The organism is Faecalibacterium intestinale, assembly GCF_040096575.1.
Taxonomy (GTDB): Bacteria; Bacillota; Clostridia; order Oscillospirales; family Ruminococcaceae; genus Faecalibacterium; species Faecalibacterium intestinale.
Window position 1 is genome coordinate 171791 of the sequence record NZ_JBBMEN010000001.1, and the last position, 56189, is coordinate 227979.

57 protein-coding genes and 1 other annotated feature (1 of these 58 cut by a window edge) are annotated in these 56189 nt (G+C 55.9%); of the genes, 17 read left to right on the forward strand and 40 right to left on the reverse strand.

Translation table 11 applies throughout. The features are described from left to right. Nucleotides 1-27 precede the first annotated feature (27 nt). The 4 genes from WMO20_RS00780 to tyrS all read left to right on the forward strand — a co-directional run bounded on the left by WMO20_RS00780 (nt 28) and on the right by tyrS (nt 4689). A complete protein-coding gene (locus WMO20_RS00780) occupies nt 28-879 on the forward strand; it encodes an NAD(+)/NADH kinase (protein WP_316540508.1) in 852 nt (283 codons plus the stop codon). Nucleotides 880-899: 20 nt separating this feature from the next. Continuing rightward, entirely contained in the window at nt 900-1388 is a 489-nt protein-coding gene (locus WMO20_RS00785; protein WP_308562622.1) for an arginine repressor, read from the forward strand. An 18-nt stretch (nt 1389-1406) separates the two neighbouring features. Then, nucleotides 1407-3077 carry a DNA repair protein RecN gene (recN, locus tag WMO20_RS00790; RefSeq protein ID WP_349185530.1) on the forward strand — a complete coding sequence of 557 codons (1671 nt, stop codon included), beginning with the start codon at nt 1407-1409 and terminating at the stop codon, nt 3075-3077. A 73-nt stretch (nt 3078-3150) separates the two neighbouring features. After that, nucleotides 3151-3405, forward strand: a binding site (T-box leader). 63 nt (nt 3406-3468) lie between these two features. Beyond that, complete coding sequence (gene tyrS / locus WMO20_RS00795; protein WP_308562619.1) at nt 3469-4689, forward strand: tyrosine--tRNA ligase; 1221 nt, start codon at nt 3469-3471, stop codon at nt 4687-4689. A 134-nt stretch (nt 4690-4823) separates the two neighbouring features. Here the strand turns inward: tyrS and WMO20_RS00800 are convergent, their stop codons facing one another. The 5 genes from WMO20_RS00800 to asd all read right to left on the reverse strand — a co-directional run bounded on the left by WMO20_RS00800 (nt 4824) and on the right by asd (nt 9623). Continuing rightward, entirely contained in the window at nt 4824-5291 is a 468-nt protein-coding gene (locus WMO20_RS00800; RefSeq protein ID WP_112089888.1) for an ACT domain-containing protein, read from the reverse strand. A gap of 136 nt (nt 5292-5427) precedes the next feature. Next, nucleotides 5428-6726 (reverse strand): CapA family protein, encoded by a 1299-nt coding sequence (locus tag WMO20_RS00805; protein WP_349185531.1) that lies wholly within the window; start codon nt 6724-6726, stop codon nt 5428-5430. Nucleotides 6727-6768: 42 nt separating this feature from the next. Beyond that, the gene (gene dapB / locus WMO20_RS00810; RefSeq protein WP_349185532.1) at nt 6769-7527 is read right to left on the reverse strand and encodes a 4-hydroxy-tetrahydrodipicolinate reductase; all 759 of its coding nucleotides are present in this window, start codon (nt 7525-7527) and stop codon (nt 6769-6771) included. A 74-nt stretch (nt 7528-7601) separates the two neighbouring features. After that, a complete protein-coding gene (dapA, locus tag WMO20_RS00815) occupies nt 7602-8495 on the reverse strand; it encodes a 4-hydroxy-tetrahydrodipicolinate synthase (protein ID WP_349185533.1) in 894 nt (297 codons plus the stop codon). Between the two features lie 45 nt (nt 8496-8540). Then, nucleotides 8541-9623 (reverse strand): aspartate-semialdehyde dehydrogenase, encoded by a 1083-nt coding sequence (gene asd / locus WMO20_RS00820; protein ID WP_015538498.1) that lies wholly within the window; start codon nt 9621-9623, stop codon nt 8541-8543. A 165-nt stretch (nt 9624-9788) separates the two neighbouring features. On the opposite strand from asd, the gene queA reads away from it, so the two are divergent. The 7 genes from queA to WMO20_RS00855 all read left to right on the forward strand — a co-directional run bounded on the left by queA (nt 9789) and on the right by WMO20_RS00855 (nt 16421). Further along, nucleotides 9789-10817 carry a tRNA preQ1(34) S-adenosylmethionine ribosyltransferase-isomerase QueA gene (gene queA / locus WMO20_RS00825; protein WP_055184386.1) on the forward strand — a complete coding sequence of 343 codons (1029 nt, stop codon included), beginning with the start codon at nt 9789-9791 and terminating at the stop codon, nt 10815-10817. Nucleotides 10818-10927: 110 nt separating this feature from the next. Further along, on the forward strand, nt 10928-12073 hold the full coding sequence (gene tgt, locus WMO20_RS00830; protein WP_112090165.1) for a tRNA guanosine(34) transglycosylase Tgt: 1146 nt from the start codon (nt 10928-10930) through the stop codon (nt 12071-12073). 74 nt (nt 12074-12147) lie between these two features. Beyond that, nucleotides 12148-12465 (forward strand): preprotein translocase subunit YajC, encoded by a 318-nt coding sequence (yajC, locus tag WMO20_RS00835; RefSeq protein ID WP_005925879.1) that lies wholly within the window; start codon nt 12148-12150, stop codon nt 12463-12465. A 66-nt stretch (nt 12466-12531) separates the two neighbouring features. Next, on the forward strand, nt 12532-12930 hold the full coding sequence (locus tag WMO20_RS00840) for a TIGR04086 family membrane protein (protein ID WP_349185534.1): 399 nt from the start codon (nt 12532-12534) through the stop codon (nt 12928-12930). 41 nt (nt 12931-12971) lie between these two features. After that, nucleotides 12972-13718: a hypothetical protein gene (locus WMO20_RS00845; protein ID WP_349185535.1), complete on the forward strand. Its 747-nt coding sequence runs from the start codon at nt 12972-12974 to the stop codon at nt 13716-13718. Nucleotides 13719-13850: 132 nt separating this feature from the next. Next, the gene (gene radA, locus WMO20_RS00850) at nt 13851-15197 is read left to right on the forward strand and encodes a DNA repair protein RadA (protein ID WP_015538502.1); all 1347 of its coding nucleotides are present in this window, start codon (nt 13851-13853) and stop codon (nt 15195-15197) included. A 15-nt stretch (nt 15198-15212) separates the two neighbouring features. Next, on the forward strand, nt 15213-16421 hold the full coding sequence (locus tag WMO20_RS00855; protein ID WP_349185536.1) for a tyrosine-type recombinase/integrase: 1209 nt from the start codon (nt 15213-15215) through the stop codon (nt 16419-16421). Nucleotides 16422-17111: 690 nt separating this feature from the next. On the opposite strand, the gene WMO20_RS00860 is transcribed toward WMO20_RS00855, so the two are convergent. The 6 genes from WMO20_RS00860 to WMO20_RS00885 form a co-directional block, all read right to left on the reverse strand. Further along, nucleotides 17112-17888, reverse strand: coding sequence for an N-acetylmuramoyl-L-alanine amidase family protein (locus tag WMO20_RS00860; protein ID WP_349185537.1), 777 nt, complete (start codon nt 17886-17888; stop codon nt 17112-17114). Between the two features lie 197 nt (nt 17889-18085). Next, complete coding sequence (locus WMO20_RS00865) at nt 18086-20500, reverse strand: endonuclease MutS2 (RefSeq protein WP_349185538.1); 2415 nt, start codon at nt 20498-20500, stop codon at nt 18086-18088. Nucleotides 20501-20515: 15 nt separating this feature from the next. Beyond that, on the reverse strand, nt 20516-21265 hold the full coding sequence (recO, locus tag WMO20_RS00870; RefSeq protein ID WP_249242045.1) for a DNA repair protein RecO: 750 nt from the start codon (nt 21263-21265) through the stop codon (nt 20516-20518). Between the two features lie 219 nt (nt 21266-21484). Then, nucleotides 21485-22420 (reverse strand): GTPase Era, encoded by a 936-nt coding sequence (era, locus tag WMO20_RS00875; RefSeq protein WP_308562601.1) that lies wholly within the window; start codon nt 22418-22420, stop codon nt 21485-21487. A gap of 43 nt (nt 22421-22463) precedes the next feature. Beyond that, entirely contained in the window at nt 22464-22955 is a 492-nt protein-coding gene (gene ybeY, locus WMO20_RS00880) for an rRNA maturation RNase YbeY (protein ID WP_112089898.1), read from the reverse strand. 23 nt (nt 22956-22978) lie between these two features. Next, nucleotides 22979-23974 (reverse strand): PhoH family protein, encoded by a 996-nt coding sequence (locus WMO20_RS00885; RefSeq protein WP_097780335.1) that lies wholly within the window; start codon nt 23972-23974, stop codon nt 22979-22981. 242 nt (nt 23975-24216) lie between these two features. On the opposite strand from WMO20_RS00885, the gene WMO20_RS00890 reads away from it, so the two are divergent. The 3 genes from WMO20_RS00890 to WMO20_RS00900 all read left to right on the forward strand — a co-directional run bounded on the left by WMO20_RS00890 (nt 24217) and on the right by WMO20_RS00900 (nt 25389). Continuing rightward, nucleotides 24217-24534 (forward strand): PadR family transcriptional regulator, encoded by a 318-nt coding sequence (locus WMO20_RS00890; protein WP_349185539.1) that lies wholly within the window; start codon nt 24217-24219, stop codon nt 24532-24534. Then, on the forward strand, nt 24531-25034 hold the full coding sequence (locus WMO20_RS00895) for a DUF2812 domain-containing protein (protein WP_349185540.1): 504 nt from the start codon (nt 24531-24533) through the stop codon (nt 25032-25034). Before WMO20_RS00890 ends, WMO20_RS00895 begins: the two co-directional genes overlap by 4 nt. 160 nt (nt 25035-25194) lie before the next feature. Beyond that, complete coding sequence (locus WMO20_RS00900; protein WP_015538508.1) at nt 25195-25389, forward strand: DUF3873 family protein; 195 nt, start codon at nt 25195-25197, stop codon at nt 25387-25389. A 73-nt stretch (nt 25390-25462) separates the two neighbouring features. Here WMO20_RS00900 and yqeB read toward each other — a convergent pair whose 3' ends face one another. From yqeB to WMO20_RS00950, 10 genes are read right to left on the reverse strand one after another with little or no spacing between them, the layout of a single operon-like run. After that, complete coding sequence (gene yqeB, locus WMO20_RS00905) at nt 25463-26278, reverse strand: selenium-dependent molybdenum cofactor biosynthesis protein YqeB (RefSeq protein ID WP_349185541.1); 816 nt, start codon at nt 26276-26278, stop codon at nt 25463-25465. Continuing rightward, complete coding sequence (locus WMO20_RS00910; protein WP_349185542.1) at nt 26275-27330, reverse strand: XdhC family protein; 1056 nt, start codon at nt 27328-27330, stop codon at nt 26275-26277. Before WMO20_RS00910 ends, yqeB begins: the two co-directional genes overlap by 4 nt. Nucleotides 27331-27349: 19 nt before the next feature. Next, complete coding sequence (locus WMO20_RS00915) at nt 27350-27580, reverse strand: putative Se/S carrier protein (protein ID WP_349185543.1); 231 nt, start codon at nt 27578-27580, stop codon at nt 27350-27352. After that, entirely contained in the window at nt 27571-28719 is a 1149-nt protein-coding gene (locus WMO20_RS00920; protein WP_349185544.1) for an aminotransferase class V-fold PLP-dependent enzyme, read from the reverse strand. The genes WMO20_RS00915 and WMO20_RS00920 overlap by 10 nt, the downstream gene beginning before the upstream one ends. After that, nucleotides 28716-29330, reverse strand: a complete 615-nt coding sequence (gene yedF, locus WMO20_RS00925) for a sulfurtransferase-like selenium metabolism protein YedF (protein WP_349185545.1) — start codon at nt 29328-29330, stop codon at nt 28716-28718. Before yedF ends, WMO20_RS00920 begins: the two co-directional genes overlap by 4 nt. 14 nt (nt 29331-29344) lie before the next feature. Beyond that, complete coding sequence (gene selD / locus WMO20_RS00930) at nt 29345-30382, reverse strand: selenide, water dikinase SelD (RefSeq protein ID WP_349185546.1); 1038 nt, start codon at nt 30380-30382, stop codon at nt 29345-29347. Then, complete coding sequence (gene yqeC, locus WMO20_RS00935; protein ID WP_349185547.1) at nt 30379-31080, reverse strand: selenium cofactor biosynthesis protein YqeC; 702 nt, start codon at nt 31078-31080, stop codon at nt 30379-30381. Before yqeC ends, selD begins: the two co-directional genes overlap by 4 nt. Before the next feature lie 6 nt (nt 31081-31086). After that, complete coding sequence (locus WMO20_RS00940) at nt 31087-33375, reverse strand: xanthine dehydrogenase family protein molybdopterin-binding subunit (protein ID WP_349185548.1); 2289 nt, start codon at nt 33373-33375, stop codon at nt 31087-31089. Then, nucleotides 33372-33842 (reverse strand): (2Fe-2S)-binding protein, encoded by a 471-nt coding sequence (locus WMO20_RS00945; protein ID WP_349185549.1) that lies wholly within the window; start codon nt 33840-33842, stop codon nt 33372-33374. Before WMO20_RS00945 ends, WMO20_RS00940 begins: the two co-directional genes overlap by 4 nt. After that, nucleotides 33843-34646, reverse strand: a complete 804-nt coding sequence (locus WMO20_RS00950; RefSeq protein ID WP_349185550.1) for an FAD binding domain-containing protein — start codon at nt 34644-34646, stop codon at nt 33843-33845. 103 nt (nt 34647-34749) lie between these two features. On the opposite strand from WMO20_RS00950, the gene WMO20_RS00955 reads away from it, so the two are divergent. Beyond that, nucleotides 34750-35409 (forward strand): nucleotidyltransferase family protein, encoded by a 660-nt coding sequence (locus tag WMO20_RS00955; RefSeq protein WP_349185551.1) that lies wholly within the window; start codon nt 34750-34752, stop codon nt 35407-35409. A 3-nt stretch (nt 35410-35412) separates the two neighbouring features. Here the strand turns inward: WMO20_RS00955 and WMO20_RS00960 are convergent, their stop codons facing one another. The 5 genes from WMO20_RS00960 to WMO20_RS00980 form a co-directional block, all read right to left on the reverse strand. Then, nucleotides 35413-36762 (reverse strand): uracil-xanthine permease family protein, encoded by a 1350-nt coding sequence (locus tag WMO20_RS00960; protein WP_242852891.1) that lies wholly within the window; start codon nt 36760-36762, stop codon nt 35413-35415. Nucleotides 36763-37095: 333 nt separating this feature from the next. Continuing rightward, complete coding sequence (locus WMO20_RS00965) at nt 37096-37932, reverse strand: SDR family oxidoreductase (RefSeq protein ID WP_349185552.1); 837 nt, start codon at nt 37930-37932, stop codon at nt 37096-37098. A 22-nt stretch (nt 37933-37954) separates the two neighbouring features. Beyond that, nucleotides 37955-38260: an AzlD domain-containing protein gene (locus WMO20_RS00970; RefSeq protein ID WP_005925791.1), complete on the reverse strand. Its 306-nt coding sequence runs from the start codon at nt 38258-38260 to the stop codon at nt 37955-37957. Next, entirely contained in the window at nt 38250-39026 is a 777-nt protein-coding gene (locus tag WMO20_RS00975; RefSeq protein WP_112089907.1) for an AzlC family ABC transporter permease, read from the reverse strand. The genes WMO20_RS00970 and WMO20_RS00975 overlap by 11 nt, the downstream gene beginning before the upstream one ends. A gap of 533 nt (nt 39027-39559) precedes the next feature. Beyond that, nucleotides 39560-39889 carry a winged helix-turn-helix transcriptional regulator gene (locus WMO20_RS00980; RefSeq protein ID WP_128117876.1) on the reverse strand — a complete coding sequence of 110 codons (330 nt, stop codon included), beginning with the start codon at nt 39887-39889 and terminating at the stop codon, nt 39560-39562. Between the two features lie 151 nt (nt 39890-40040). Between WMO20_RS00980 and WMO20_RS00985 the strand changes: the two genes are divergently transcribed. Further along, nucleotides 40041-40568: a nitroreductase family protein gene (locus tag WMO20_RS00985; RefSeq protein WP_349185553.1), complete on the forward strand. Its 528-nt coding sequence runs from the start codon at nt 40041-40043 to the stop codon at nt 40566-40568. Nucleotides 40569-40801: 233 nt separating this feature from the next. On the opposite strand, the gene WMO20_RS00990 is transcribed toward WMO20_RS00985, so the two are convergent. From WMO20_RS00990 to WMO20_RS01015, 6 genes are all read right to left on the reverse strand, one after another. After that, complete coding sequence (locus tag WMO20_RS00990; RefSeq protein WP_349185554.1) at nt 40802-42070, reverse strand: plasmid recombination protein; 1269 nt, start codon at nt 42068-42070, stop codon at nt 40802-40804. A gap of 253 nt (nt 42071-42323) precedes the next feature. Continuing rightward, nucleotides 42324-42557: a complexin-2 gene (locus tag WMO20_RS00995; protein WP_158390751.1), complete on the reverse strand. Its 234-nt coding sequence runs from the start codon at nt 42555-42557 to the stop codon at nt 42324-42326. Nucleotides 42558-42642: 85 nt separating this feature from the next. Then, nucleotides 42643-43767 carry an AAA family ATPase gene (locus WMO20_RS01000; protein WP_349185555.1) on the reverse strand — a complete coding sequence of 375 codons (1125 nt, stop codon included), beginning with the start codon at nt 43765-43767 and terminating at the stop codon, nt 42643-42645. Further along, on the reverse strand, nt 43764-44093 hold the full coding sequence (locus WMO20_RS01005; RefSeq protein WP_117948066.1) for a plasmid mobilization protein: 330 nt from the start codon (nt 44091-44093) through the stop codon (nt 43764-43766). Before WMO20_RS01005 ends, WMO20_RS01000 begins: the two co-directional genes overlap by 4 nt. After that, complete coding sequence (locus WMO20_RS01010; RefSeq protein WP_349185556.1) at nt 44090-45166, reverse strand: site-specific integrase; 1077 nt, start codon at nt 45164-45166, stop codon at nt 44090-44092. The genes WMO20_RS01005 and WMO20_RS01010 overlap by 4 nt, the downstream gene beginning before the upstream one ends. A 4-nt stretch (nt 45167-45170) precedes the next feature. Next, nucleotides 45171-45356: a hypothetical protein gene (locus WMO20_RS01015; protein WP_015538532.1), complete on the reverse strand. Its 186-nt coding sequence runs from the start codon at nt 45354-45356 to the stop codon at nt 45171-45173. 333 nt (nt 45357-45689) lie between these two features. Between WMO20_RS01015 and WMO20_RS01020 the strand changes: the two genes are divergently transcribed. After that, entirely contained in the window at nt 45690-46193 is a 504-nt protein-coding gene (locus WMO20_RS01020) for a helix-turn-helix domain-containing protein (RefSeq protein ID WP_349185557.1), read from the forward strand. Between the two features lie 157 nt (nt 46194-46350). Here the strand turns inward: WMO20_RS01020 and guaA are convergent, their stop codons facing one another. The 8 genes from guaA to murB form a co-directional block, all read right to left on the reverse strand. Further along, on the reverse strand, nt 46351-47901 hold the full coding sequence (gene guaA, locus WMO20_RS01025; RefSeq protein WP_349185558.1) for a glutamine-hydrolyzing GMP synthase: 1551 nt from the start codon (nt 47899-47901) through the stop codon (nt 46351-46353). Nucleotides 47902-47993: 92 nt separating this feature from the next. Then, the gene (locus WMO20_RS01030; RefSeq protein ID WP_349185559.1) at nt 47994-48629 is read right to left on the reverse strand and encodes a GyrI-like domain-containing protein; all 636 of its coding nucleotides are present in this window, start codon (nt 48627-48629) and stop codon (nt 47994-47996) included. Beyond that, nucleotides 48619-49002: an MmcQ/YjbR family DNA-binding protein gene (locus WMO20_RS01035; protein ID WP_349185560.1), complete on the reverse strand. Its 384-nt coding sequence runs from the start codon at nt 49000-49002 to the stop codon at nt 48619-48621. Before WMO20_RS01035 ends, WMO20_RS01030 begins: the two co-directional genes overlap by 11 nt. A 162-nt stretch (nt 49003-49164) precedes the next feature. After that, nucleotides 49165-50139: a 6-phosphofructokinase gene (gene pfkA, locus WMO20_RS01040; protein ID WP_005925738.1), complete on the reverse strand. Its 975-nt coding sequence runs from the start codon at nt 50137-50139 to the stop codon at nt 49165-49167. Between the two features lie 272 nt (nt 50140-50411). Further along, a complete protein-coding gene (locus WMO20_RS01045) occupies nt 50412-53921 on the reverse strand; it encodes a DNA polymerase III subunit alpha (RefSeq protein ID WP_349185561.1) in 3510 nt (1169 codons plus the stop codon). After that, nucleotides 53918-54850, reverse strand: coding sequence for a DNA-binding protein WhiA (gene whiA, locus WMO20_RS01050; RefSeq protein ID WP_118657586.1), 933 nt, complete (start codon nt 54848-54850; stop codon nt 53918-53920). The genes WMO20_RS01045 and whiA overlap by 4 nt, the downstream gene beginning before the upstream one ends. A gap of 16 nt (nt 54851-54866) precedes the next feature. Beyond that, nucleotides 54867-55730: an RNase adapter RapZ gene (rapZ, locus tag WMO20_RS01055; RefSeq protein WP_112090008.1), complete on the reverse strand. Its 864-nt coding sequence runs from the start codon at nt 55728-55730 to the stop codon at nt 54867-54869. A 31-nt stretch (nt 55731-55761) separates the two neighbouring features. Beyond that, nucleotides 55762-56189, reverse strand: partial view of a UDP-N-acetylmuramate dehydrogenase gene (gene murB, locus WMO20_RS01060; RefSeq protein WP_349185562.1) — the 3' end only. The gene runs 469 nt beyond the window's last position; the window shows 428 of its 897 coding nt (coding positions 470-897); its start codon lies off the right edge, out of view; the stop codon is at nt 55762-55764.

The window sequence follows — 56189 nt, forward strand, 5'->3', positions numbered from 1 at the left end:
TCAGCCGTCAGCAAAGGAGAAGCCGGTATGACGATCTACATTTCGCCCAATCCGGGCAAGACCTCCGCAAGCGAGATCGCGCTGCGTGCGGCGCAGATCCTGCTGACCCACGGTGCCGCTGTGCTGATGAGCGATGCTCTGAGGGAAAGCTGCAGCACGGCAGGGGTTGTTTATCTGCCGCTGGAGCAGTGTCTGGAACGCACGGATGTGATCCTGACCATCGGCGGGGATGGCACCATCCTGCACGAAGCAAATCTTTCGCTCCGGTACGCAAAGCCCATCCTCGGCATCAATCTGGGACGCTGCGGTTTTCTGGCCACCTGCGAGATCGGCGAAATGGAAACAAAGCTGGCCGCCGTGGCACGTGGCGAGTTTCAGCTGGACAACCGGATGCTTTTATATGCCCGGGTGCTTGGTCAGGATGGCTGGGAAGGTCATGCCCTCAACGATGTAGTTGTGACCAAGGGGCGCTTGCAGCAGGCCATCGACTTCAGCATTTACTGCGATGATATTCTGGTAGAGCACTACCGGGGCGATGGTGTCATTGTGGCGACCCCCACCGGCTCTACGGCCTACTCGCTGGCAGCCGGCGGCCCGATTCTGGACTCGCAGACCAAGGGCGTTGTAGTGACCCCTATCTGCCCTCACAGTCTGGCCAGTCCGGCCATGGTGTTTGCGCAGGAGCGCAAGCTGAATGTCTGCGTGGGACAGGTGGCAGATGATGAAGTGTTTATCAGCTGTGACGGTGGTGTGGGCTACCCCCTCAAGGCGGGTGCCACCGCAGAGATCCGCCTGTCTGATCAGAACGTCAAGCTTATCACTTTTGGGCGGGCAGACCAGTTTCAGGCTATTGACCAGAAACTGCGTAAAAGACAATAACACGGGAGGCGATTTTTAAGATGGCACGCAGCCGCAAAGAAGATACAAAAACAAAAGCGGAACGCTTGCAGACGATCCTGCGTCTGGTGCAGGAGCATCCCATCAGCCGACAGGAGGTGCTGCTGGAGCACCTGCGGAACGAGGGCTTTGAGGTGACGCAGGCCACCGTTTCCCGCGATATCCGGGAACTGTGCCTTGTAAAGGCAGCTACTACCGAGGGCTATCGCTATGTTTCCAGCCGGAACGAAAGCTTCAATCCCAAGACCCAAGGGCGCTTTGAGACTATCTTCCACGAGTCTGTTCTGGAGGTGGATTATGCCGGGCACGTTGTGCTGGTAAAATGCTATTCCGGCATGGCCAATGCCGCCTGCGAGGTTTTTGACGCTTTGCAGTGGAAAAACGTTGTTGGCACCCTTTCCGGTGATGACACCTTTTTAATCGTTGCGCGCTCTGAGCGCGATGCCAAGACCATTTGTTCGGAGCTGACCCGTTATGTGGGACAGAGATGACGGTAGGAGAACGAAGCCATGCTGAGTAGCCTGCAAATTGAAAATGTTGCCGTGATCCAGAAGGCAGAGGTGCACTTTGAACCGGGACTGAACGTACTGACCGGCGAGACCGGTGCGGGCAAATCCATCCTGATCGATTCCATCAATGCGATCCTTGGCAACCGCACCTCTAAAGACTTGGTGCGTACCGGGGCTTCAAAGGCGGTGATCCGCGCCGCCTTTGAACAGGTGCCGTCTGCTGTGCTGGATAAGCTGGAGCAGTCCGGCTACGAGCGCTCCGAAGCACTGCTGCTCAGCCGCGAGATCACCGCTGAGGGTAAAAGCAGCTGCCGCATCAACGGAATGCCGGCTACGGCAGCTGTTCTGCGGGATCTGTGCGGCGGTCTGATCAACATCAACGGTCAGCACGATTCCGTAGGTCTGCTCAATCCGGCGCACCATCTGGGGATTCTGGATGATTATGCGCAGAATCGCACTGTTTTTCAGGAGTACTATACCTTGTACCGGAAACTGGTGCAGGTCAAGCGGGAGCTGGATGCTCTGATCACTGACGAAGCTGAAAAGCAGCGCAAGATTGATCTGCTGCAATATCAGGTGCAGGAAATTGAGGATGCCGGACTGACTGCCGGTGAGGAGCAGACGCTGGAAAACCGCCGGAAGGTGCTGTCCAATGCATCTGCCATCCGGGATCGTCTGGCACAAAGCTATGCGCTGCTATCCGGCAGTGATGACGCTGCAGGTGCGGTGGATCTGCTGGGGGAAACCTCTAACGCAGTGGATGCCGCTGCGCAGTTGGACCCTGCGCTTACAGCCGCCGCTGCGCAGCTGCTGGACTTATACTATAATGCCAAGGACGTGGCCGCAGATCTGATCGGGCGGCTGGATGCCTATGACACCAACGATGCAGAGCTGGACGAGGTGGAGCAGCGGCTGGATCTTTTGTACCGGCTGAAGCGCAAGTACGGCAACACGGTGGAGGATGTGATCGCTTTCGGGCAGAAGGCCCGGGAGGAGCTGGATAGCATCCAGCATTCCCAGCAGCGCTATGATGCCTTGCAGGCGGAAAAATTGCGTCTTTACGAAAAAGCGCGGGGAAAAGCAGAGGTGCTGACCCAGACCCGGCTGAAAGCCTTTGAGGAATTGAACACCCGCATTTCCGGCACGCTGGACTTTTTGAATATGCCGGGCGTGCGCATGACCTTGCGGCACACCCGCGGTCCGCTGGCCAGCCACGGGCAGGACAGCGTTGAATTCTACATCTCAACAAACCCCGGTGAAGCGCCTAAGCCGCTGGCTAAAATCGCGTCCGGCGGCGAGCTGAGCCGTATCACCCTTGCCATCAAGAACGCAATGGCCGATAAGGACGCTGTGCCAACCGTGATCTATGATGAGATCGACAGCGGCGTGTCCGGCAAGGCGGCGGGACGCATCGGTGAGGTGCTGCGCCAGAGCGCACAGGGACATCAGATCCTGTGCATCACCCATACGGCGCAAATCGCAGCGCTGGCCGACTGCCATCTGCTCATCCAGAAAAACGTGTCCAACGAGCGCACCTATACCGAGATCCATCCGCTGGACGAAAATGGCCGCGTAGAAGCCTTGGCGCGTCTCATCTCCGGCGACCATGTCACCGAACTTTCCCGCGCCAATGCACGGGAAATGCTGCAGGAGCGCAAGCACAGCGGTTGATTCATAGGAATGCATTTATGCAGAAAAAGACAGCTCTTGACAAGGCGGCGGTCTTGTGATAGAGTAGACACTGTTAATGGCGATGAAGGGAACAAGTACCCTGAAGCGTTCTGTCCAGAGAAGTCCCGGTTGGTGCAAGGGATCACAGAACAGCGGGGGAAATACCTCCCGGAGCTGCAGGCTGAATGCGTAAGGCTAGTAGGCTGTGCCGCGTGCGAGCGTTAAAGACGCAGGAGTGTCACTCTACTCTGGGGTGTGCACTCGTAAGGCCGTTTCTGTGAGGAAACGGCAAACAGAGGTGGTACCGCGAAGTTATCTCGCCCTCTGCCAAATTTATTTTTGGCAGAGGGCGTTTTTGTTTCCTCTGCCCCAAAAACAGGAGGTTTTTCCCATGACGCTGTACGAAGAACTGAAAGCTCGTGGTCTGGTAGCCCAGATTACGGATGAAGAGATCATCGATTTGATCAACAATGGCAAGGCTACCTTTTACATCGGCTTTGACTGCACTGCCGACAGTCTGACCGCCGGCCATTTTCTGGCACTGACCCTGATGAAGCGCCTGCAGCTGGCTGGCAACAAGCCCATCGCCCTGATTGGCGGCGGCACTACCATGATCGGTGACCCCTCCGGCCGCACCGATATGCGCAAGATGCTGACCAAGGACGATATCGCCCACAATGCCGCCTGCTTTAAAAAGCAGATGGAGAAGTTCATTGATTTCTCCGAAGGCAAGGCTCTGATGGTGAACAACGCCGACTGGCTGCTGGATCTGAACTACGTTGAGCTGCTGCGCGAGGTGGGCGCCTGCTTCTCCGTGAACAATATGCTGCGCGCCGAATGCTACAAGCAGCGCATGGAGAAGGGTCTGTCCTTCTTAGAGTTCAACTACATGATCATGCAGAGCTACGACTTCTACTATATGTTCCAGCACTACGGCTGCAATATGCAGTTCGGCGGCGATGACCAGTGGAGTAATATGCTGGGCGGCACTGAGCTGATCCGCCGCAAGCTGGGCAAGGATGCCTACGCCATGACTGTGACCCTGTTGACCGACTCTCAGGGCAAGAAGATGGGCAAGACCGCCGGCAACGCTGTCTGGCTGGATCCCAACAAGACCAGTCCCTTCGAGTTCTACCAGTACTGGCGCAACGTGGGCGATGCCGATGTGATGAAGTGCATTCGGATGCTCACCTTCCTGCCGCTGGAGCAGATCGAAGAGATGAGCACTTGGCAGGATCAGCGCCTGAACGAAGCCAAGGAGATCCTTGCTTACGAGATGACCAGCATGGTGCATGGCAAGGAGGAGGCCGAAAAGGCTCAGAATGCTGCCCGTGCACTGTTCAGCGGCAACGCGATGGATACCGAGCATATGCCCAGCACCCAGCTGACCGAGGCTGACCTGACGGACGGCGCTATCGGCATCCTGACCCTGATGGTCAAGGCCGGTCTGGCTGCTTCCAACGGCGAAGCACGCCGTCTGGTGGTGCAGGGCGGTGTGCTGGCAGACGGCGAAAAGGTCGCTGCTCCCACTGTCAGCTTTACCGCAGAGCAGCTGGCCAAGGGTATCGTGATCAAGAAGGGTAAAAAGATCTACCACAAGGTAACGCTGTAAAAAAGCATTATTAAAAATGGTCCAGAAACGTCTGTAGGCGTTTCTGGACCATTTTTTACATTTTGGCGCGTAACAGCCGCTGATGGCCTGCAAATCAAACCGGAAACGCAACTGCCCCCTCCGGCCTATTGCTGTTACAGCTCGTACGCCTTTTTCAGCGCTTCATAGGCAGCATCTTCGTTTTCAGCGTGGACGAGCAGAGAGATATCCAGATCGCTGGTGGTGATCAGCAATACCTCGATACCAGCCATAGCCAGTGCGTTCAGCGCCCGCGCAGCCACGCCGCAGCTGGTGACCATATCCTCGCCGAACAGATTCAGCTTGGAGTAGCCCACGCTGATCAGAGGAGAAGCCTTGGCGTCCTTATCCAGATTTGCCGCCGAGATTGCTTTCATCACCAGCGGCAGATCGCTGCTGGATGCAGTAAAGCTGAAATCAATGGTAGTGCCGTGTGGGGCGCTTTGGCTGATCATGTCCACCACCACGCCGGTCTCTGCAAAGATATCCAGATAGCGGGACAGACTGTTGCCCCGGAACGCCACGTCCTGCACGCTGATCATCATCAGGTCAGTCTCGATATTGATCTTCGATACTCCATACATAAAAAGTCCTCCGTTCTGCCCGGGCTACCGGGCAACGCTCAATCATTTCACATTTTTATGTAAGTACTATCGCAATTCAACTTTTAATGCAACAGCGCTGCATTGCATAGCACAAATACGCCGCTTTTATGTTACACTAATTCTTGTCTTGCGACAAAAAGGATGCGCTGATATTATTTTGCGCGATTTTTTGTATCCTGTCAAGGCTGAAATCAGAATATTTTGCCCGCACACCATGCGCTGCCGCCAATTCCTGCGTGTAATCGCGCAAAAGATAGGTGCGCACATTGGCTTTTCCTGCATCGTAATGTGTCACGGTGGGGTGCAGCTGCGGCGCAAGCACTTCACATTGCACTGAGTCGTTCGGCTGTGTGGTCTTTTGCAGCTGCAAGGTCAGGATAGCGCCCACCAGCTGATCCGGGCGGCTCTGAGTGCTGAGAAAATTGCCCAGCGAGTAGGCCACAAAACTCCGCCGCCCATCTGCTGCGGTAAGCCACTGGGCATCCTGCAATACATGAGGGTGGGTGCCAACAATGACGTCTGCGCCCCAGTCTGCCAGATTCTGTGCCAGTGTGCGTTGGCTGTCCACGATGGCGTGGCTGTCCTCTACACCCCAGTGAACCCCAACCACCACAAAATCCGCCTGCTGGCGTGCCAAACGCGCCTGCCGCTCAATCACATCGGTCTGGCTGGTGTAGATGATATTGGCCGTCATATTCTTGTTCTGGCGGATGCCGTTGGTGTGCTCGGTGTAGGAGAGATACGCGATGGTGACGCCGTTGACGGTTTGCAGCGGGATGCGGTCATAGTCCTCTTCGCCGCGCCACAGACCGGTGGTGACCACGTCCTCCGGCATAGACTCCCAGAACTGTAGAGTGGCGGCAATACCGGACGCGCCCTTGTCGTAGGTGTGGTTATTGGAAAGGCTGAACACCCGCACCCCGGCGCGGTACAGCGCCCGCGCACAGTCGCCGGGGGTGGAAAAGCTGGGGTAGGTGGAGGGTGCAAGGGTGTCGCTGCAAAGGGTCTCCTGATTGATCCAGTTCACATCCTGCTCAGCATAGAAAGGAGCGATATGCTCATAACAGTAATCAAAGCTGTACTTTCCATCTTCGCCTGCACGACGGGCGGCCTGTTTGTAGATAGGAGCATGGATCAGGTTGTCTCCTGTTGCAGAAAACCGGATCGTTTCCACCACAGGCTGTGGTTCAGGTTCCGGCTCCGGTGCCACAACAGATGAAGCAGGGGATAGCGTATCCTCCGGCGGCACAATGCCGCCCACCGGTACATCTTCTCCCGGCAGCCTTGTCCAGATTCCCAGACACAGTGCTATCACGCTCACCGTAAGAACCGACAGCACCACCGCCCGGAGCGTTTGCTTTCGGCCGCGCTTACGGGCAGCCGGACGCCGCCGCTTTAAAGGCTCCTGCTTCATCGTTCACCTCTTCTCCCGGCGTATGCCGGGGCAGCTTATTTTTCAGAGGGCGGCGATCAGGTCGCCCATATCGTACAGACCCGGCTCCTTCTTTGCCACATAGACCGCAGCATTTACGGCGCCGTTGGCAAAGATGCTGCGGGAGTAGGCGGTGTGCCGCAGGGTGATCACCTCGTCCGGGCCACAGAACAGAACCTCGTGGTCGCCCACGATGCTGCCGCCGCGCACAGCGCTGATGCCGATTTCCTTCGGGTCGCGCTTCTGGCGCACGGAAGAGCGGTCGTACACATAATGGTACGCGCCGTCATTCTGCTCATTGATAGCATCGGCCAGCATCAGTGCCGTTCCGCTGGGTGCATCCAGCTTGTTGTGGTGATGCTGCTCCACGATCTCAATATCATAGTTGATGCCCAGCACGGCAGAGGCGCGCTTGCACAGCTCGGCCAGCACGTTGATGCCCATGGACATATTAGCGCTCTTGAACACCGGAACGCTGCGGGACAGCTGCACTACCTTCAGCTGCAACTCCTCTGAAAGGCCGGTGGTGCACACCACGATGGGCAGCTTGTGGGTCTGGCAGTAGGGCAGTGCCTTTTCCACTGCGGCAGGGGAGCTGAAGTCGATGATCACATCGCCCTTGCCGTTCAGCTTTTCCAGACTGTCGTAGACCGGGATGCCGTTCTGTTCGCCGTCCTTCATATCGATACCGGCCACCACACGGCAGTCCTCCCGCTGTGCGATCATATCGCACAGCACATGGCCCATGCGGCCGCCAATGCCCTGAATCACGATCTCTGTCATTGTTGTTTCCTCGTTTCTATAATATGGCAGAATGCCCGGAAGCTGAAAATTCCCGGGCATTCTGTACGCTGTTGTTATTCCTTAATAAGACCAGCAGCCTGCAAAGCCTGCTCGATCTTTGCCTTGTGGGCATCGCTGGGCTCTACCAGCGGCAGACGGCACTCACCCGCGTTCCAGCCCAGCACGTTCATGGCGTACTTGACCGGAATGGGGTTCACCTCGCAGAACAGAGCCTCCTCCAGCGGCAGCATTTCCAGCTGCAAAGCGCAGGCCTTGGCGGTGTCACCGTCAAAGAAAGCCTGACAGCAGTTATGCACCAGCTCCGGCGCAACATTGGACACCACGCTGACGACGCCCTTGCCGCCCAGTGCCAGCAGGGGAACTACCTGATCATCGTTGCCGGAGTAGATGTTCAGCGCATCACCGCACAGTGCAGCCACCTTGGCCACCTGAGAAATGTTGCCGGAGGCCTCCTTGATGCCGTTGATGAGCGGGTGCTTGCTCAGCTCCAAAGCGGTCTCGGGTGCAATGTTCAGACCCGTGCGGGAGGGCACATTGTACAGGATGACCGGGATGCCGCCAGCCTCAGCCATGGCGGTAAAGTGTGCCACCAGACCGGCCTGCGAGGTCTTGTTGTAGTAGGGGGTGACCATCAGCAGGGCATCAGCACCGCAGGCAGCAGACTTTGCTGCCAGTGCGCAGCCGTGGTCGGTATCGTTCGAACCGGCACCGGCAATGACCGGTACGCGGTGATTGACCGTATCCACGGCGAACTTGATGGCGGCCAGCTGCTCCTCATCGGTCATGGTAGAGCACTCGCCGGTGGTGCCGCAGATGATGATGGCATCAGTGTGGCGGGCGATCTGATCCTCGATAATGCGGCCCAGCTCGTCAAAGTTGATGCTTCCGTCCTCGTACATCGGGGTGATGATGGCCACACCCGCGCCGGTAAAGACAGGCTTCTTCATAGTAAAAAACTCCTTTGCTGCGTGTATCGCGCAAAAATTCAGGCATTAGTCCATATAGCCCTTTGCTGCCAGCAGCTCAGCCAGCAGCACAGCACCGCCGGCAGCACCGCGCAGGGTGTTGTGGCTCATGCAGGCAAACTTGTAGTCAAACAGGGTGTCCTCCCGCAGACGGCCGATGCACACGGCCATGCCGTTCTCGGTGTTGCGGTCCAGCTTGGGCTGCGGACGATCGGGCTCGGTAAAGTAGTGCAGGAACTGCTTGGGTGCGCTGGGCAGGTTCAGTTCCTGTGCAGGGCCGCGGAAGTTCGCCCAAGCTTCCAGCATCTGCTCCTTGGTGGGCTTTTTATCAAAGCTTACGAACACGGCTGCGGTGTGACCGTCCGAGACAGGCACACGGAAGCACTGTGCAGTGATGACCGGCTTCTCGGCGTTGACGATCTGGTCGCCCTCGATATGGCCCCACAGCTTCAGCGGCTCGCGCTCGCTCTTTTCCTCCTCGCCGCCGATGTAGGGAATCACATTGTCCACGATCTCGGGCATCCGGTCAAAGGTCTTGCCTGCGCCGGAAATAGCCTGATAGGTGCACACCAGCGCCTTGCTCACGCCAAAGTCCTTCATCAAGGGATGCAGGGCGGGCACATAGCTCTGCAGGCTGCAATTGGACTTGACAGCGATGAAGCCGCGCTTGGTGCCCAGACGCTTGCGCTGGGCGGGAATGATCTCGATATGGTCGGCGTTGATCTCAGGCACCACCATGGGAACATCCGGGGTGAAACGATGGGCACTGTTGTTGGAGACCACCGGGCACTCAGCCTTGGCGTATGCTTCCTCCAGTGCTTTGATCTCGTCCTTGGGCATATTGACAGCGCAGAAAACAAAATCCACCTGCGAAGCAACTTCCTCTACCTTGGAAGCGTCCAGAACGGTCATCTTCTTCACGCTCTCCGGCATGGGAGTGGTCATGGCCCAGCGGGATCCTACTGCATCCTCATAGCTCTTGCCCGCACTGCGGCCGGATGCGGCCAGTACGGTCAGCTTGAACCAGGGATGATTCTCCAGCAGAGTCACAAAACGCTGACCCACCATGCCAGTTGCGCCTACAATACCCACTTTATACTGTCTATCCATTTCCAGCACCTTTCCTTTCAAAAAACAAACAGCAAATCTTATCATTGTGCACAACACGGCTTGCAAACCGGACAGCGATGCAATATAATAGATACTGTTTATACAGATTCTATGATATCATTGATACGTTGTCCGTGTCAATCATCGGAAAGGCAAATGCACACTATGTTAAAAAAAGATTTTTGGTATGATTTACCCAAAGAGCTCATTGCACAGGAGCCTGCAGCCCCGCGGGACGCTGCGCGGCTGATGGTTCTGAGCCAAAAGGACGACAGCATCCGGCACAAGGTATTCCGCGACCTGCCGGAATTTCTGGAGCCGGGGGATCTTTTGGTGGTAAACAATTCCAAGGTGCTGCCCGCCCGCATCGTGGGCGTCAAGCAGCCTACCGGTGCCGTGTGTGAGCTGTTGCTGCTACGGCAGGTGAAGGGCGACCAGTGGGAGTGTCTGGCAAAGCCCGGCAAGCGGATGCAGCCCGGTACGAAGGTAAGCTTTGGTGACGGCAGTCTGACCGCTGTGGTAGACGAGACCATGGAGGACGGCAACAAGTACGTTACATTCTATTATGATACCGAAACGCTTTATGAAAAGCTGGATGAATTTGGCAAGATGCCGCTGCCGCCTTACATCACAAAGCAGCTGGAGGATCAGAGCCAGTATCAGACCGTCTATGCTAAGGAGTTGGGCAGCGCGGCTGCTCCCACCGCCGGGCTGCATTTTACCCCGGAGCTGATGGACACCCTCCGCGCTATGGGCGTCGGCATTGCCGAGGTCACACTGCACGTTGGTCTGGGCACCTTCCGCCCTGTACAGGAGGACGAGATCAGCGACCACAAGATGCACAGCGAGTGGTACTCCATCAGCGAGGAGACCGCCCGCCGCATCCGCGAGACCAAGGCCGCGGGCCACCGGGTCATCGCCGTGGGCACCACCAGCTGCCGCACGCTGGAGGCTGCTGCTGCCAAGTATGGTGAGATCAAAGCTTGCAGCGGCAACACCTCCATCTTCCTGTATCCGGGTGTGAAGTTCAACTGCATCGACGGCCTGATCACCAACTTCCACCTGCCGGAGAGCACCCTGATCATGCTGGTGTCCGCTCTGTACGGCTACGAAAAGACCATGCACGCCTATGAAGTAGCTGTGGCAGAAAAGTACCGCTTTTTCTCCTTTGGCGATGCTATGCTCATTTTGTGATTTTTTTGTAATTGCGGCATAATGCTGCTGTGATCATTCTGATAACTTGCAGGCTTGCTGCCTGCATCGAGGCTGCACGGCTGTTTTCCGTGCGCAGAAAGGAAAAGACCATGCCTTCTTTGACGACCTACACCCTGCTCAAGCAGGAACACAACGCCCGGCGGGGCGAATTCAAAACCGTGCACGGCACGGTGCAGACCCCTGCCTTCCAGAACGTTGCCACCGCCGGTGCCATCAAGGGCGGCCTGTCGGCGCAGGATCTGAAGGATATCGGCGCGCAGGTCATGCTGTGCAACACCTACCACCTGCATCTGCGTCCCGGCGACAAGCTGGTGGCAGACATGGGCGGCCTGCACAAGTTTACCCGCTGGAACGGGCCTATTCTGACCGACAGCGGCGGATTTCAGGTGTTCAGTCTGGCAAAACTGCGTAAGATCACCGAGGAGGGCGTGACCTTCGCCTCTCATCTGGACGGTCACCGCATCTTTATGGGCCCGGAGGAGAGTATGCAGATCCAGGCAAATCTGGGTTCTACCATCGCCATGGCATTTGATGAGTGCGTGGAGAACCCAGCCCAGCACGATTACTCCAAGGACAGCTGTGAGCGCACCACCCGCTGGCTGAAGCGCTGCAAGGCCGAAATGGCACGGCTGAAGCACGAGGGCATCTCGGTCAACCCGGATCAGTTGCTGTTCGGCATCAATCAGGGCTGCACCTATGCAGATCTGCGCGTGGAGCACATGAAGCAGATCGCCGAGCTGGAGCTGGACGGCTACGCCATCGGTGGTCTGGCTGTGGGCGAGCCCACCGAAGTGATGTATGAGATGATCAGTCAGGTGGAGCCGTATATGCCCAAGGACAAGATCCGCTATCTGATGGGCGTCGGCACCCCCGGCAACATCATCGAGGCCGTTGCCCGCGGCGTGGATCTGTTTGACTGCGTTATGCCCAGCCGCAATGCCCGCCACGGTCATCTGAATACATGGAGCGGTATCATCAACATCAAAAATGCCAAGTACGAGCGGGACGAGCGTCCCATCGACCCCGCCTGCGGCTGCCCGGTGTGCCGTAATTACTCCCGTGCCTACATCCGGCATCTACTCAAGGCAGACGAGATGCTGGGTATGCGTTTGACCGTGATGCACAATCTGTGGTTCTACAACCACCTGATGGAGCGTATCCGGGATGAACTGGATGCCGGTACCTTTACCGCCTTCCACGACAGATACGTGAAGCTTCTGGATACCCGAATTTAAACTTTAGCCTTGCAACAAGGCCGATAAGAGGGTATAATAGCATTATCTGAATTTTTGAGAGGAGATTTTGCCCCATGCAATTTCTGACTACCACGTCCGAAGGCTATATCAGCCTGTTCTTCACGCTGGCACTGATGCTGGTCCTGCTGTACTTCATGATCTACCGTCCTCAGAAGAAGCAGGAAAAGAAGGATGCCGCTATGCGCAGCAGTCTGGAGATCGGCGATCAGGTCACCACCATCGGCGGTGTCATTGGCCGCGTTGTCGCCATCAAGGACGACACTTTTGTTCTGGAGACCGGCGCTGACCGCGTGAAGATCCGCTTCACCAAGTCTGCTATCTCTTCGGTCGAAAAGCTGAACATGGACAAGGCTCCTGCCGATAAGAAGTAAGCGTTAACACCGTGCATACATGAACCGCCTCCCTGCATAGACTATGTGCAGGGAGGCGGTTTTGTTATGTCTGAGTCTCGAGGTTTCCCGGCGGAGCTTCTTTCGTTTGCGCTTTTCGGGGCGCTGGGGGTAGTTGTAACAGCGGCAGCTTTGGCCGGTTTTGCGCAGCTGATGGCTGGGCAGGGCTGCTCCGGCAGCGTCGTGCCGGTACTTGCCACAGCAGCCGTGTGCATGGGCAGTTTGCTGTGTGCACTGGCGGCAGCGTTCCGTAAAAAGGTGCGCGGTCTGCTGACCGGACTGCTCCAAAGTACATTTCTGGCAGTGCCGCTGGCGCTTTCTGCTGTATGGAACGGCACCGCTGCCGCGCCGGCTGTAGTATGCCGCATTCTGGCGGTGCTGCTCTGCGGCTGCATTGGCGGGCTGCTTGGGGTCACCCTGCGCAGCCGCAGGCACACGCTTCGTTGATCGATCCGGCAAATCGAATCCATCAGAGGAGAAAACAGCGTATGTGGATCTATGAACAGACCAAACCGGAGGAAAACCTGTCCTTGCTGCCACAGACGGTCAGTCTGCCGGTGCAGAAAGCAGAGCCTGCTCTGCCGACTGTACCGGAAACTGCACCGGAGCCCGTAGAGCAATTGCCATCAAAAGAGCCCTGCATCCCGGCAAAGCGGCACGCCACCCGGGATTGCTGGCTGCTGGCTGCGGCCTTTCTGCTGGGGAGTTCGGCAGCCGGTGTATTGCAGGCCGTATGCGATGCCCGGCAGGCAGAGCTGCTGCGGTATTATCTGGAAGCGTGGCAAGGGATGTTTGCACCGGGCAGTATGCAAGGGACGGTACAGCTTTTTAGCATGGAATATCTGGCTCTCGGCCTTGTGGTCAGCCTGTTTCTGGTATTAGGGCTGTCTGCCCTTGGACCGGTGATGATCTTTGGCAGCATGATGTTGTACGGTTTGGGCAGCGGGTTGCTTATGGTACAGCTTTGCACAGCAGGCGGGTGGAAAACAATGCTCTCGGCACTGCTGTGGATAGGCTTACCGGCGGCAGCAGCAAGCGGCTGTCTGTGCTTTTTCGGGGCCTGCGCTTTGCAGGTCAGCAGCCGGATCCACGCCTATTCCTTCCGCAAGCATTCCGGTGGACAAGCCCGCCCCGGGGTGCAGGCATTGCTGGGGCAGTATCTGCTGACCATGGTGGTACTGCTGCCGCTTTGCGGCGCAGCGGCAGGGCTTTCGTATCTGGGCAACCGCCTGTGAACAGCATCCTTTTCTTGCGGGTTTTGGTACAGTGTGTTACAATAACAAAAGACCATAAATAAATGAGGGACAGACATGAAACTGAAATCCGTCTATGTATGCTCCAATTGCGGAGAGACAAGCCCCCGCTGGATGGGGCGCTGCCCCAGCTGCGGCAGCTGGAATACCATGAACGAGGACGTTGTTGCCGAAGCTCCAAAGGCAGGGACTCCTGCTGCCCGGCAGGCTGCTGCGGCTCGTCAGGAGGGCGTGACCACCCTGACCGCCCGGCGGCTGTCAGAGATCAGCACGACTGAGGAAAAAAGCCGTATCCTGACCGGTATCTCGGAGCTGGACCGTGTATTGGGCGGCGGTATCGTGCTGGGCGGCGTGGTGCTTTTGAGCGGTGAGCCGGGCGTGGGCAAATCCACCATGCTGCTACAGCTGTGCGGTGCCATCTCTAACCAGCACAGTGTGCTGTATATCACCGGAGAGGAATCTGTCCGGCAGGTCAAACTGCGCGCCGCACGGCTGAAGGTACCGCAGGACAACATCTTTCTGGCGGCAGAAAACGACGTGGATGAGATCTGCGGCCTGATTGAAAAGGAAAAGCCGGATCTTGTGGTCATTGACTCCATCCAGACCATGCGCTGCATGGATATCTCGTCCTCGTCCGGTACAGTCAGTCAGGTGAAGGAGAGTGCCGCGCGGCTGCTGGCGGTAGCTAAAAAGCAGGAGATCCCCATGTTCATCGTGGGTCATGTGAACAAGGATGGCGCAATCGCAGGTCCCAAGGTCATGGAGCATATCGTGGATACGGTGCTTTACTTTGAGGGCGACAAGATGCTGCCGTACCGTATTCTGCGGGCAGCCAAAAACCGTTATGGCTCCACCAATGAGCTGGGAATGTTCGATATGACCGGCACAGGACTTGCCGAGATCGAAAACCCCTCCCAGATGCTATTGGAAGGACGTCCGCTTGGGGTTTCCGGCAACTGTGTGGCCTGTACCATGGAGGGCAGCCGTCCCATTCTGAGCGAGATTCAGGCGCTTGCCACCAAGACAAATTTTCCGGCACCTCGCCGTGCTTGCAGTGGATACGATTATAACCGCATGAATCTTTTGATCGCTGTACTGGAAAAGCGGGCAGGGTACTTCTTTGGCAATCTGGATGTTTACGTCAATATTGTGGGCGGCATTGCACTGCGGGATACCGCCTGCGACCTTGCAGTCTGCCTGAGTATGGTCTCCTCGCTGCTGGACCGCCCGGTCAGCGATAAGCTTATCGCCATCGGAGAGGTAGGTCTGGGCGGGGAAGTGCGCAGTGTGCCCAATCTGGAACAGCGCCTGCACGAGGCAGAGCGTATCGGCTTTGAGCGGGCAGTTATCCCTAAGCACAGTCTTGCGCATCTGAATGCCGCAGATTATCCCGGCATGAAGCTGGTTGGCGCAGCTTATATTGCAGATGCCATCAATGCGCTGAAAAACGACCGCCTGTGATGAAACGAGGAACCTATGTCGATCTATCTGGACGAAAGAAACCCCGGTAAGCACGCGCCCTTTGAGGATGCCGCCCCGGATATTGTAGAATATGTGCGGTATCTTGAGGTGATCGCCGGTAAAAGTGCCAACACGGCTTTCAATTATTACTGTGACCTGCGCTCTTTCAGCCGCTTTATGAAGCGCCGCCGCGGTCTTGTGCCAACAGATGCAGAATTTAAAGAAATTGACCCCAAGGGGCTGGACACAGCCTTCTGGGGCAGCATAACAAAAGAGGACATCTACGAGTATCTTTATTTTCTGAACCGGGAATGCGGCAACAAAAAATCCTCTACCGCCCGGCGGCTGGCCAGCCTGCACGGCTTTTATGATTATCTGGTCAATCAGGTCAACCGCTTAACCGAGGACCCTACGGCGGCTATCCGCCCGCCCAAGCAGGATAAAGTATTGCCCAAATATCTGACAGCAGAGCAGTCCATCTCGCTTTTGGAGAGCACCCAGACCCAGAGCGATTTCCCGGAGCGGGACTACTGCATGGTGGTGCTGTTCCTCAACTGCGGTATGCGTCTTGCGGAGCTGGTAGGCATGGATCTTGGAGACATCGATTTAGAACAGCGGCAGATACGCCTGTTTGGCAAAGGCCATAAGGAACGCATGGTCTATCTGAATGATGCCTGTGTGGAGGCACTACAGCTGTATCTGCATAAACGCAACACCATGGAAGGGCTTTCACCCAAGGAAAAAGCCGTGTTCATTACGCGGATGCGCAAGGAGCGTATCTCGAACCGCAGGGTAGAACAGCTGATCTCCGGCGCAATGAAAGCTGCCGGACTGAAGGGCTTTTCCACCCATAAGCTGCGCCACACCGCTGCAACCCTGATGTATCAGACCGGCAATGTGGATATCCTTACCCTCAAGCAGCTTCTGGGTCACAGCAGCGTCGGAACAACGCAAATTTATACGCACCTACAAGAATTTCAGGTTCGCTCTGCCATTGAAGAAAATCCGCTGGGCAAGGTACTGCCCATAAAAGCCACAAAAGCAAGCTTGGATACAACAGAAGCAGCAGGGGAGACATCTGCCGAAAATGCCCCGGCGGGTGAGGACAATTCTGAGCCGTCCGGTCCTATGGCGGCCTTTGAGGGCGCTGCACAGGATGGCTTCCGAGCAGATATCTCGGCAATGTCTGCCGAAGAAACCGACGACTCATCGAACGATACTTAAACCACTAAGATCTTATAACCTGAATAGCGCTTGAAACGATGCAAAGGCCTATGACACGATCCGGCTTGACCGGATTAAAGTCATAGGTCTTTATAATTTACATTATAAGCAGTCAGCATCCATACATAAGAAACGATCTGGTAGAAACACGCAAAGTAATGTCTACACAAAAGCAACTGAACAACCACAGCCGTAACATGAAATGTTATAAAGCAAGCGCATAGAGATGCTTGCCGGAATAAAATTGCTGGAGCAAAATGAATTACTAACAAACCAATGAAGCAGCGCATAACACGGAAAGTATCTGAAAGTGCGAGACAAATAAAACAATAAAACATGGTAAAAAGTGCAGAATGTGCAAAGCGGTTGAATCAAGCCTAAAAATGATCCAGCCGGGGCTGAAACGCCCAAAATCCGGGAAATGGGTATTTTTCACTCCCCTAAGTTTCGCATAACGTGCATTATACGAAACAGCAATAATCAAAAAACAGAAGCTGCCCTTCTCTCTTTCTGTCAGATTTCCGGCAGCTTCTGTGGATGCGTTTCAGTTTGCATACGCCTGCATCTACACCGCTGGACGTATTACCAGTACGTTCAAGTGTTTGACTTCTGCCTGCGATGGCTGTTCTGGTGCGTTACCAGTCATGTTATATAAGCAGTATCGCTTCTTCTGCTTTGGTGATGCGATGCTCATTTCACTGGCAGTGGTTCTGTGCCAAAGTACGTACAGGTGGCTTCGTAATAAATACGCGCCACAGTCTTGCAGCCCTCCTCGCTGCCAAATCGCTCTACATCCTCGACGTTTGTCACAAAGCACTGTTCTGACAATACTGCCGGACAATCCACATCTTCCAGCAGCGTAAAACTGCGCTCAGGCCGCACCTGTGTGTAGGTGTTCTCCACCAGCTGCTTCTGGTCGTTTTCCAGATAATAAATGTAACGCACTCCCCCACGTCCGCGCAGCTTTGCGCCGATGCTTTGCATTCCTCCGGCCAGCAGCCGGGCAAAATAAAAGCTTTCCTGATGCCATGTGCGCCCGGGCACTGCCGGATAGCACTCAAAGCCGGATGCCGTAGAGCCGTTGGCTGCGGAGTTGCCATGGATGGACAGCAGCAGCTGCGGGCTTTGGGCACTGGCGGTGGCTGCACGTTGGGCAGGTGTCGCGGTTTCATCAAAGCTTTCCCGGGTCTGCAAAGGGATGTAATTCGGATCCTGCTCTAGCCACTGAAGCAGCGCAGCAGCCGTAGCTGCGGTGATCTGTTTTTCCTCGACCACTCCCCTTGCGCCTGGGTCGCTGCCGCCATGCCCTGCGTCTATTGCCACCCGGTACGGCGGGTCGCCCACCACAGGACGAAAATCATCCTCTGATGCTGAGACTGCGGGTTCTGCGGGTGCATTCAGTTCCAGCGCCGCCTTCCATAAAAATAGGCCAAAGCCGAGCATCAGCACCGCAAAAACAAACAGCATACCGCGTAAAAGCTGGTGCTGTGTTTTGCGGCGGCGTGTTTTATGTTTGCTATGTTTATTTGCAGGTCTGCGCTGACTGGTTGGCATAAAGTTTTACTTCCTGTTCGTTTTACATTTATAATACGAGTATACTCGCCTTTTCCCTGCGCTGCAACAAAAAAAGACTGCCAATTTTTCAAAAGGCAGTCCTTACTGGGTTATTTCAGCTCTACAACCGTCACGCCGCTCTCACCTTCGCCGTAACGACCAAGACGGAAGCTTTTTACCATGCGGTTACCGCGCAAATGCTTATGGATGGCGGTGCGCAGTGCACCGGTGCCGTTGCCATGGATCAGATAGACCACCGTCTGCCCGTTCAGGATGGCGCGGTCAATAAAGGAATCCACCTCTGACAGCGCCTCGTCCACCGTAAGCCCCAGCAGGTTGCACTCCATTTTTGCGGTGCGCTGTACGCGCTCTACCCTGCCGTTGGGGCGGTTTGTATCACCGGTCAGGCGGGAGTACCGCTGCTGCGCTTTGGTCTTGGGCGCAGTTGGTTCTTTTACCAGCTTTTCCGGCTGCTTCAAGCCCTTGAGGGGTACCTTGGTCTTGATGATACCGGCACGCACCAGCACATCGCCGTTTTTGTCCGGCAGCGCCAGAACGGTGGCCAGCTGGTTCAGTTCTGCAATGCAGACCTCCTGCCCCACCTTTACCTCCTTCAACGGCACAAATTCCTTGACGGGGTTATGCACCACCTCTGTACCGGCAAACAGCTTTTCGGTCTCCTTTTTGGCAATCTCGCGGGCGCGCTGTGCCTTCTGCTGGGCGCTCATGCGCTCGTCCTTTTGCAGCTGGCGCAGTTCGTCGGTCAGCGCGTAGGCCTGTGTTTCCACCTGCTGTGCCAGTGTACGTGCCTTGGCACGGGCGGCTTCCAATTCGTTTTCGCCCTGCTGAATCAGCTCATCCCGCTTTTTGCGGGCGGCTTCCAGCTGATGAGAAGCTTCGTTGCGCAGCTGCTCCACCTCGTTCTGGCTTTCTTTCAGTTGAAGTTTCAGATCATCCAGCTGCCCCAGAACTGCATCCAGACGTTTATCCTCGGCAGACAGATGCTGCTGGGCAGCCTCGATAACACGGCTGGGTATCCCCAGCTTTTCGCTGATCAGGAATGCGTTGGACTTGCCCGGTACGCCCACACTCAGCTTATAGGTTGGGCGCAGGGTCTCCAGATCAAACTCGCAGCTGGCATTGACCACGCCCTTAGTCTCCAGCGCAAAGACCTTCAGTTCCGCATAGTGGGTGGTCGCCATCAGCAGTACACCACGGCGGCGCAGCTCCTCAATGATGGCAACAGCCAGTGCGGCACCCTCGGCAGGGTCGGTGCCGGCACCCAGCTCGTCCAGCAGCACAAGGGTGTGCGGCATGGCAAGCTCCAGAATGCCGGTGATCTTTTTCATGTGGCCGGAGAAGGTGGAAAGGCTCTGCTCAATGCTCTGCTCATCGCCGATGTCTACCAAAAATTCGTCAAACACACAGATCTCACTGCGCTCGTCTGCCGGGATTAGAAAGCCGCACTGTGCCATAGCACACAGCAGACCGGCAGTTTTCAGGGTGACCGTTTTACCGCCGGTGTTCGGACCTGTGATGATAAGGGAATCGTATTCACCGCCCAGTGCAATATCCACAGGAACGCACTTTTGCGGGTCGATCAGCGGATGGCGGGCGCGGATCAGATTAAAGGAAGAATCCATCCGCACAGCGGGCTTAAAGGCCTTCAACTCCAGCGCAAGCCGCGCCTTTGCCAGCAGGATGTCGATCTCCAGCATGGCCTTGTAGCTGTACTGAAACTGCGGCTCAATGGCAGCCACCTGTGCGGTAAAGGCCATCAGAATGCGCTCGATCTCCTGCGCTTCCTGTGCGCGGTACTGCAGGATGCGGGCATTGGCTTCCACCACAGCCTGCGGCTCCACAAACACCGTAGCGCCCGTAGAGGATACATCGTGGATGATACCGCTCACCTCGCCGCGGTACTCGCTCTTGACCGGCACAACATACCGGCCGTTGCGCATGGAAACCACGCTCTCCTGCAGGTATTTGGAGGTATCCATGTTGCGCACCATGCTTTCCAGCCGGTCGCGGATGCTGTTTTCAGTGGCGCGGATCTTCTTGCGCAGTTCTGCCAGCGTGCGGGAGGCGGTATCCGCCATGGCGTCCGGTGCCAGAATGGCACTTGAGATCTGCTGCTCAAGACCCGGTTCCGGTGCCAGCGCGTAAAACAGATCATCGGTCGGCAGTGCGTCATGTTCAGAGGAGCCGTACCAGCTGGTCAGGTGCTGAAAATTACGCAGTGCACCAGCCACCATCAGCAGCTCGCCCATAGAAAGCACACCGCCCTTTACGGCACGGGCGGCAAGTTGACTGACCCCCTCCACTCCGCCAAAGCGCGGTGAGCCGTTTTTGATCAGCAGAGTGTTGATGGCGTCCGTCTGTTCCAGTGCGTAGCGCACCTCGTCCGGGTCGCACTGCGGCTCAATGGCCAGCAGCATAGCACGGGCTTCCTTGCACACGCAGCCCTCCGCTGCTCGGGCAATGATCTTATCCAATTCTAATGTTTTTAAGTAGCTTGTTTCCATACTGTTCCTTTTTGGTCAGGGCAGCACGCTTTTCAAAAAGGCATAACTCTTCAGCGGCTTATCCAGATGCGTCAGGGCATAGTTTTCAGCCACTGCGGAAAGCTTTGCCAGACTGCCCACAGAGATCTTGAATGCAAATATTTTTTTGTCCTCTACCAAGCAGATGTGACGCAGTGCAAACAGCGCAGCCTTGTCCAGATTGCAGTTCTTGCCTGCTTTTGCGGCGCAGGCTGCACAGAGCAGATGCCCTTCCTGTGCGTCCAGATAAAAGGCATCTCCTTCATCGTAGGTGCCACAGTCCCGGCAGCAGACAATCTGCGGCATAAAGCCGCACTCACTCATGGTGCGCAGCTCAAATACCGCCTTGATCACCCGCAGGTCGGTGCGGTGCTCGCTGATCATATACAGGCTGTTCAGCACAAGCCGCAGCTCCCGGGCTGCTTCCTCTCCAGTAGGCGAAAGCGCAGCAGCCATCTCGGTAAGATACATAGCAAGGCTTACCCCTTCAATGGAGGAAGAAACGCCATGGAAGATGTTCTGCACCTCGGCTTCCCGCACGGTATACATATTGCGTCCGGGCACCAGTGTAAACTCTGAATAGCAGAACAGCCCGCAGGCGCTGAACAGCTTGCTTTTCAGTCGCAGACTGTTTGCAGCCATTGCCGTGATAACGCCCAGCTTCGGGGTTAGGATCGTCAGAATACGGTCTGCTTCTCTATAACGGGTCTCCTTCAGTACCAGACCCATGGTCACAAATGGTTCCATCGTCCGTTTCTCCTGCCGGATGCTCGGCGGGCAGCTGCACACATTGTTTGTAATCGAGATAACGGAGAATATTCCCCGTGCAGGCAAAGGCCTGCCAGCTTGCAGCAGCATCCATTTTCAGCACTCCTTCCCTTTCCTGTGCAAAGGCAACGCTTATTTATAGTGTCAGCCTGATTCTAGCACAGCATACAAGGGAAAACTGTCCTGCTTTGGCAGCGCTCAGCGGTTGGAGGGATTCTGCTTAAAGCCGAAATTGTTCAGCAAAAACTCGTTGTCCCGCCAGTCGGATTTTACCTTGACCCAGCACTGCAGGTTGACCCGGCAGCCCAGAAATTCTTCGCAGTCGGCGCGGGCAGCACTGGCGATCTTTTTGAGCATCGCACCGCCCTTGCCGATGACCATGCCCTTGTGGCTCTCCCGCTCGCAGTAGATGTTCACATCAATGTCGATCAGGTCTGTGCCCGGGCGCTCCTTGAAGCGCTCCACCACCACTGCAATGCCGTGCGGGATCTCGTCCCGCATGAAGAGCAATGCTTTTTCGCGGATGACCTCAGCCACCAGCTCTTTTTCCGGCATATCGGTGTAGGCGTCATCATCAAAGTAATGGGGACCTTCCACGGCGTAACGGCTCAGAGCATCAAACAGCTCCTCGCTGCCTTCTTTGTTGCGCACGCTGATGGTGTAGATTGCATCAAACACACCCAGTGCCTTCAGCTCTGCCTTGCGGGCTTCCAAATCGGCAGGGTCTTTCACAAGGTCAGTCTTGTTGATGACCGCAATGGCTGGGCCGCTGCGGTGCAGCGCTTCCACCAGCGCCATCTCAGATTCGTTCAACGCACCGTAGGGCTCGAACAGCATCATGGAAACATCCACATCCGCAATGGAATCGCTGGCGGTCTTATCCATGCGCTTGCCCAGCTTGTTGTGCGCCTTGTGCACACCGGGAGTATCCAGCAGCACATACTGCAGCGGCCCACGGGTGATCACGCCGGTAATGCGGGTACGGGTGGTCTGGGGCTTAGAGGTGACGATGGCCACTTTCTCGCCGACCAAGAGGTTTGTCAGGCTGGATTTGCCCACGTTCGGCCGTCCGATGACAGCAACGAATACAGAGGAGGTGTCGTAATGCTCCTGAACGGGTGTTGTAGTACTCAAAGCGAACTCCTGTCTTGTTTTTATGTTCTGTTGCAAAGGGATATCATTCCGTGTAGCTGACCGTGCGGGGCAGACCCAGCTGCAGCAGCACAGCCTCTTCTTTTTCGCGCATACGCATAGCTTCCAGACCGCCGTTTTCGTGGTCGTAACCCAGCAGATGCAGCATGGAGTGAACAGTCAAAAAAGCCACCTCCCGCTGCAGCGGATGCCCATACAGATTGGCCTGCTCCATGGCGCGCTCCATGCTGATGACGATATCGCCCAGCATCATGCAGCCGTTGTTCTCGTCGATATCATACTTGCCGTCCTCACCCAGAGGAAAGCTCAGCACATCGGTGGGCATGGGCTTGTTGCGATACTGATTGTTCAGCTCGGCAATGGCAGCGTTGTCCACAAAGGTAACGCTGATCTCTGCGGGACGGTCAAAATGCTCATACTCCAACACAGCGTTGCAGGCGCGGCGAATCAGAATGCGGAGCCCGGAGGGCACCTTGACAGCTTTCTGGGAGTTGGTGATCAAAACTTTGTTGGACATATCGGTCCACTCCTTTCAAAGGGTTATTTAAAATTCTTTTTGTTTTCTTTATTTTCCGCTTCGGCAGCCGGATGGGCGGCACGCTCGTAAGCCTTAACGATCTCCTGCACCAGCCGGTGGCGCACAACGTCCTTATCAGTAAAGTAGCACTGTGCAATGCCGTTCACATCCTTCAGCACCTTCAGCGCGTCCACCAGACCGCTGCGGGTGCTGCCCGGCAGATCGATCTGGGTCACATCACCGGTAACGACCACCTTGGAGCCTACGCCCATACGGGTAAGAAACATTTTCATCTGCTCCGGGGTGGTGTTCTGCGCCTCGTCCAGAATGATAAAGGAATCATCCAGTGTGCGCCCGCGCATATAAGCCAGCGGAGCGACCTCGATGATCTGCTTTTCCACCAGACGCTCGTAGGTTTCTGCGCCCAGCATATCAAACAGGCCATCATACAGCGGCCGCAGATAGGGGTCTACCTTCTGCTGCAGGTCACCGGGCAAAAAGCCCAGCTTCTCACCCGCTTCCACCGCCGGGCGGGTCAGGATAATGCGGGAGACCTCTTTGGCCTTGAAGGCCTTTACCGCCATGGCAACGGCCAGATAGGTCTTGCCGGTACCCGCCGGGCCGACACCGAAGGTAATGGCATTGGAACGGATGGCGCTCAGGTATTCCTTCTGTCCCAGTGTTTTGGGGCGGATCGGGCGTCCCTTGACCGTGACAGTAACAAAATCCTCGGTCAGCTCCTTTACCCGCTTCTCCGCGCCATCATGCGCCAGACTGATGCAGTAGTGCACAGTCTGATCCTCCAGCGGGGTGCGGTTCTCGATCAGAAGCAGCATTCCCTCCACGGCGCGGTTCGCAGCGGCCACGTTGGCAGGCTCGCCGGAAATGCGCAGCTGTGTGCCGCGACAGACGGCGGTGACAGAAAACTCTTTTTCCAATAAGCGAATATTCCGGTCACAGTTGCCAAAAACAGCCGCTGCGATCTCTACACTATCCAGTTCAATACACTTTTCCGCCATGGAGCTCCTCCCGAATTGCAGAATTTGATGACTATATTGTACCACCAAAATCTTCAGAAGAAAACTATGAAAAGTGCACAAAATATTTTCCTGCATTCCATCGGTTTTTCCATACGAACTGTGTCTTAAAGCTTTTTTTCTGAAAACACTTGACAAAGTATATCGTGAGACGATATACTTTAAGTACGATATATCGGTTGACGATATAAAGACGTCCGATAGAATCCATGGAGTATTTCAGTATGGAAAACCTTGCATTGACAGAATCGACCTATTATATCCTGTTGTCTCTTTACCATCCGCATCACGGCTATGGCATCATGCAGCAGACGGAACAGCTTTCCGGCGGCAGAGTCCATCTTGCCGCCGGGACACTGTATGGTGCCTTGACCTCTCTGTGCGAAAAAGGCTGGATCCGTCCCCTGCCCGCTGAGAGCGGCAGCCGCAAAAAGGAATACCAGCTTACCGCAGAAGGTGTACAGGTTTTAAAGCATGAGCTTGCCCGCTTGCAGCAGCTTGTGGCCAATGGTGAGAGCATCCTGAAGGAGGAAGCCTTATGAGGGAAAAGAAAACCGTTTTCAAGCTTTTCTTTGTGTGGGATTTTGAAAAAGAAGAGCGCTGGCTGAACGAGATGGCACAGGAGGGCTGGGTACTGGATAACACCGGGTTTTCCTTTTATACCTTTGTGCGCTGCGAACCGGGCGAGTATATCATCCGTTTGGAGATGAACCCTAGCAGCGATTACCGCGCCTTTGTAAAGGAGCTGGGTGCAGAGTATATCGGCGGCTGTGTCAACTGGGTGTACTTCCGGCGGAAAGCGGAGCTTGGCAGCTTTGAACTGCTCTCGGATATCGACTCCCGCCTGACGCACCTGAGCCGCATCGACAGGATGCTTTCCCTGATCTGTCTGGCAAACCTGATCATGGGCGTAACAAACTCTCTGAATCAGGCTCGCTGCGGCTGGTTGAACCTGTTGTGCGCAGCAATGCTCTCCTATGCACTGGGGCGTATCCGTGGCATGAAAGTAGCGCTGGAAAAGGAACGCAGTTTGCACGAATGATTTGTCAAGCCCTTCTTTGACACAACCGCAGAGAAAAAGCTGGCGTATCTTTGGATAAAAAGACAATGGCAAACTTTTCTCCATCGTGATACAATAGCAAGCGTTGTGTGCCGCCGCCCGGCGGCCGTTTATACTGCTTGAAAACAAAGGAGAAGGAACCATGGAACAGCTTTTTCTGATGCCCGGTGAAGAACGATACGAGCGCTTCAAGGATGGCAACGGTGTTCCTAAGGTGCACTACTCCTACTGCTCTATGCGCGGTGCATTCTTTGACTGCGAGAGCCGCAGTCTTGAGGAAGCCCAGCGCCTGTGCGAAAACTGGCTTGTGGGGCAGGACCGCTGCTACCGCAACTAACATAGAACCATAAAACCCCTGCCGTATTTGCAGACCTTTCCGCAAAACGGCAGGGGTTATTTTTATATAGGTTTTACTGCCACACCTGCGCACAGACAAGTTCCAATACACTGCCGGCAATACAGCGGGATTTATCCGATATCAGGAAACAGTTGGAAAGTTCCTCCCGCCGGGGGTCAATATCCGCGATCTTAAAACCCGGTGTGACTGGATAGCCGCTGCGCAGCAGTCCGCGCAGAATGCCGGGAATCTGTGCTGTGACCGGGATATCTGTCCCATCCTGAGTTCGGATAGTGGCAATGGTCTCACACTTCTCCACAAGATCACCGATTTTACGCACATTCATAAAAACACCGGCGGCCTGTGCATGGATCACCCGCTCTGCACCGTACCCGCCGATGACGCCGGGGATGCCGGTATTGGGGATTGCGCTCCCTTCCCGGATAATCCTACCCAGCCGGTGGCCGCGCTTGGTCTCCACCACGACGTCTACGTCCTGCCCGGCCACAAAGCCGGGACCAAGGGCAATGGTCAGCGGTGCCATATCCCGATGGGTGCCAAGGTTGCGCTTGGCCAGAATGGCGTCCACTACGACCTCCGGCTTTGCCCGGGCAATACAGGCTCCCTCCGGGTCAACGAGCACCGGAACAGCGCTCTGCGCCCAGACAGACTGCACCTGCTCTAATGTTTCAATGCGGACAGCGCGCAGACCCTCAACAGTTGTTTCGCCTTCATACACTGCTTCACACAGAGCCACCTGACGGCGAATGGCCGCGGGCTGTGCCGTTTCCAGTACCAGCACCCGCAGCCCGGCGCTCCACAACCGGTGGATGGTTCCAGTGGCAAGGTCGCCGCCGCCGCGCACGATAATTAAGGCATCCTTTTTCATTTTGCTTCCTCCCCGGGGAAAAGTGTCTGCAACAGCACCTCCATGGAGCCGCCACAGGCAGCAATGGCCGCATCCTCGTTTTTGCCGTCAGCCGAAAGCTGCAGGCATTGCAGAACGGGCGCAGCCTGTGCCAACAGCTTCTGAGCAGCCTGTACCGTGTAATGCTCCATAATACCGCCGCCCACACTGCCCACGGTACTGCCATCAGGCAGAACAAGCATTTTTGCGCCCACATCCCGCGGGGTGGAACCATGCCGTGCAACGATGGTCGCCAGCACCGCCGGAGTGCGGGCATTTTCTGCCTGCACCATTGCATCCAGCAATGCGATGGGATAACCCTCGGTCTGAGGGCGGCCATTCTTGACCTGCACGATCTGCGCCAGAATGGAAAGTGCGATCTCCGCAGCCGTCTGCGCCCCGATGGCAAGGCCGATGGGTGCGCAGAGCGACTCCACTCGCTGGCTGTCCAACCCGGTCTCCAACAGCTGACGGCGCACCAATGCGGCACGGCCACGGCTGCCCATCATGCCCACATAGGCCGCGGGCTTTTGCAGGATCAGGGTAAGGCAGTCCAGATCAAAGGCGTGGGAGCGGGTCAGCACCGCAAAATAGGTCTCTGCTCCGCCGGACACATTCTGGAGTGCCTGTGCAAAGGGGACGCAAAGCACGGTATCCGCTCCAGCGGCGCGCAGCTGCTGGGCAAATTCTTCCCGGTCATCTATGGCAAGCACCGGTAGGCCGAGAAGCTTTGCCTGTTTTACAAGGGCAGCAGCCACATGTCCGCCGCCGCAGACCACCAGCTGCGGCACTGCACCAAAACGCTCGGCAAATACCCGCTGCCCGTCCAGTGTAAGAAAGCCCGTAGCGGTACAGTCTTGCAAAGCGGCAAGCTGACGCTGCAAAAGCCCAGCGCTCGGGGTCTGCCACAGGGCATCTCCGTCCCGCAGCAGCAGCTGACTGCCTGTCTCTGCGCCTTCCAGCACGGTAGCCAGCGTATAGCTGCCGGTCTGGTTTGTATCTTGCAGAACGTCTGCAAGCGTTTGTCTGTTCATTGGTGTTTCTCTCCCTCTGTTATTGCTCCACAGGCGTTACCTTATCAAACCGTGTTTCGTCCAGTTCTGCCTGCCAGCTTTGCCAGTCCTCCGGCAGCATACGCCATGCAAGCCCGCACCCTGCCGAGATCTCACGCGGCAGCGGAATCAGCCGCCCGGGCACCTGTCGGATATGGCATTGCTTTTCCCACTCCATAGCTTCTAAGGTGGTACGGAAGGAAAGCACGATATAGCTTCGTTTTATTCGCATAAAAGTTCCCGGGCAAGTGCGCAGACCGCCTGCGCTGCCTGCTGCACCTCCTGCTCCGTATTGAAATGGGAAAAGCTGAACCGTACTACGCCCTGCTCCACAGTGCCAAGCGCCTTGTGCATCAGCGGAGCACAGTGCGCTCCGGCACGCACGCAGACGCCATAGTCCTCCCACAAGATATCTGCCACCCGGGCAGAATCCTCCTGTCCGATGTTCAGCGCCACAATGGGCGCACGGGGCTGTATGGTCATATCGCCGTACACCGTTACACCAGGTGCAGTACGCACCTGCTCATAAAACAGGCAGGCAAGGGCGTTTTCCCGGGCGGCAAGGCTTTCTACGCCCTGCTCCAGCAGCCAGCGCACCCCGGCACACAGCCCTGCAAGGCCGTGCACGTTCAGCGTGCCAGCCTCCAGTGCGGTGGGCATCTGCAATGGGTGCGTTTCGTCAAAGCTGTGCACGCCGCTGCCGCCCACAAGGAGCGGCGCGATCTGTAACCCGGGGCGCACATAAGCACCGCCAGTACCCTGCGGCCCCAAAAGCGCCTTGTGACCGGTAAAGCAGAGGGCATCTATGCCCAGCCGCTGCACATCAATGGGCTGTGCACCGGCAGTCTGGGCAGCATCTACGATGAACAGCAGACCGTGCCGGTGGGCAAAGTCTGCTGCGCGGGCAAGGTTGGTGCCGTTGCCGGTCACGTTGGAATCCCCCGTCACCACCAGTGCCCGGGTGGTTGGTCGCAGCAGCGTTTCCCACTGGTCGTAGCAAAGCCGTGCAACGTCATCCACCCCGGTAAAGGAGACCTCTACTCCCTGCGCCCGCAGCCGGTACAGCGGACGCAGAACGGAGTTATGCTCGCATACCGTTGTGATGACATGGTCGCCCGGATGCAGCACGCCGTTCAGTACTGTGTTCAGCGCCATGGTTGCGTTGGCGGCAAAAACAATGCAGGAGGGGTCTGGCGCATGGAAAAGCTCTGCCAGCGCCAGACGGGTGTCCAGCACGATCCGTGCGGCGTGAAGGGTAGGCTCGTGTGCGCCGCGCCCGGGGTTGCCTGCCGTGTGCAGCGCCTCCAGAATAGCCTGTTCCACCTGCGGTGGTTTATGCAGAGTTGTGGCTGCGTTATCCAGATAGATCACGGTTTTACCACGTTCCCGGCCTGTGTCAGCTTTTCGGCAATGGTATACATATTGGTCACACTGCCCACCGCCAGCTTCTCGGTAAGGCCGTAAAAGTTCAGGCAGGTGCCGCAGGTCAGGATCTCCACGCCCTGTGCTTCCAGTGCCTTGAGATCTTCCAGCATGGCAGAGCCTTCACAGGTCAGCGCCGCACCGCCGTTATAGAACAGGATGGTCTTGGGCAGCTTGTCCTGCTGGGTCAGTGCAAACACAAAGGCCTTGAGCAGGGTCTTGCCCAGCTCCTCGCTGCCATCGCCCATAACGGCAGCGGAAATAGCCACCACCGTATCGGTTCGGGCATCCGGTACGCAGACAGGAGCCTGCTCTGCCGGGGCGTCTGCCGCTTCTCCCAGTGTGAACAGCACACGGTACTTGCGCTCTTCCAGCTTTTCAGCACTATACTGATAGCCCTTCTGCTGTGCCATCTTGGTCAGGTTCTGTACGGCGATCTCGTTGTCCACCAGTACCTCCACCTGTCCCGCGCCCTGCAGCTCAGAAATCGCCTTTTTCGCCTTGACGACCGGCAGCGGGCAGGCATCGCCCAGTGCATCTACTTTAATAAACTCAGCCATGCTGATTACTCCTCTCATTTGTCTATTACAGTGATCTCGATTTCCTGCTTCGGCAGGATTTCTCCCACGATGCTTGCCGGCAGACCTGCGGTGCGCAGTTCCTGCTCCAGAGCCGCTGCATCCGCCGGATCTACTGCCAGCAGCAGCCCGCCGGAGGTCTGCGGGTCGAACAAGACCTCCTCCATGGCGAAGCTTACGTTTTCAAACCGGACGAACGGCCCGGTATGGTTGCGGTTGCGCTGCCCGGCGGCAGTGTACAAAAACGCATCCGCTGCTTTTTCTGCGCCCGGCAGCACCGGCACGGCATCTGCGTAGATGATGCAGGAAAGTTTGCCGCCCATCATCTCATGCAGATGGCCGAGAAAGCTGAAGCCGGTCACATCCGTAGCAGCATGGACGTGATACTTGCGGCTGAGTTCTGCCGCCGTTTTGTTTAAGGTGGTCATGGAGCGGATAGCTGCTTCCATCTCCTCCGGGGCGGCCTCACTTACGCGGTTTGCCGTGCAGAGCAGACCCACGCCTAAAGCCTTGGTCAATACCAGCTTGTCGCCGGGCATACCGGTGTCGTTCGTATACATCCGGTGCGGGTCTACAAGGCCGGTCACGGAAAGGCCGTATTTTACCCCGCTGTCCGCGATGGAATGCCCGCCCGCAAGGCTGCCGCCGGCTTCTGCCACCTTTTCAGCACCGCCGCGCAAAATCTCGCCCAGCACATTCAAGTCCATATCCTCTGGGAAACAGACCAGATTTAAGGCAGTCTTTACCTCGCCGCCCATGGCGTAGACATCGCTCAGGGCGTTCGTGGCAGCAATCTGCCCAAAGGTGTAGGGGTCGTCCACCATCGGTGGAAAAAAGTCCACGGTCTGCACCAGTGCAATGTCGTCCGTAATGCGGTAGACTGCGGCATCATCCCGGCTGTCGTAGCCGACCAGAAGATCCGGGTCTTTTTCGCCCCGGGGCAGCTTTTCCAGAATACGGCTCAGCACCCCGGCACCCAGCTTTGCGGTGCAGCCGCCCCCGGTACAGAATACGATCTTATCTTCCTTGCTCATGCGCGTTCTTCCTCTTTGAAATGCGTCAGCACGCACTGTATGCCCTGCTGACGCAAAAGCTGTTGTATTTGTATGCCCTGCTGCTGCAGTTCCGGCGTATCAACCTGATTGAGCACAGCGTAAAACTCCCGGTCACCCACCACCTTGCGGCCGCCCTGCGTGCTTGCAAGCAGCTGCGCCAACATGGCCGGCGTAAGGGGCGCATCCGGCGCAGTCGCTAAAAACTGCGGACGGATGGTTTCATAGCGGAAGCAGACCTCCCGCAAGGGCTTGCCCAGCGCCGAAAGCCCTGCTACCGCCAAAACGATATCGCTTTGGGGCAGCAGCACAGGCTCGTGCGCCGCCGGGACCTTGCAGGGGTGGTGCTTTGCACCGTCCGCTTCTATAAATACCGCATCTGCCTGCGCCATCCGGCGCAAAAGCTGCTGCGGCGGCAAAGTCAGCTTCCCGTTTTCTGCCGGAGTGCCGATCACTGCGTAGTGACCCGCTTGCCACAGAGTTGTAAGCGCTGCGTCATCCGGTGCATAGTAGGCTACCGATTGCCGGATGCGGGTGGTCGTCATCACAACCACCCGCCAGCCCTTGCGGGCACAGTGGTCTGCCATGGCATACAGCAGGGTGGTTTTGCCCCCGCCGCCTACCAGAGAAACGATATGCCCTTTCTCTGCCAGAAACGGAAGCACTTTTTCGTTCAGCATCAGCCTTTACTGCTTGGCTGCAACTGCCATAGCGATCTGCTCCGGGGTGATGGGCAGCTCGTAGAAGCGGGTGCCGATGGCGTTGTAAATGGCGTCCGAGATGGCGGGCAGCGGCGTATTGATGACCACCTCGCCGATGGACTTTGCACCAAAGGGGCCGTTGGGCTCGTAGCTGTTCTCAAACTCCACATGGATGCGGCCGATATCGTTGCGGGCAGGGATCTTGTACTGGAACAGAGAATTCTCTTCCGGGTAGCCGTTTTTGTCGTAGGTGATGTTTTCGGTCAGGGTCATGCCGATACCCTGCAGGATGCCGCCTTCGGCCTGCACCCGGGTCAGGTTGGGGTTGATGGGAGTTCCGCAGTCCACGCAGGCATCAAATTCCAGCACCCTCACCTCGCCGGTCTCGGTATCCACCTCTACCTCGGCAGCGCCCACCATATACGGCGGCGGCGACAAGGGCGAGGTGTGGGTCTCGGTAAATTCCAGCGGGATCTTATGGCCGAACTGGGAAGCAAAGGCGATATCGGACAAAGTCTTTTGGTGGGTGGGGTCGGCGCTTTCAAACACGACCTTGCCGTCAAACTCCACGGCATCCGCCGGGCATTCCAGCAGTTCCGCGCCCAGCTTGCAGATCTGTTCCCGCAGCTTCATGGCGCACTTCTCAGTGGCCTTGCCGGTGACATAGGTGGTGCTGGAAGCATAGGAGCCGGAATCATAGGGAGAGGAATCCGTATCCGCACCAAAGACGGTAACATTATCCAGCGGGCAGTCCAGAACCTCGGCAGCGATCTGCGCCAGCGTGGTGTCGCAGCCGGTGCCCATATCGGCAGCGCCGATCATCAGGGTATAGAAACCGTCATCGTTCAGCTTGAGGGTAGCGCTGCCTACATCCATGCCGGAGATGCCGGAGCCCTGCATTGCCATACCCATGCCCACGGCACGGATCTTACCGTTGCCCATATCCCGGGCAGGATACTTGTGCTCCCAGTCGATCATCTCGCGCACCTTGAGCACGCACCGGTCCAGTGCGCAGCTGGTATTTACCGCGCCGTAATAGGCGGGCATCACATCGCCCTCCTGCACGGTGTTCTTCAGGCGCAGTGCAATGGGGTCCATGTTCAGCTTGTGTGCCAGCTCGTTGACCGCAGATTCCACCGCAAACAGACCCTGCGTAGCACCATAGCCGCGGTATGCACCGGCAGACATGTGGTTAGTATATACCACATCGCTGACAAAGCGGAAGGCCTCGGCCTTGCCGTACAGCGGAATGGACTTATGACCGGACAGACCCACGGTAGTGGGGCCATGCTCACCGTAAGCACCGGTGTTGGACAGAGTGTACAGGTCGATGCCCTTCACGATGCCGTCTCTGGTAGCGCCCAGACGGACGTGCATCTCCATCTCGTGGCGCGGCGAAGAAGCCGTCTGGCTTTCCACCCGGCTGAAGATAAGCTTGGAAGGTTTTTTGGTCATCCATGTCACAAAGGCCGGGTACACCTCGCTGACGGCGGTCTGTTTTGCACCAAAGCCGCCGCCGATGCGGGGCTTGGAGACACGCACCATGGATTTGGGAATGTGCAGTGCATTGGCAATGTTGCGGCGGGCGTGGAAAACGATCTGGGTAGAACTGAGCACATTCAAACGCCCGTAAGTATCAATGGAGCAATAGGTGCGGAAGGTCTCCATCATAGCCTGCTGGCAGGCCTTGGTGTGGTACACATGGTCGATGACCACATCACATCCGGCCAACACAGCGTCAATATCGCCGCTGCCGCACGCATCGTGGGCGCAGAGGTTGCGCTTGTTGTCGGCACCCACGGGGGCAAGGCTTTCCCAGTTGTCCTCCGGGTGCACAAGGATGGGGTTATCCTTTGCGGTGTGGAAATCCAGAACAGCTTCCAGCACCTCGTAGTCTACTTTGATAAGCTTGAGCGCCTTATCTACGCACTTTTCATCTTTACCGGCTACGATAGCCACCACATCTCCCACAAAGCGGACGTGGCGGTCGATCAGCAGACGGTCGTAGGGGCTGGCCTCCGGGTAGGTCTGGCCGGCCTGTGTGTAGCGGCGGGCATCCTGCGGCACATCCTCCCAAGTGAAGATGGCTTCGATGCCGGGCACCTTTTTGGCAACAGCGGTGTTGATGCTGCGGACGATGGCGTTTGCATGGGGCGAGCGCAGCAGCTTGACGATCAGGCAGTCCTGCGGGATGATATCATCCATATAAACAGGCTGGCCGGTGACCAGCTGCATCGCGTCTTTTTTGCGGAACGGTTTGTTGACGGTTTTCACTGTGCGCCCTCCTTCTGCTTTTTCCATGCCAGAAAGTTCATGATGCCGCGCAGCTGGCCTTCGTAGCCGGAGCAGCGGCACAGGTTTCCGGCAAGGTATTCCTTCACCTGCTCTTCACTGGGGTACGGCTGCTCCCGGAACAGAGCCAGCGCGTTCATGATAAAGCCCGGGTTGCAGAAGCCGCACTGCTCTGCGCCCTGATCTGCGATAAAGGCACCAAACTCGGCGGCCTCCTGCTGCAAGCCCTCCAACGTGGTGATTTTATGCCCATCGGCACGGGCTGCCAGCACGGAGCAGGACAGCACAGGCTTATCGTCCATAAACACGGTGCACAGACCGCAGTTGGAGGTCTCGCAGCCGCGCTTGACGCTCTTGCAGCCGTGTGCGCGGACAAAATCGATCAAAAGCATATCCGGGGCGATTTCCTCGGATACCCGGACACCGTTCAATGTAAGTGTGATCTGCATTTACTTTTCCTCCTGCATTTTACGCTGTTCCAGTTCCAGCACTGCGCGCTTTGTCAGCACGCCAGCCAGATGCCTGCGGTATTCGGCGCTGCCGCGCATATTGGAGCCGGTAACGATCTGCGCCTTTACGCTTTCCGCAAGCTGTGCGGCAAGCTGTTCTGCCGCAAGGGCAGGCTCTGCCGGGAGCTCGAACCGCACAGCGCGCAGCGGACGTGCACCAATGGCGATGCGGTAATCTCCGGTCTCCAACCGGGCAGCGGCGCAGGTCAGCACCGGAATATCGGTCTGACTGTTGCGCACCGACTGGTAATAGAGCTGCATCGGTGTCTTTTTTACGATCAGCCGCACCAGAACATCCCGGTCATAGGGGCGCTGGGCATATTCATGCAGCGGCAGGATACCGCCTTTGTACAGCTCTACATCACAGTCCATGGCTAGGAACATGGTCAGCACATCCGAAAAACCGAACCGGCTGTAAATGCTGCCGCCCACGGTTGCCAGATTGCGCAGCTGCACGCCCACGATATGGCGCACAGTCTCCCGCATAGCACCATGAGTATAGGCGGCAAGCCCCGGATGCTGTTCCAGCTGGCGCAGGGTGACCATAGCGCCGATGGAAAAGCTGTCCTCGGTCTCCTCAATGGTATCCAGTCCCAGACCGGAAAGGTCGATGGCGGTGCCGACATTGATGGTTTCCATCTTTAGCCAGATCATGCCGCCCAAAATGCGGTTTGGCTTTTTCTGGTTCAGCTGCCACGCTTCCTCCAGACTTTCTGCCCGCTTATATTCTCGGATCGTCATCATGTGCAGTACCTCTCTTTTCTATCGCTGCGATATCTCTGCTTTTATTTTAGCACAGCTTTCGGTATAATACTATTATAAAATGCTGCTGAAGGGGTGTTTTTGTATGAAGAAGTCGCTTACGGTCGGCTGTGTGATCATGGCCTCCGGGTTGAGCCGCCGGTTTGGCACAAACAAGCTGCTGGCGGATTTTTGCGGGCAGCCCATGCTCTGCCGTGCTTTTGACGCTACCGCCACACCCGGTATTGCTGCCCGCATCGTGGTGACCCGCTCGGAAGATGTACAGGCACTGTGCAGGACGCAGGGCGTCCCGGTGCTGCTGCACAGTCTGCCCGGCCGCAATGATACCGTTCGACTGGGCCTTTCGGCACTGCTGGAGCAGCAGCCGGAGCTTAGCGGCTGTATATTTCTGCCCGGGGATCAGCCCCTGCTGCGCCGGGAGACGGTAGAAGCCATGACAGAGCGCTTTTGCCATGAACAGCCATCCCCGACAGAATGGCAAAAAGAAACAGAACGGGAGATCTTCCGTCTGGGCGCCGTGGCCGATAACGACCCGACACCTCTTGTTGGAAGTCCCGTTCTGTTTGGAAGCAGTTTCTTTTCGGAACTGCTCACCCTGCCGGAAAACAAAGGCGGCAACGTGCTGCTTAAAAAGTACCCTGCACAGGTGCGCACGATCTGCATTGCAGACAGCGCAGAACTGCTGGATGCAGACATCCCGGAGGTGTTGCAGCAGCTGGAGACCATTGCCCGGCAAAAAGGCTAAAGCTTATTCTGCCATATCGTTCTTGGGCAGCAGCACGTTCAGCAGAATCGCCACAAAGGCAGCCGGAACGATACCGGACTCGCCACAGATCAGCTGGAAGACCTGCGGAGCCTGTGCCAGAATGCCGCTGTTGGCACCCATACCGTAGCCCACGCCCAGTGCCACAGACACGATGGTCAGGTGGCGCGGGGTCATCTTTTCCTTGGTGATCAGCTGGATGCCGCTGACCACGATGGAAGAGAACATCATAACGGCAGCACCGCCCAGAACGGCCTGCGGCATGATGGAGATCAGCGCGCCCAGCTTGGGGATCAGGCCGCAGAGGATCAGGAACACAGCGCCGGAAGCCAGTGCCATGCGGTTGACCACCTTGGTCATGGCCACCAGACCCACGTTCTGGCTGAAAGAGGTGTTGGGCAGCACGCCGAACAGTGCGGCAAAGGTAGAGCCGAGACCATCACAGATGACGCCGCCGGACAGCTCCTTATCAGAGGGCTCACGGTTCATGCCGCCCTCCATCACGCCAGAGATATCGCCCACCGTCTCCACTGCGGTGACGATGAACATAATCAGCACCGGCAGGATCGCACGGGCATCAAATACCACCTTGACCGGCATCAGCTTGGGCACTGCGAACCAGGAAGCCTGCGCCACCTTGCTCCAGTTGAGCACCCATGCCTTGGTGAACTCTACGCCATCAGCAGTCACACCAGTGGTGGGCAGCACCAGACCCATGATGAAAGCAACCACATAACCGGCCAGAATGCCGATAAGGATGGCGGAGGAGCTGAGGAAACCGGTGGTCCAGTGCTTGAAGAACAGGATGACTACCAGCACGAACAGTGCCAGCAGCAGGTTCTCCACAGAGCCGAAATCCTTGGCCTTGTTGCCACCGCCGAAGGAGTTGATGCCTACCGAGATCAGCGAAAGGCCGATGGAAAGCACCACCGTGCCGGTGACCACCGGCGGGAAGAACCTGCGCAACGGCTTCAGGAAGAAGCCCAGCACGCTTTCAAAAATACCGCCGATGATGGATGCGCCCATAATCGCGCCATAGGCCAGCACACCGCCGCCCATCGTGCCCACAACGCTGTTGAACACGCCAATAAAGCCGGAACTGGTACCCATGATAATAGGTACTGCGCCGCCCACGGGTCCGATGGTGAACAGCTGCACCAGCGTGACGATACCTGCCACGAACATGGCGCTCTGCAGCAGGGTGACCTGCAGGTCTGCAAACTCGCCGCCTGCAATGCCGCAGGCGCTGGTGATGATCAGCAGCGGGGTCAGGTTGCCCACGAACATGGCGCAGACGTGCTGCAAGCCCAGCGGAATGGCCTGCCGCAGGGACATTTTGGCTTCAAACTGATAAGCCGCTTCTTCAAGCTTGACTTCCTTCAAAAATTCCACTCTCCTCAAGGTTTTAAAGGTTTATGCGGTTCGGATGCTTTGCAAAAAAGCGAAAACATTATAGCAAAATGCAGATAAGATGTAAAATAAGTATGACTTTTTACATGAAGAAATGCTGCATCCTATAAGCGAACTTTTCTCCGGCAGATAAGCAAAAAAGCAGGGTTTCCGTATGATTTGTCACACCCTGTCGGGCTGGCAGCATACAGAATCCCCTGCTTTTTTCGTGCTTTTCTCTGTTTTTTGTGCGATACGGAAAAATTTGATTCTCTGAGGTCAGCGCAATCCATAATCCCGCAGACAGCGCGTCAGCCCTGCCTGTGTGGTGTCAAATACGATGCCCTGCGCCCACAGCTTGCTGCAATCCATTGCAAGGTTTCGTGCCCAGTCGGCTTCCTGAATATCGACCGTGATCCCCAGTGTCTTAGCAAACTGCCGGGCAGTCAACACCATATTTTCAGCGTTCTCACTGCCGAAGTTATAGACCCCGCCGGGCAGGGTCAGGGCAGGCTCCAGCAGCGCCACCGCCTGACGGACATAGGTGATGCCCCGGAAATCCTGGACAGAAAAGCGGAGAGATTCTCCCCGCTGTGCCGCACGCAAAAGGTTCAGCAGCAGGTTGCCCCGGATGGGCAGCTGGTACCCCGGCAGGTCGTACATCCATGTGGCGCGCAGCAACACGGCGCTCGGGCAGAGCGCCTGCACCTGCTGCTCCATTTCCAGCTTGCCCTGCCCATACACATTGGCAGGCTGCAGCGGAATGGTTTCCGGCAGTGGACCGGACTGCTCTACACCGGCATAGACCTGATCCGAGCTGAAAGCCACAAGCTTTGCGTCTGTTTCCGCTGCGGCACGGGCAAGCCAGACCGGCAGCTCCACATTGACGCGGTAAGCCTGCTCCGGGTGGTCGGCGCAGTAACCGGTATCCGAAATAGCTGCGGTATGCAGAATGACATCCGGGCGCTGCTGAAAAATAGCCTGCCGCACGGCATCCTCCCCTGCTGCTGCCAAAAAGCCTTTGGGAAAGGCGCACAGCTCGTAACGCCCCGCCCATTGCTGCATCACGCGGGATCCTACAAAGCCGCCGGCACCGGTTACAAGGATCTTTTTCATTTTGTTCTCCTGTTATAAGATTTCAGATGAAAAATTCCAGCACGAACACCACGGCACAGCAGCCCGCAGCCACCTGAAACAGACTTGCGCCAAACCATGCGGCGGCAATGCCGACTACCAGTGCAACAGCACCTGCTGCCGGGCTCTGCGTTGCCTGAATGATGGCCGGGAAGGTCATCACAGCCAGCGTCACATAGGGCACATAGTACAAAAACGACTGGATAAAGCGATTTTTGATAGGCTTGCGAATCAGCGTCAGCGGCAGAATGCGGATGGCATAAGATACCAGCGCCATGACCGCAATATAGATATAATTGTTATGCGTCATCTTCGTTTTCCTCCTGCCTGACCGGGAACAGCACCGCTGCTGCGCCGGAGATCGCCACCGTTAAAAGAATGGTGCGGGTACCCTCGGAGAGCGCCGAGATGCCCGGCAGATAGCTGCACAGAAAGCTCAGCGCAAAGCTGATGATAACCAGTACGGCAACGACCCGGTCTTTGCGAGCCGGCGGGATAATGATGGCTAAAAACATTCCGTACAGCGCCACACTCAGGGCACTGACCACCCGCAGCGGCAGCAGGTTGCCCGCTATAATGCCCAGCGCCGTACCGGAAGCCCAAGCCGGTGCCGCCAGCAGGATGGCTCCATAGGTATAGTACGGGTTCAGGCTGCCCGGGCGGGCGATGGTAATGCCAAACAGCTCGTCCGTGACATCGTAGCCGATGAGCAGCCGATGCCAGAAGGGCGTTTCCGGTGCAAAGCGCTGTGCCAGTGCACAGCTCATCAACAGATACCGCGCATTGGCGATCAGGGTGATGACTGCCACCTCAAAATAGGTGGCGTTTGCCATGATCAGCGCAAATGCGGCATATTCTCCTGCAGAGGCGTTGTTCAGCAGGCTGACAAGAAACCCCTGAAACGGCGTAAAGCCCGCCTTGCGCGCCGCAATGCCCAGCGAAAACGATACCGCAAAGTAGCCCAGCGCAATGGGCACGCCATCCCGCATTCCATCGCAGAACACCTTGCGGCTGAACTGATCCGCCCTTCCCGTTTGGACGAGCTGTGGCTCCAAAAGCCTCTGCTTCGATTCCATAGTTGATACTTCCCCTTTCCTATTTTGCAAACAACGGATCCTATTATACTCCCCTGCGGGCGGAGAAGGAAGGGGTTTAGGGCTTTTTTGTGCAAAATACTGCGTTTATCGCAATTTTCAAAAAAGTGCCTATCAAAACGGCATATTTGCGATATGCAGTTTGCGGATGTTGCTTGGGCATTAAAAATGCAAACTGCTATAAAAGGGTTACCGTTTGCTCTGATACAGGAGATACTTTGAACGTTACAGTCTATTTGACCGTACCAGAAGAAAAAACACCCCGGGAGGTTTCGTTTTAACGGAACCCTCCGGGGTGATGGTGCTATTGGGGATTACTCGAGCTCGGTAAGTTTAAATTGTAACTAAGCAAATTTGTTTAGTGCATCTATCTTTGGATGTTCACTTTTCCATGAGATTGCCGTGGTAGATGTGACTTGCTGATTTTTTAGTATCAGGATAGTATCACGCAACCAGTGGGATCTCTGGGAGTATTATAACGTATTTACGTTCAGGATGCAACTGCCTTTTAAGGATTACTTCTTGCTTGCATCTGCCAGATAGTTCTCTCCCCATTTACACATCGCATCCAAAATAGGAATGATACTTCTCCCAAAGTCGCTGAGCGAATATTCTACCTTTGGCGGCACAACAGGATAAACTTTCCGAATAACCAAGTTATCATTTTCAAGCTCCCGAAGCTGCTGTGTCAGCATTTTAGGCGTTGCCTTGGGAATCAACTTTCCTATCTCATTAAAGCGCAAGGTATTATCAATCAAATGCCACAGAATAAGTGCTTTATATTTCCCACCAATCAAATCGAGGGTTGCTTCAACCGGGCAGCTAAAGGTACTTGGACATTTCATTTTTCTCTTCCCTACACTATCTTTTTAGGTAGTATATAACAAAAAAGTGCGTTCTTGCTTTTTTGAAAACGACTGATAAAATCATAGCATAGGCTGATTGAATTATCAAGACCCTACACAAATTTACACTTCCAGAAAGGACCATCACATTATGGATTTTTTGACACTTGCAAAGAAACGGTATAGTGTACGCGCTTACACAAAGCAGAAGGTTGAGAAGGAAAAGCTGGATGCCATCTTAGAGGCAGCTCACGTTGCACCCACGGGTGGTAATTGCCAGCCTCAACACCTGATTGTAGTGCAGAGTGATGAGGGCCTTCGTAAAATTGGACAGGCCACAAATATCTATGGTGCGCCGCTGGCAATTATCGTTTGCAGCGATACAAATAAGGTCTGGACACGTCCCTTTGATGGTAAAAAGCTGACCGATATTGATGCAAGCATCATTACCGACCACATGATGATGGAAGCCACCTACTTAGGTTTAGGAAGCGTATGGGTATGCTATTTCAAGCCGGACATCCTGAAGGCTGAATTTAAGATTCCCGACAACCTTGAACCGGTCAACATCCTTGTCATCGGCTACGCCGACACCTCTCGTGAAAAGGCTCTGTCCGCAGATCGCCATGCAAAAATGAGAAACTCTCTTTCTGCTATGGTATCTTTCGAGAATCTTTAACTTAAAATTATATCTTTATATCATTCTATTTTCTCTGGCACGTCCAACCATTAAGTTTTTCTTAATAGTTCCAACTGCTAAACTCGAACCATCCAAAAATCCTGGATAGTTGACAGACTGCCCAAGTTATTAAGCAACGCTTAACAACTGCCCTGAACTCTTCGGATTTTCCGAAAAGTTGCCCCTATATGTACAGACCCCCGCCAATATCCGCTGGCGGGGGTCTGCTATGCTTACAAATCTATGCTGTTCTGCCTGTTCTTCTTCTGGCTCCTATCTGTGGTCTGCTCCTGCTCCCTCATAAGCCCAATGACCTGCTGCATCTTTTCGGCACCGAAATAGTTCCATACTCGCCTGAAATCACGTTTCATCGCATAGAGCTGAGAGTTTTCAGCCTCCACCTCTTTCAGCCGCTGGCTTAGATGATGGGTAGCTTTCTTCTCGTCCTGATAGAAATACTGGTACTTATCCCTCTCGTTCTTAACCTCCCAGTACTTCCGATGGAGGGCAAAGAGTACCTTCACCAACTTCTGGATCAGCGGCATGGCCTTCTTCTCCCGATAGCTCTTGGCGGTCTCAAATGTGGCTGCTTCTGGCACCAATTCTTCTGGCCGCTGGGAGTATTGCGCTGACAGGTTTTCCAAACCTTCCATAATGGGAGCCAGCTTGTTCAGCTTCTGGCTCTGCTTCTGGTAGGTCAGCTCTGCTTTCTGTACCCGCTGTTCAGCGGCTTCTACGGCTGTCTGCGCTGTTTCCAGCTGTTCCTGCATCTCGGTCAGGTCGGTCTGGCACTCCTGCTTGGCAGCTTCCAGAGCCGCTACCTCTTTACTACGCTCCTGCTTTTTGAAGTCCAGCACAGACAGGTGCTCTTCCTGGGTGCCTTTCTGTTCCCACTCGATGCCGTGCCGCTCCATCACGGCGGCAAGCTGCTCTTTCTCGGCGTTGATCCACTGGTTCAGCTCGGATTCCCGTTTAGAACCGCCTGCAAAGCCCAAGGCTTTCAGCGCCTGCTTCAGGGACACCTTGGTGTCCAGTCCTTTGCCCTTCCAGCCGGACACATACGGCACGAAGTCGATGTGCAGATGGGGCGTAGCTTCGTCCATGTGGAGGAAAGCCCCGAACACCCGCAGTGTCGGGTTCCGCTCTTGGAAGCCCTGCATATACTCGTCCAGCAGTTCCTTTGCCAGTGCGCCATTCTCGGTCAGGACACCCATATCATCTTTGTTGCCGATCTGGACGATCAGCTCATGGAAAAGCTTTTCCTGCTTGCCTGTCCGCAGGTGCTCATAGTAGTCGGTGATACAGCGGTCCTTGCGCTTCTGCTTGTCATTGTAATGCTTCACTGCCTCGTCAAACAGTTCGTGGTACACTTTCTGAATCGGTTCATCCCGGTATATGACATTCAGGCTGCTGCGCTCCGGGTCTACGTTTTCAGCGGTGAAACTTCTCCGGTTATGGTTGAGGGAGCCGGGGCCCCGCATTGCGGAAATGGTTCTTTTCAATCGCACGTCCTTTCTCTGTGGAAGTAACTGGTGCCGGACACGGCAAAGGCTTTGTTACTTTCGTCGAAAGTAACGCAAAAGCACTTTTGACAGACGTTCCGTCCATCAAAAGATGCCTTTGCGCCCTGCCGGGGGCTTCCGTCTGCGGACGGGGTTTCGCTGTACCTCGCCGCTGCCCGGTCCAACACCACCTTCCTGCGTGATTGCATTCACAAGAGCGTGACACGCTCCTGTACTTTGCCAATAGAGGGACTCACCAGCGGAAGCTTTCTGGCACGCCTCGTCTGTCCAGATACTCCTGCCGAGCCTGCTCCCGCTGTTCCTCGGTGGGTGCTGTCTTGTACTGGGCATACAGCTCATGCCGCAGCATCGCATCCAGTTTTTGCTCCAAGCCCTGTTCAATAATCTCTTCGTACTCATTTTCGCCGCTCAAATGATAATGCAGCAAGGCGACGAAAAGTTCCTGCGAAATCTGCACATTTTTCATCATTGTCACCATCTCGTGTCGGTTGTGTCGATTGTGACGGTATTTTACATAGTAGCAAAAATACCGTCACAACCGTCACGAATCGTCACGCCCCAGAATTTTCCAGCGTCAATTTGACCACTCTGCCCTCATGGGTGCGCCTACTTTCGTACCGAATTCCATAATCGTTGTAGAGCCTGTCGGCACTCACGTTCAGCTTCCGGGTCAGGATGTTTGCCTGTATGCTCACACCCGACAGACGTTCCAGCAGCTCCGTGGGCGTACCGCTCCACTCCGGCTGTTCCGGGGTGAGGATCTTTGCCACCGCTTCCAGAAGCGGGTCGGGCGGCAGCTTCCAGAGTTCCGTTTCGGCTCCTTGGAACTCCCACACGCAGCGTTCCCGGTTGAACTCCAACGTCAACTCCTGATCCGGCTGGTCACGTCCCACAATGTCCAGCAGGGCGGTGTTGTCCGTGCGCCGCTTCTTCTGCATGATGAATGCTCCATCCGCTGCACCCAGCAGGCCATTGGTGCCAGAGATCATATCGAAGCTATCCTCGGCTTCCATTTTCCGGGTGTGGTGAACCACCAGCAGGCAGATGCCGTACCTGTCGCTGAAAGTTTTCAGTTTGGTCACGATCTCGTAGTCGCTGGCGCAGCTGTATCGGTCACCGCCGATTTCCCGCACCTTCTGCAGGGTGTCGATGATGATGAGCCGTACATCCGGGTGCTCCCGGATGAATCCTTCCAACTGCTGGTCAAGTCCCTCGCTCACGGACTTAGCTTGCGTTGCAAAGTAGAGATTGTTGGTCTCCTCTACCCCGAACATCCGGGAGAGCCGCCGCTGCAGCCGGGCGTAATCGTCCTCCAATGCAAGGTAGAGGACGGTGCCCTGATGCACCTCGTACTCCCACAGCGGAAGCCCCATCGCCACATGGTAGGCGAGCTGCCCCATGAAGAAGGACTTACCCACCTTGGGCGCTCCTACAAAGAGGTAGGTGCCACTGTACAGCAGGTCGTTCACGATGGGTCTCCGGGGTGGATACACCGTGTCGTACAATTCGGTCATTGATACCGTGTTCAGCCCGAAATTGTTTGGCTTTTTCGCGGCTTGCAGATTGATTTGCTTGTCCGAATTTGTTATAATATTGGTGCTAGTTTTGTGAGACGACTGTACCGCATCTGCGCCAACAGATGCACCCGGTACGGTCGTTTTTCTATTGTCCGTCATTCGCATTCCTCCTTAAGTCCGTTCAACGTCAGAGTTACCATTTGCAGGGTCTCCAGCAAGTCCGGCGGGACTTCTTCATCCACGGCCAGCCGCTGCAGTTCCTGATAGATCAGCTCCATCTGGCCTCGTAGGGCTTTGTAGACCCTTGGGTTGCCTACCACGGTGATCTCCCGGTCAGTCAGGCGGCGGATGATATACTCCTGTTTTGTCAACCCGGAGAGCTTTACTTTGGCTTCCAGAACCTCGTCCTCTTCCGGGGACATTCGGAAGGCCACCACCTTGTTCCGCCAGCGGCCTTGCTGGTCGAGTACTCGTTCCATCTTCATCCCTCCCTTCGCTCCATGTCCAGCTTCTGCGCCATCTCCTGCTGCTTTGAGGGGAAAAGGTGGGCGTACTTATAGGTGATGTCCACGCTCTCATGCCCCACCCGGTCTGCAATTGCCAGAGCCGAGAAGCCCATCTCGATCAACAGTGATACATGGGAGTGCCGCAGGTCGTGGATTCGTATCCGCTTCACCCCGGCTTCCTTGGCTCCCCTGTCCATCTCGTGGTGCAGGTAGCTCTTGGTCACCTCAAAGATCCGCTGGTCTGGCTGGACTTTGTAGAGGGATTTCAGATAGTCTCTGATCTCGTCCGTCAGAAACTGCGGCATCTGGATGACACGGACGCTCTTGGGTGTTTTCGGGTCGGTGATCACATCCCGGCCTTTCAGCCTTTGATAGGATTTGGTGATGGAGAGCAGCCCCTTGTCCAAGTCGAAGTCTGCCGGAGTCAGAGCCAGCAGCTCGCCCTCCCGGATGCCACACCAGTAGAGGACCTCAAAAGCGTAATAGGATTGCGGCTTGTCCATCATGACTTCTGCGAATTTGAGGTACTCTTCCTTTGTCCAGAAAAGCATTTCCTTGTGCTTTTCTGACCCCATGCACCCGGCTGTGGCTGCTGCGTTTGATTTCAGTCCGTAGAACCGGACGGCGTGATTCAGAATGGCACTGAGTTGTCCATGCAGCGTCTTGAGGTAGGTCGGCGAGTAGGCCTTGCTGTTTTTGTCCCGGTAGTTCAGCATCTCGTTCTGCCATGCGATCACATCCCGCGGCCTGATCTCGCTGAGCCGCTTTTCTTTGAAATACGGTAAGATTTTCGTTCGGATGATGTGCTCTTTGGTAGACCAGGTGTTTTCCCGGAGTCGCTTTTTCTTGTCCGTGATATAAATTTCCACGAACGCTTCAAAGGTCATGGTCAGGTCTGCTGCCTGCTGAAGAAGGAACTCCCGCTCCCACGCCAGAGCGTCCTTCTTGGTGGCAAACCCCCGTTTCAGCTTCTTCTGCTTCACACCTTGCCAGTTCTCGAAGTAGAAGGAAGCGTACCATGTGCCCTGCCTGTTGTCCTTGTAGGCTGGCATCCTATCACTCCTCCCCTGCCCCGTAGATCTTCTCCTGATAGTACCTCCTGCTTACCCGGCCTCCCACGGTCGTGTAGCCCTTGGCTCTCAGTTCCTCGTTCCACTGGGCAATCATTTTGTACGCCAGACCCTGCGAGATGTCCAACTCCTTTGCCAGCTCGTCTGCCTTGATAAAAATGCTGTTTGCCATTTTTTGTCCTTTCCTTGTCGGTTTCATTTCGGTGCCGCTTCATCCTCGCTGACTTCCGGCAGGCATATCCCCTTTGCGGTGCTGTGCCGTCCCCTTGTGGAGCGCTCGCTTCCTTTCGGAAGGTCTTGGCGGTTTGGATCAGTTTGGCGGTCATTCAATTTTACTAAGCATTTTTGTTTATCTTTTTGTGCTCTCATTATACTAAACACATTCCGTTAAGTCAAGAGGCTTTCGGGTAAAATCTTAAACTTTTTTGTTTATTTTCTATTGCACCTCCTATTTTTCTGTGCTATACTAGGTTCAACAAATATGTTTAAGTCAGGAGGCAATCGCATGGCAGTCGGTGACCGCATCAAACGTGCCCGCAACCTCCGAGGTATGACCCAGAAAGAACTGGGCATCGCCATCGGGTTTGAGGAGAAGAGCGCAGACATCCGTATCGCACAATACGAAAGCAACACCCGCACTCCTAAAGAAGAGTTGCTCCGCAAGATTGCGGAGGTACTGGATGTGAACTACCGTTCCCTCTATGAGCCGACCTTGTACGCCGCAGAGGATGTGATGTACACTCTGTTCGAACTGGATGAACACTACCCCGGCACCCGGCTCTACGAGGTCACAGACACCACCGACCCAGATTTCCCGGAAAAGCACATGGCAGTCAGCTTCCGCTATCGCCTGCTGGATGAGTTCTTAAAGGAGTGGCAGCTCCGTAAGAAGCAGCTCCGGGAGAGCGAGATCACCAAGGAAGAGTATCTGGAATGGAAGCTCAACTGGCCTCAGACCGCCGACGGCTGCGGCCGGTACGAGCCGAAGAAAAAGTGGCGTAAAGAATAAAAGACACAAAAATGCCCTCTGAAAAACTTACCGTTTCTCAGAGGGCATTCTCATGTCTCTCTTTATGAATAATCGCCTGATAGTATCAAAGCAGTATCACAGAGCCTTTTGACTCTCAAAATATTGCATTGCATCAATACTTTTCAGGTTTTGCAGATTACTCGAGCTCGATCGTTGCAGGCGGCTTACCGGTGCAATCGTAGAACACGCGGTTGACGTGCTTGACTTCGTTGACGATGCGGCTGGTGACAGTGCCCAGAACATCCCACGGCATATCATAGCTTTCTGCGGTCATGAAATCAGTAGTGGTCACAGCGCGCAGCGCAACGGCGTAATCGTAGGTGCGCTCGTCGCCCATAACGCCAACGCTGTGCATATTGGTCAGCGCAGCGTAATACTGGCTGATCTCCTTATCCAGACCGGCCTTGGCGATTTCTTCGCGCCAGATGGCGTCAGCGTCCTGCACAATGGTGACCTTCTCGGGGGTCACCTCGCCGATGATGCGGATGCCCAGACCGGGGCCGGGGAACGGCTGACGGCTGACCAGATACTCGGGCAGACCCAGCTCGCGACCAGCCTGACGGACTTCGTCCTTGAACAGGTTGCGCAGAGGCTCTACCAGCTCCTTGAAGTCCACGGTATCGGGCAGACCGCCCACGTTGTGGTGACTCTTGATGACGGTGGACTCGCCGCCCAAACCGCTCTCCACCACGTCAGGGTAGATGGTGCCCTGTGCAAGGAAGTCCACCTTGCCGATCTTCTTGGCCTCTTCCTCGAACACGCGGATGAACTCTTCGCCGATGATCTTGCGCTTGCGCTCCGGCTCGGTGACGCCCTTCAGCTTGCTGAAGTAGCGGTCGCGGGCATCCACACAGATGAAGTTGATGTCGAAGCCGTTGGCATTACCCGGGCCAAAGACAGAGCAGACCTCTTCCTTTTCGTTCTTACGCAGCAGACCGTGATCCACGAACACGCAGGTCAGCTGCTTGCCGATGGCCTTGGCCAGCATAGCGGCCAGCACGGAGGAATCCACGCCGCCGGACAGTGCGCACAGCACCTTGCCCTCGCCGATGCGCTCCCGCAGAGCCTTGACATTGTTCTCTACAAAGGAATCCATCTTCCAGTCGCCGGAGCAGCCGCAGACGTTGTACACGAAGTTGCGCAGCATCTTCTTGCCCTCGGCGGTGTGCAGCACCTCCGGGTGGAACTGTACGGCGTACAGACCCTTTTCGGCATTTTCAACGGCTGCCACAGGGCAGTTTGCGGTGTGGGCAGTGATCTCAAAGCCGGGAGCCGCCTGCTCGATGTAGTCATTGTGGCTCATCCAGCAGATGGTAGAAGGCTGCACATCGGTGAACAGCTTGCTCTCGGTGTTCACAAACACCTCGGTCTTGCCGTACTCACGCTCGGGAGCGCGGCAGACATGACCGCCCAGCAGGTGCATCATCAGCTGGCTGCCGTAGCAGATGCCCAGCACAGGCACGCCCCAGCTGAAGATCTCGGGGTCGATGGTGGGAGAATCCTCCAGATAAACGCTGTTGGGGCCGCCGGTGAAGATAATGCCCTTGGGATTCTTGGCCTTGATGACCGAAAGATCGGTTTTATAGGAATAGATCTCGCAGTAGACATTATTTTCTCGGACGCGGCGGGCAATCAGCTGATTGTACTGTCCGCCAAAGTCCAGCACGATGACAGTTTCATGCTGCATGATGTTTTCCTCCATTTTAAAATGTGTTTTACAGATAAATTTAGTATAGCACATCTTACAACAAAAAGCGACAGTTTTTGTGAAGTTTTCTGTTATTCTATTTTGCGGATCGGATGCCGCAGCACGGTTTTCAGCTTCTCCGGTGCAGTGCGGCGCGGGTCGCCCAGATAGATCTCGTGATGGAAGCGCGTGTCTGAAAAATCCGGGCAATATCCCTGCTCCGCTGCAAACGCATCCAGCTGCCGCAGGGTCTCCGGCTCGGTGTCGTAGGGGCCGATGTGCATACACTGCACGCACAGACCTTCATCGTAGGTAAAAAACTCCACCTTAGAAAAGTCTTTTTTCTTTTTGGCGGTGGCTTCCTGCACTGCCCAGTCAAATTCGGCACGGGTGACAAATTCCGGCAGACGAATCATGGAGGTCCAGATAAAAGACGACTTGTCGGCAAAATCCACACCCTCTGTCCCAGGCTGATGCCACAGTCCCTCCAGCGGCGGAACGACATATTCAAAATAGCCATCCATCTTATGGTTGCCCTTGCAGCTCATTTTAATGGTAAACGCAATGCCGTACAGCAACTCTAGCGCCGCCTTGTATTCCCCTGCTGGGTCGTTGGGGTTACCCTTGCCATGTACCGCCACAAAATTCATCGCAGGGACGGTGATGATCTGCGGTTTCTTCGGCGGGAGGTAAAATTCTTTATATTCCTTCTTATAGTCAAATGGCATCCTTCTTTTCTCCTTCCAACAGCTCACGCTGTTTCTTTTTGCTAAAGCTGCCCAGCACAAGCCGATAAGATTTTTCCAGCATCTCCCGCAGCAGTGCATCCGGCACGTTTCCATCTGCTTTTACAGAGTTCCAATGCACCTTGTTCATGTAGTAGCCCGGAATGATGTCCTTATACTGTCTGCGCAGAAAATCGCCCTCGGCGGGGTCTAGCTTGCAGGTAATATACACCGGCTTTCCCGTGGCATCATCCAGACAGACGGCTGCAAACATTTTGCCGCCGATGTGGTATCTTATCCAGTTCCACTCTGCCTGTAAGTCTTTGGTAACGCCAGGCTTTTGTAAAAGCTCCGTGTCGATCCAGCTGTATTTCATGGCGACACCTCCGTTTTTTCTCAGTATAACTTATTCGGAAACATTTGTAAACAAAAAGTTGTTGAATTTCACCTATGATACGTCATCTCTGAAAAATCAGTAGCAAAAAGAGCCATCTGCTCAGAAAATCCAAACAGATGGCTCTTGCATTTGATGTTATGATCAGATGGAAATGGTGTTGCACACATCCACCAGCACGGGGTCAAGGCTCTTGGTCATCTCCAAAGCCTCGTCCACGGGGTAGTCCACCAGCTTCTCACCCTTCATGCCGACGATGCGGTTATACTTGCCCTGCTCCAGCAGGCAGACAGCCTGATAGCCCATGGCAGAAGCATTCACGCGGTCGCGCAGAGTGGGAGAACCACCGCGCTGCACATGGCCCAGAATGGTTGCGCGGGAATCGATGCCGGTGCGTGCTTGGATCTCGTTGGCGATCTCCTGTGCATGACCCACACCCTCGGCCACAATGATGATAAAGTGACGCTTGCCGGTCTTTTGGGTCTCGGCGATCTTATCCAGAATGTCGCGCTGCATATCGAATTCCTTCTCGGGCAGCAGCACAGCCATAGCGCCGGAGGCGATGGCCACGTTCAAAGCGATGTAACCGGCGTTGCGGCCCATAACCTCGACCACACTGCAGCGGTCGTGGCTCTGGGTGGTGTCGCGCAGCTTGTCGATCATTTCCAGCGCGGTGTTCATGGCGGTATCGTAGCCGATGGTGTAATCGGTGCAGCCGATATCGTTATCAATGGTGCCAGGCAGGCCGATCATGGGGATGCCGCGGTGTGCCAGTGCGCGGGCACCGCGATAGGAGCCGTCGCCGCCAATAACGACCAGTGCATCAATGCCCAGCTCGCGGCACTTTTCAGCGCCCTTATCCTGACCTTCCTTGGTCTTGAACTCCAGGCAGCGTGCCGTATACAGAATGGTGCCGCCAGCAGAGATGATGTTAGAAACGCTGCGCAGGTTCATTTCAAAGCACTCGCCGTTCAGCAGGCCGTTATAGCCGCGCTGAATGCCGATCATACGGAAGCCCTTATGCAGGCCGGTGCGTACCACAGCGCGCACAGCAGCGTTCATGCCGGGAGCATCACCACCGCTTGTAAGCACGCCAATCGTTTTGATTTGCTTTTCCATACGAGAGATTCCCTCCAATTTACAGTTCAGTTCTTCATTTACCCTTTTGCCTGTCCCCTCTTCTTCCAGAAACAGGCCAGTTGCTTTGCAACAGCTTTGATTCGCCTTTAATGATTATAGCACACCATCCAGACAAATTTCAATAGGGTTTTGAGACTTTATGCAATTCCATGCAGTGCAAAATAGCGGCGATATATCGTGTTATTTTCGTGTTTCGTTCCACTTGGAAAATTTAAAATCGTCCCATGCGGTGCCATTCGTGCACAAATATGTCATTTTGTTGCAACGTTTTCTACACCCAGCATCCGCTCCAGCTCTTTGAAGAAGAGCGGATGCCCAGAAGTGTACAGCCGGCGCGGTGCGGCCAGCTTCTGCTTGGTATCTTCCAGATACAAAATCACCGGGATATCTCCATCGAAGATTTCCAACAGGTTCACCACTTTATCGTACTGGGGGCAGCTGCGGGACGGCAGACGGATGAACACCCGCCGGGCAGCGGTTTTGACAGGATCCGGGCGGCCTTTGTCCAAGCGGGTCGGGTCGTAGCTGTCAATGGGCAGAATGCTGTCTGCCAGCAGCTTGGAGACTTCATCTTCCCGCACGGAAAGCCGGCCGTCGATGACCACAACAGCGTTTTCCTGAATGGCATCCCGGAACCTGTCCAGCACCTTGGGGAACACGATCACCTCCATGGTGCCGGTCAGATCCTCCACGCTGGTAAAGGCCATCATACTGTTGGATTTAGTTGTCATCATGCGGTTTTTGACCACAGCACACACAATGCGCACCTTTTCGCCGTCCTGCACATGGGCATCCTCGCCGGTGAGAGCCTTGATGGTATGGGAGCCGATACGGGCAGACTTTTCCCGGTAAGCATCCAGCGGATGGCCGGACAGGTACAGACCGCTGACCTCTTTTTCCTGCTGCAGCAGCTCGGCAGGGGTGTACTCTGCCAAGGGGCGGATCTCGTAGACGTCCTCCTGCGGGCCTTGCTGCACTTCCCCGCTCATCACGGAGAACAGATCCAACTGCCCTTCCAGATTGCGGCGGGAGTCGGTCTCGATGCTCTTGAGGATGCCCTCTACCGCCTCCACCATACTGTGGCGGTTGGAACCAAAGCAGTCAAAGGCACCGGCTTTGATCAGGCTTTCCACCGCGCGGCGGTTCAGCTCGCTGCCGTGCATCCGCTTGCAGAAATCGTAAAGGCTGGTATAGGGCTTTCCCCTGCGCTCAGTAACTGCGTTCTCGATGAGGTTGCGGCCCACATTTTTCACGGCATTCAGGCCAAAACGGATCTGACCGTTATCATCTGCGGTAAAGCCGCCGTTGGAGATGTTCACGTCCGGCGGCAGCACCTTGATGCCCAAACGGGCGCACTCGCCAGAATACTCGATGACCTTATCCGTATTATCCAGCACGCTGGTGAGCAATGCTGCCATGAACTGGCTGGGGTAATGGCACTTGAGATAAGCCGTCTGGAATGCCACATAGGCGTAGCAGGCCGCATGGCTCTTATTGAAAGCGTAGGACGCAAAGCTGGACATTTCGTCGTAGATCTGGTTTGCCACCTGCTCCGGGATGCCGTTGGCAACGCAGCCCGGACATTCGTGACCGGGTTCGGTACAGCCGTGCACAAAGTGCTCCCGCTCTGCTTCCATGACAGCGTGCTTCTTTTTGCTCATGGCGCGGCGAACGTTATCTGCCTGCCCGAAGGAGAAGCCTGCCAGTTCCCGGAAGATCTGCATGACCTGCTCCTGATAGACGATGCAGCCGTTGGTCACATCCAGAATGTGCGCCAGCTGCGGGGTCTTGTAGCTGATTTTGTCCGGCTCGTGCCGGTTGCGCAGATAGGTGGGAATGGAGTCCATGGGGCCCGGACGGTACAGACTGATCAGAGCGATGACATCTTCAAGGTTCTGGGGCTGCAAACCCACAAGCACCTGCTTCATGCCGGAGGATTCCAGCTGGAACACGCCCTCGGTATCGCCCTGACCCAGCATTTTATAGGTGTCCGGGTCATCATAATCCAGCTTTCGGATGGAGAACTCCGGGTGCTGCTTTTGCACCGCAACCTCTGCGTCCCGGATGACGGTCAGGGTGCGCAGACCCAGAAAGTCCATCTTCAAAAGACCCAGTTCCTCGATCTCGGTCATGTTGAACTGGGTCACCGGCAGGCCGTCGTTGGTGGCAAGCGGTAGATAATAATCGGTCGGCTCCGGCGTGATGACCACGCCCGCCGCGTGGGTGGAGGCGTGCCGGGGCATTCCCTCTACCTTTAAAGCGGTGTCGATGAGTTCGGTCACCTGCGGGTCAGTGTCATAAAGCTTTTTCAGCTCGCTGGAAACTTCCAACGCCCGTTTCAGGGTCATCTTCAGTTCCATGGGCACAAGCTTTGCTACCACATCCACCTGCTGGTACGGGATACCCATCACCCGTCCCACGTCCCGGATGGCGTTGCGGGCAGCCATAGTACCAAAGGTAACGATCTGCGCCACATGGTCCGCACCGTATTTGCGGTTGACGTAGTCGATGACCTCCTGTCGGCGCTCGTAACAGAAGTCCACGTCAAAATCCGGCATACTGACGCGCTCGGGGTTCAAAAAGCGCTCGAAAATCAGGTTATAGCGGATGGGGTCGATATCTGTGATGCCCACACAGTAGGCGGCAATACTGCCCGCGCCGGAACCACGTCCCGGCCCTACCGGGATGCCCTGACTTTTTGCAAAATTGATATAGTCCCACACGATGAGGTAGTAGTTGGTATACCCCATGGTCTTGACCACACCGATCTCGTATTTCAGGCGGTCGATGTTGGCCTGCGGCACATCCGGGCCGTAGCGGCGCTCCAAGCCGTCCCAGCAGAGCTTTTCAAAGTAGGCCTGATTGTCCATGCCGTCCGGGGCTTTGTAGTAAGGGATCTTGGTGTGACCGAATTCAAAGTCAAAATTGCACTGCTCGGCAATCTTAGCCGTATTGGCACAGGCTTCCGGCACCATGGAGAACAGCTCGTACATCTCGTCTGTGGTCTTGACGTAGAATTCATCAGTCTGGAACTCCATGCGGTCGGCATCCTGAATGGTCTTACCGGTCTGGATGCACAGCAGGATGCTTTGCATCTTGGCGTCCTCTTTGCGCAGATAATGGGCGTCGTTGGTGGCTACCATGGGGATGCCCGTCTCCCGGGAAAGCTTGATAAGCTGCGGCAGAACGGTGGTATCCTCCTTCAAGCCGTGATCCTGCAATTCGATGTAGTAATTCTCTGCACCGAACAAGTCCCGGTACCACAGCGCCGTTGCCTTTGCGCGTTCGTAGTCTCCTGCCAGAATGGCCTGCGGGATCTCGCCCGCCAGACAGGCCGAAAGGCAGATAAGTCCCTCGTGGTATTGCTCCAAAAGCTGCTTATCCACACGGGGCTTGGAATAAAAGCCCTCCACAAAACCGGCAGAGACCATTTTTATAAGGTTCTTATAGCCAGTCTCGTTTTTGCACAATAAGATCAGGTGGTTATTGCCGTCTATCTTATTTACCTTATCAAAGCGGGTGCGGGTGGCAACATAGACTTCACACCCGATGATGGGCTTGATGCCCGCCTTTTTAGCTGCTTTATAAAACTGCACACAACCGTACATTACGCCGTGGTCGGTGCAGGCAATAGCGGTCTGTCCGCATTCCTTCACCCGCTCCATCAGCTGGTCGATGCGGCAAGCACCGTCCAGTAGGCTGTATTCCGTATGGATATGCAGGTGGGCAAAGGGGCGGGTATTTGCGGTGGATTCACTCATTGTACTGCCTCCTGTCCCTCCTGCTGGCGCTGACGGAGATTCTCTGCCAGTGCCTCCAGCTTTTTCATCCGGTGCGATAAGCCGGATTTGCTCACCGCCGGGTCAAAGCAGCCGCACAGCGCAGTAAGCGAAAGATCCGGGTATTGCAGACGCTTGGCTGCTGCCTGCTGCAATACTTCCGGCAAAGTTTCCAGCGCGTGCTGCTCCTGCAAATAGCGGATGGCTTTCAGGGTCTGGGCGTTTGCCCGCGCCGTTTTGCCAAGGTTTGCAGTATCGCAGTTGGTCTGCCGGTTGGTCTGATTGCGCACCTGCTTAAACGCCTTGAGGACGCTGATCTGTGTTGCTGCATCCGCAGCGCCCATAAAGCGGAGCAGCCGCTCCACATTGGCACCGGTCTTAACGTAGATCAGGTTCACGCCGTTGCGGCGGGTGCGGTGGGGCGCAAACTCGTGCTCGGCCAGCAGCGCTTCAAAATCCCGGGCGAGGTTCGTCCGGGAGGTGAGAAATTCCAGATTATATTCCTTTTGCGGGTCGGTGACCGTGCCGCTGCACAAAAAGGCCATGGCGATATAGGCGCTGACGCAGGTCTGGCAGCGGATAAGCCCGGGGTCGATCTGCAAACTGGTCTCCCTGCCGGTGGTGCCGAACAGCTCGTGCAGGCGGGTGACCTGCTCCGCATCGCGGATATTGAACTCGTACAGCACACCGCTGGCGCGGGGCTTTTCCAAGATCTCGCCCCGGATGCCGCAGCGGGCAAACAGCTGCTGTGCCAGCTGCACGGTATGGGGCTGCTCGGTTTGCAGCACAAGGCCGCGGGCATCAAAGTATTTGGCAAAGCAGGCAATGCCATAGGCAGCTGCACGCACACAGCACTCCTTGGTAGGGCTGCGCTGCGCGATCTCCTCCCGCGCACTGGATGCAAAACTCATAGTAGTTCCTCTATTTTCAGCGCACGGCGTCCCGGTGCTGCACCCCGGGCTCGTAGCCCAGAGAAGTGCAGTATTCCGCAAGCTTGCGTGCAAATGTGATGGAGCGGTGCTTGCCGCCCGTGCAGCCCACCGCAATGGTCAGCTGGCTTTTGCCTTCCTTGACATAGAGCGGCAGGGCGTACTGCAAAAAGTTCTCGTACCGGTGCAACAGCTCCTGTGCTTCGGGGTGGCTCATGACAAAATCCACCACCTCCTGATCCAGCCCGGTCTTGTGCTTCAGTTCCGGCACATAGAAGGGGTTGGGCAGGCAGCGCACATCCAGCACAAGGTCGGCTTCCGGCGGCAGACCAAACTTGAACCCGAAGGACATGATGGTGAGCCGCATGGCATTTTTTGCCCCGCCGTTTTTCATGAACAGATCGCAGATACGCTCTTTATTCTGGGAGGTGGAGAGCAGGCCGGTATTGATGGTATAGTTTGCACGTTCCTTTAAGGGCTGCAGGATCTGCCGCTCCTTCAAAAAGGCATCCCGGGTGGAGATGCCTTCTGCAATGCTGATGGGGTGGCGGCGGCGGGTCTCGCTGTAACGGCGCATCAGCACATCATCCGGTGCATCCAGAAACAGGATCTTATAGGGTGTTTTCTGGTCATCCAGCTGCTGCAGGGCCGTCTCGATCTGTTCCCTGCTGCGGCAGCCGCGCACATCCATGGAAAGCGCCACCCGCTCCAACTGGTTGTCGCCCGCCTTGGAAAACGCCGTAATGCTGGGCAGCAGCCCCGCCGGGACGTTATCAATGCAGAAAAATCCGATATCCTCCAGCGCATTCATAGCCACTGACTTTCCCGCGCCGGAAAGTCCGCTGACGATCAACAGCTCCATCTGTGTTCCCCACTCCCTCTATTCCCGCAGCTCAGCGCACTACGCGGATCTCTTTTTCCAAATCATAGCCGGTCTTTTCTTTTACGATGGTGCGTACTTCCTCGCACAGTGCCAGCACATCAGCGCAAGTTGCGCCGCCAAGGTTCACCACAAAGCCGCAGTGCTTCTCGCTGACGGCGGCACCGCCGTGCCGGTAGCCCCGCAGACCACACTGGTCGATGAGGGCAGCGGCAAAAGCACCCACCGGGCGCTTGAAAGTACTGCCGGCGCTGGGCTTATCCAGCGGCTGCTTGTCCAGCCGTTTTGCCATCAGTTCGTCCATTTTAGCGCGGATGGCTTCCGGCTCGCCCGGGGTCAGGGCAAACTGCGCTGAAAGGATGCAGCCGCCGTTTTCTTCAAAAATGCTGTGGCGGTAGCGCAGGTCAAGCTCCGATGCTGCCGACTCTTTCACTTCGCCTT

Bases quoted from the DNA above. Each gene is read 5' to 3' on its own strand.
- WMO20_RS00780 (WP_316540508.1), top strand. From the start codon at position 28: ATGACGATCTACATTTCGCCCAATCCGGGCAAGACCTCCGCAAGCGAG.
- WMO20_RS00785 (WP_308562622.1), top strand. From the start codon at position 900: ATGGCACGCAGCCGCAAAGAAGATACAAAAACAAAAGCGGAACGCTTG.
- recN (WP_349185530.1), top strand. From the start codon at position 1,407: ATGCTGAGTAGCCTGCAAATTGAAAATGTTGCCGTGATCCAGAAGGCA.
- tyrS (WP_308562619.1), top strand. From the start codon at position 3,469: ATGACGCTGTACGAAGAACTGAAAGCTCGTGGTCTGGTAGCCCAGATT.
- WMO20_RS00800 (WP_112089888.1), bottom strand. From the start codon at position 5,291: ATGTATGGAGTATCGAAGATCAATATCGAGACTGACCTGATGATGATC.
- WMO20_RS00805 (WP_349185531.1), bottom strand. From the start codon at position 6,726: ATGAAGCAGGAGCCTTTAAAGCGGCGGCGTCCGGCTGCCCGTAAGCGC.
- dapB (WP_349185532.1), bottom strand. From the start codon at position 7,527: ATGACAGAGATCGTGATTCAGGGCATTGGCGGCCGCATGGGCCATGTG.
- dapA (WP_349185533.1), bottom strand. From the start codon at position 8,495: ATGAAGAAGCCTGTCTTTACCGGCGCGGGTGTGGCCATCATCACCCCG.
- asd (WP_015538498.1), bottom strand. From the start codon at position 9,623: ATGGATAGACAGTATAAAGTGGGTATTGTAGGCGCAACTGGCATGGTG.
- queA (WP_055184386.1), top strand. From the start codon at position 9,789: ATGTTAAAAAAAGATTTTTGGTATGATTTACCCAAAGAGCTCATTGCA.
- tgt (WP_112090165.1), top strand. From the start codon at position 10,928: ATGCCTTCTTTGACGACCTACACCCTGCTCAAGCAGGAACACAACGCC.
- yajC (WP_005925879.1), top strand. From the start codon at position 12,148: ATGCAATTTCTGACTACCACGTCCGAAGGCTATATCAGCCTGTTCTTC.
- WMO20_RS00840 (WP_349185534.1), top strand. From the start codon at position 12,532: ATGTCTGAGTCTCGAGGTTTCCCGGCGGAGCTTCTTTCGTTTGCGCTT.
- WMO20_RS00845 (WP_349185535.1), top strand. From the start codon at position 12,972: ATGTGGATCTATGAACAGACCAAACCGGAGGAAAACCTGTCCTTGCTG.
- radA (WP_015538502.1), top strand. From the start codon at position 13,851: ATGGGGCGCTGCCCCAGCTGCGGCAGCTGGAATACCATGAACGAGGAC.
- WMO20_RS00855 (WP_349185536.1), top strand. From the start codon at position 15,213: ATGTCGATCTATCTGGACGAAAGAAACCCCGGTAAGCACGCGCCCTTT.
- WMO20_RS00860 (WP_349185537.1), bottom strand. From the start codon at position 17,888: ATGCTGTTTGTTTTTGCGGTGCTGATGCTCGGCTTTGGCCTATTTTTA.
- WMO20_RS00865 (WP_349185538.1), bottom strand. From the start codon at position 20,500: ATGGAAACAAGCTACTTAAAAACATTAGAATTGGATAAGATCATTGCC.
- recO (WP_249242045.1), bottom strand. From the start codon at position 21,265: ATGGAACCATTTGTGACCATGGGTCTGGTACTGAAGGAGACCCGTTAT.
- ybeY (WP_112089898.1), bottom strand. From the start codon at position 22,955: ATGTCCAACAAAGTTTTGATCACCAACTCCCAGAAAGCTGTCAAGGTG.
- WMO20_RS00885 (WP_097780335.1), bottom strand. From the start codon at position 23,974: ATGGCGGAAAAGTGTATTGAACTGGATAGTGTAGAGATCGCAGCGGCT.
- WMO20_RS00890 (WP_349185539.1), top strand. From the start codon at position 24,217: ATGGAAAACCTTGCATTGACAGAATCGACCTATTATATCCTGTTGTCT.
- WMO20_RS00895 (WP_349185540.1), top strand. From the start codon at position 24,531: ATGAGGGAAAAGAAAACCGTTTTCAAGCTTTTCTTTGTGTGGGATTTT.
- WMO20_RS00900 (WP_015538508.1), top strand. From the start codon at position 25,195: ATGGAACAGCTTTTTCTGATGCCCGGTGAAGAACGATACGAGCGCTTC.
- yqeB (WP_349185541.1), bottom strand. From the start codon at position 26,278: ATGAAAAAGGATGCCTTAATTATCGTGCGCGGCGGCGGCGACCTTGCC.
- WMO20_RS00910 (WP_349185542.1), bottom strand. From the start codon at position 27,330: ATGAACAGACAAACGCTTGCAGACGTTCTGCAAGATACAAACCAGACC.
- WMO20_RS00915 (WP_349185543.1), bottom strand. From the start codon at position 27,580: ATGCGAATAAAACGAAGCTATATCGTGCTTTCCTTCCGTACCACCTTA.
- yedF (WP_349185545.1), bottom strand. From the start codon at position 29,330: ATGGCTGAGTTTATTAAAGTAGATGCACTGGGCGATGCCTGCCCGCTG.
- selD (WP_349185546.1), bottom strand. From the start codon at position 30,382: ATGAGCAAGGAAGATAAGATCGTATTCTGTACCGGGGGCGGCTGCACC.
- yqeC (WP_349185547.1), bottom strand. From the start codon at position 31,080: ATGCTGAACGAAAAAGTGCTTCCGTTTCTGGCAGAGAAAGGGCATATC.
- WMO20_RS00945 (WP_349185549.1), bottom strand. From the start codon at position 33,842: ATGCAGATCACACTTACATTGAACGGTGTCCGGGTATCCGAGGAAATC.
- WMO20_RS00950 (WP_349185550.1), bottom strand. From the start codon at position 34,646: ATGATGACGATCCGAGAATATAAGCGGGCAGAAAGTCTGGAGGAAGCG.
- WMO20_RS00955 (WP_349185551.1), top strand. From the start codon at position 34,750: ATGAAGAAGTCGCTTACGGTCGGCTGTGTGATCATGGCCTCCGGGTTG.
- WMO20_RS00960 (WP_242852891.1), bottom strand. From the start codon at position 36,762: ATGTCCCTGCGGCAGGCCATTCCGCTGGGCTTGCAGCACGTCTGCGCC.
- WMO20_RS00965 (WP_349185552.1), bottom strand. From the start codon at position 37,932: ATGAAAAAGATCCTTGTAACCGGTGCCGGCGGCTTTGTAGGATCCCGC.
- WMO20_RS00970 (WP_005925791.1), bottom strand. From the start codon at position 38,260: ATGACGCATAACAATTATATCTATATTGCGGTCATGGCGCTGGTATCT.
- WMO20_RS00975 (WP_112089907.1), bottom strand. From the start codon at position 39,026: ATGGAATCGAAGCAGAGGCTTTTGGAGCCACAGCTCGTCCAAACGGGA.
- WMO20_RS00980 (WP_128117876.1), bottom strand. From the start codon at position 39,889: ATGAAATGTCCAAGTACCTTTAGCTGCCCGGTTGAAGCAACCCTCGAT.
- WMO20_RS00985 (WP_349185553.1), top strand. From the start codon at position 40,041: ATGGATTTTTTGACACTTGCAAAGAAACGGTATAGTGTACGCGCTTAC.
- WMO20_RS00995 (WP_158390751.1), bottom strand. From the start codon at position 42,557: ATGAAAAATGTGCAGATTTCGCAGGAACTTTTCGTCGCCTTGCTGCAT.
- WMO20_RS01000 (WP_349185555.1), bottom strand. From the start codon at position 43,767: ATGACGGACAATAGAAAAACGACCGTACCGGGTGCATCTGTTGGCGCA.
- WMO20_RS01005 (WP_117948066.1), bottom strand. From the start codon at position 44,093: ATGAAGATGGAACGAGTACTCGACCAGCAAGGCCGCTGGCGGAACAAG.
- WMO20_RS01010 (WP_349185556.1), bottom strand. From the start codon at position 45,166: ATGCCAGCCTACAAGGACAACAGGCAGGGCACATGGTACGCTTCCTTC.
- WMO20_RS01015 (WP_015538532.1), bottom strand. From the start codon at position 45,356: ATGGCAAACAGCATTTTTATCAAGGCAGACGAGCTGGCAAAGGAGTTG.
- WMO20_RS01020 (WP_349185557.1), top strand. From the start codon at position 45,690: ATGGCAGTCGGTGACCGCATCAAACGTGCCCGCAACCTCCGAGGTATG.
- guaA (WP_349185558.1), bottom strand. From the start codon at position 47,901: ATGCAGCATGAAACTGTCATCGTGCTGGACTTTGGCGGACAGTACAAT.
- WMO20_RS01030 (WP_349185559.1), bottom strand. From the start codon at position 48,629: ATGCCATTTGACTATAAGAAGGAATATAAAGAATTTTACCTCCCGCCG.
- WMO20_RS01035 (WP_349185560.1), bottom strand. From the start codon at position 49,002: ATGAAATACAGCTGGATCGACACGGAGCTTTTACAAAAGCCTGGCGTT.
- pfkA (WP_005925738.1), bottom strand. From the start codon at position 50,139: ATGGAAAAGCAAATCAAAACGATTGGCGTGCTTACAAGCGGTGGTGAT.
- WMO20_RS01045 (WP_349185561.1), bottom strand. From the start codon at position 53,921: ATGAGTGAATCCACCGCAAATACCCGCCCCTTTGCCCACCTGCATATC.
- whiA (WP_118657586.1), bottom strand. From the start codon at position 54,850: ATGAGTTTTGCATCCAGTGCGCGGGAGGAGATCGCGCAGCGCAGCCCT.
- rapZ (WP_112090008.1), bottom strand. From the start codon at position 55,730: ATGGAGCTGTTGATCGTCAGCGGACTTTCCGGCGCGGGAAAGTCAGTG.